Source organism: Kitasatospora sp. NPDC004615, from assembly GCF_042873545.1.
Lineage (GTDB): Bacteria > Actinomycetota > Actinomycetes > Streptomycetales > Streptomycetaceae > Kitasatospora.
In genome coordinates, this window is record NZ_JBIALQ010000004.1 from 169,401 (window position 1) to 226,016 (window position 56,616).

Consider the following 56,616-nt stretch of genomic DNA (forward strand, 5'->3'; position numbering starts at 1 on the left):
GCGCTTGGAGGTTGGATGGCCCGCGCGGAGTCCGAGCAGGAGCGGGACGGCGGCCTGACCGCGCCGGACGCTGTGCGGGCCATGCTGCTGCTGATGCCCCGGGTGGCGGCGCGGGTCAAGCGGATCGCCGTTCCCGACGCGCTGGCCGGCTTCCAGCTCGCGCCCCGGCACCTGTCGCTGCTCTCGTACCTGGTGTACGACGGCCCGATGCCGGTCGGGATGCTGGCCGCGCGGCTCGAAGTCGCGCCCACCACGGTGAGTTTGATGGTCGGCGACCTGACCCGCCAGGGCGTCCTGGAGCGCTGCCCCGACCCCTCGGACCGCCGCCGCACCATCGTCTCGCTCAGCTGCGACCCCGCGACCCGCACCGCGATCGAGCGCTGGCTCGCCAACGGCGCCGCCGCCTGGCAGGCCGCGTTCGCCCCGCTCACGCCCGCCGAACGCGCGCTGTTCGTCCGCACCATGACCGCCTACGAGCAGGGCGCGGCGGGCGCGGCGGGCGCGGCGGGCGCGGCAGGCTCGGCGGGCTCGGACGGCGAGTAGGGCGGTGGCGGCCAGGGGCCGGCCAGTAGGCGGCGGGCCTCGGTGACGGCCGCGCGGGCCAGGTCGGTGCGGCTGAGGGCGTCCGGGGAGAGGCGTTCCGGGCCGAGGTCGATCAGTGGGCGGAGCGATTCCGGGCGGGCGAGTGGGGCCCAGCCGCCGTGGGTGATCACGCTGATGCCGGTCGAGGCGCGCAGGCCGCCGTCCACGATCAGGCGCAGCCACCAGCGGACCAGTTCCCAGCGGGCGCGCTCGTACGGCAGGTCGGTGTCGTCGGCGGGGAGGGAGTCGGAGAGCCGCAGTTCGGCCAGCACCTGTTCGAAGAGGGGTACTGCCTGGTCGTGTTCCTTCTCCGGGAGCCGGGCGAGGCGCGGCAGTGAGGGCGCGTCGACGCCGAGTGCGTCCGCCACCAGGCCCGCTGTGATCAGCTGATCGTCGTACACCTGGCGGCCCACCAGCCGTTCCAGCGCCAGCATCCGCAGGTACTCCACCGCCTCGGCCGCGGTGGTGGCCGTCGGATCGTGCGGGGTGGTGACGGTGCTCTCCGGATCGCCCACCACGAAGTACGACCAGAACGGGACGGTGAAGACGGCGCGCGCGTTGCGGTTGCCGGGCATGTTCGTGAACTCGACGCGCAGCCAGTCGGCCAGGTCGTGGCCGTACTCGATGATGTCGGTCTGGTGCACCGACAGCACCGGGTGCCCCGGCCCGAACGGCGCCGGCGGCAGGTAGCGGTGGCCATGCAGCGGCACCAGTTGCGGCACGGACGCCAGCGCGGCCCGGGCGACCCGCTCCCGCTCCGACGCGTCCTCCGGCCGCGGACCCCAGCGCGGATACCAGAACCCGTTGCTACGGACGTCGAACAGCGTGCCCTCGACCGGCCAGGCGAGTTGCTCGCGCAGTGCCTCCGGATCGCCGTGCCGCCAGTCCGGCCAGCGCGGTCCGGTCGGCAGGCCCGCCGCCAGGAACACCCGGTGGTCGGGCGCGAACCGGAACCCGAACCGGGCCTCCACGGCGTCCAGTTCGCGGTCCGTCAGCCCCGGCTCGACGTTCCGCAGCCGGCGTTGCCAGATCCTGGCCGTCTCGATGCTCGGCACCGTCATCGTGCGCCCTCTCTCCTCGATCACGCTCACCGTATCCGCCCCGACCGGCGGTTTTACGGCCGGTGGGTCTGGCCGTAGGTGGCGGTGAAGTCCTGACCGGTACGGAGAGGCGCTCCCAGCGGATGGCCGCCGGGCCGCTCGTGGAGTCGATGAGGACGATGAGGCGATCGGCCGACTGCCGGTCACGGGGCGGGAGATGGCGGGGGAGAGCGGTGAGGAGTTCGTGGGCGGGTCGGGTGCTGACGGACCGGGCGATGTCGGCGGCCGGGATTCGGGCCGCATCGTCGGAGTCGGTGGCCGCTGAGGAGTCGAGGGCGAGCCGGACCGCGCCCATGCAGGTGATCACCCGGACGTCCTCGACGGTGGCGTCGGTGTCGAACTGCCAGATCTCGGACCGACGCCCGAACCTGGCGAGGGTGGCAGGGACCCTCCGCGCCGTGGACACGATGCGCTCGGCGACGACGCCGCCGGACTCCCAGAGCGGACTCACCGCACTCGCCCCTCCACCGACCGCGGGCCGGGACGATGACCGGCCCGCGGCGGGTGTTCCGTCAGTCCTTCAGCCGGCCCTGCAGGGCCTTCGACAACTCGGCGATACAGGCGGCGAGTTGGGTGTTGGTCAGCTGGCTCGGGTCGCCGCCGCAGTTGGCGGTGGGTTGGCCCGAGGGCTGGGGCTGGGGTTGAGGTTGGGGTTGGGGTTGGCCGCCCGGGGCCGGGATCTGGCCGGTGAGGGAGACCAGGTTGGGGGTGACGGTGGCGTCGCCGGAGAGGTCGATGTAGTCCTGGGTCTGGCCGCTGAAGTCCACGAAGCCGCGCCACATGTCCCGGCCGAACGGGATGATCTCCTGGAGTGCGCCGCCCTGGCCGGCGCTGATGGTGATCGAGGTCTGCTGCGCCATGTAGGAGACCATCCGGCTGGCCAGCACGTCCAGGTTCACGGCGGGGGCGTCGTCGCTGCGGACGTACACGTGCAGGTCGTTGAGGCCGCCGCCGGCCCGGTCCGCCTGGAGGACGGCGAACGCCACCACCAGCTGGGAGGAGCTCTCGCGGGGGACCAGTGGCGTCACGTAGTACAGGTGGCCGTCCGCTTTCGAACGGAGCAGGAACTCACCGGGGTTGGTGGCGTTGGTGCCCGCCGAGGTGTGCGCGAAGCCGAAGCCCTGGTCGTCCTTCGCGCCGCGGCCGCCCAGCCACTGCACCTCGTGGATCTGCGAGCGCACCACCGACGCCGGGTACACCGCCCCCGGCAGCTCGCCCGGTTCGACCTGCGCCCGGTACGTCACGTCAGGCTTCCCGTTCGACGACCCGCGCAGCACCAGCACCCCGGCCGGGGCCAGGACGGTGCGCTGCTTCCAACCGGTCTCCCGGGCCACCGAGATGACCACCACCGGCTGGGCGGTACGCGGGTCGGGGCCGTCGCAGTAGCCCCAGATGTCCTGGTCGCTGTAGACCAGTCCCGGGAACCTCTCAGCGAGCAGGTTACGCAGGCTGACCGCGCCCGTCCCGCCGAACGCCCGGTTGAACGCGTGGTCGCCGCGGAACGCGCAGCTGACCACCGAGTTGGACTTGCCGTCCCAGACCGCGACGCCCTCCATCGGCTGCTCACCCGAACCGTCCAGCACCGCGGTCCACGCGCCGCCACTGGCTGCGCCGGGGAGGTAGTGCAGGCTGTGGTTCATCAGATGAACGCCCGAGGAGAGACCGGCGCTGTCCGTGAGCGCCTTGGTTGCCGCCGCGTACGAGGCGGTGCGCGCCTCGAAGTCGAAGGCCGGCATCGACGCGGTCTTCACGCAGGCCGGCACGTCCGCCGTACCCACCAGATCGCACCGGCCGCCGTCACCGGGCCGGGAGTGCTCCGTCACCGGCAGCACCGAACGGGGCGTCCCTCCACCCGCAGGTACGTCCAGCACCGTCGCCGCCGCGTAGAACCGGCCGGCGTCCTTGTCGTTGTCCCACACGCCCGTGCCGGCCCGCACCAGCGAACCGACCAGCGCCAGCAGCACCACCGAGACCGCGAGGCGCGCCCGCCAACCGCCGAAGCCCACCCCCGTCTCGTCCACGGCGTACACCACCGCCCAGACCGTGCCGCACAACCCCACGGCGAGCCAGAACCAGAACAGCGGCGCGGCATCGACCAGCCCGCCGTGCGGGAAGAACTGCCGCTTCAGCAACAGCACATAGCTCTGATCCTGCTGCCCGAACCCACCGAACACCGCATGCTTGACCACCCACACCAGCCCGGCGGCCAGTGGCATCCACAGCCACCACACCGCCAACCCCCGTGCCACCAACCTGACATGACGACTCATCAGCAAACCCCTCCCACTCGCCCGGACCTTCCCCGCCCCGCCGACCCGCCAAGCCTGCCACGCGCCCCCGACAGCACCTGCGGCCGGCCGGTGGCGGATGTTGTGGAGGCTTTCGGGGGTTCGTTCCAGCCGTCGCGGGGGCGGGCGGCGATTCAGCGCGGAGCGGGCACCGGCTGCGGGCTGTCCAGCCGTCGCGGGGGCGGGCGGCGAATCAGCGCGGAGCGGGCACCGGCTGCGGGCCGTTCGTCATGAGGCGCCCGCCTTCTCGCGCAGGAGTTCCCTGGTGATGCTGTCGAGCCGCGCCGCGGCGCCCTTGTCGAACGCAGGGCGCAGCAGGCTGAGGTGCGTGCCCTCCGCGAAGGCGCTCAGCGGCTCCCGAGGCGGGGAGTCGACGATCTCGAGGATCGGCGGGACGGTGAACTCGACCGGCTGCGCGGCCCGCTTCATCCGGTCGATGTGTGCCGCGGTGACGGCGTCGAACTCGCCCGCGAAACCGGTGCGCGTCCCACCGGGGAACAGCAGCACGTACCGGGCGCGACGCGCGCTCCCGTCCTCGGCGAACGAGACACCGAGGAGGTCGTTGAGCCGGCCGCCCTGGAACATGGCCGACCAGCCGTCGTAGCCCCGTTCGAGCCCGAGGTCGTTCCAGTGGATGCCCGGCGCCCCTACGCCGGGACCGGCGATGTTCATCACGACCGGCGTCTCGGCCTTGTTCATCAGGTCGGCCAGGCCGTACCCGAGCAGGTACCGGCTGAGGTAGTAGAGCGCGAAGTTGTGCTCGATCCCCTCGGAGGTGACCAGCCGACGGCTGCGGAAGTACCGCGCGCACAGCACGAGTACGTCCACCGCCTCGAACCGGTCCTCGATCTCCGCGATGACGCGCCGGTTCTCGCTGACGAGGCTGAGGTCGGCCTCGATGAAGAAGGCGCGGTCGGCCGCGCCCGACTTCTGCGCCGCGTCGAGGTACTTCTTCCCCTTCACCGGGTCCGGAGCGATGACGACCACCTGGTCGCCCCGGCCGAGACAGGTGTTGGCGAGCGCCTGCCCGATACCGGAAGTGCCCCCCGTGACAACAACGGTCTTCACGTGATCCTCCTCGGAACACTGGGTCGTGAGATTCCGCGCAGCAGAAGAGATCCCGCCCTGGACGGGACGAGTCGCGTTCCTACTGGACGTTGTTCCTACTGGACGTTGTTCAGTTCCTGCGCCGACGAGGCCGCCGGAGCCGCCTCGCCCTCCACCGCTGGTGTGGGACGCATCCGGGACGCGAGGACGAGCGTGAGGACGACGACCACGGCCATGGCCAGGAAGACGTCGGAGTAGGCCGAGCCGTGGTGGCCGGAGAAGAGGGGGTTGATGGCGTCGCTGCCGCTCTGCTGCCTCGCGGACACCAGCACACCGAACACGGCCGGGCCGGTACCGGCCCCGAGGAACTGGGCCCCCTGGAGGATCCCGAGGCCGGCACCGACCTGCTCGGGGGGCAGTTCGCTCGCCGCGGCGCCGATGATGGTGGTCATCACGAACATGAAGCCGATGCTCAGCCCGAGGATCCCGGCACCGGCGAAGACCACCGAGGAGCCGCCGGCGAAGGACGAGAGGAACAGCGAGAACAGCCCGATGAGGCCGAGCCCGAGGAGCACCAGGACCCGCGCATCGACGCGGCCGGCGAGGCGTCCGATCCACGGCGAGAGGAGCGCGGTCACGACGCCGGCCGGGATCATGACCAACGCGCCCTTTCCCGGGGTGAGTTCGTTGACCTCCACGAGCAGCAGCGGGACGAACACCAGACCGCCGAGGTTGACGGCCATCGCCAGGAACGCGACGAGGATGCCGGTCCGGTAGACGCGGTCGGTGAACAGCGACGGCGGAACGAACGGCTGATCGACCCGGACGGTGCGCACCCCGAAGACCACGAGCGCCGCGACGGCGACCAGCAGGCTGCCCCAGGACAGCGGGTCGGTGAAGCCGGAGACCTGCGCCCGGGTCATGCCGAACAGGACGAGACCGGCCCCGAGGCCGAGCAGGACGCCGCCCGGGAGGTCGAGTCGGCCCGAGCCCTGCGGAGCCTCGTCCGGGAGTACCCGCAGGGCCGGGACCAGCAGTAGCGAGACCACGAGCGTGATCCAGAACAGTGCGGGCCAGCCGAGCGCCTCCCCGATGCCGCCGCCCAGCGCCGGCCCGGCGGCGGTGCCGACGCCCGCACCGGCCGAGACGACGCCGATCCCGGCACCGCGCCGCTCCGGCGGCAGCAGCGTCGTGACGGCGATGACCGACAGCACGGGGATCGCGGCCGCGCCGACGCCCGTCACGATCCGCCCGGCCACGAGCACGGCCAGGTTCGGGGAGAGCGCGCAGATCAGGCTCCCGAGGGCGTAGCTGAGGAGCGCGAACGCGAAGAGCCGGCGCAGGCTCACCCGGTCCGAGATGCGGCCGTACAGGGGGATCCCGATGGAGAACATCAGCAGGAAGCCGGTGACGACCCAGGCGAGTTCCGCCTCGGAGGCGCCGAACTCGGACCCGATCGTCGGAAGCATCAGGTTGACCATGTCGCTGGCCGTGACCGTGACGAGGATCGCCGGCATCAGGACGGCGAGTAAGCCCATCCCCGAGCCGGTCCGCCCGGTCGTTGTCGACGTGGAAGTCATTCGAGGCCCTTCGGGTGACTTACCGCCACCATGGTAGTTACAGTTTGGGCAAAAAAGCGGCGGAGGCACTGCCTCCGCCATCGATCAACTGGTGACGCGTTGCGCGAGCTCGCGCTCACTGGCCAGCACTTGCCGGACGAGGTGGGCGATCGTCGTCCGCCCGAGCCGTTCCTTCATGGCCCGCTCCGCGTCCTGGAACTCCGCCTCGAGCAGCTTCTGCATGTTCCGCCCCACCTCGCACTCGGCGCTCGGCGGGTGCGGGTGCCGCGACAGGATCGGCCCCGCCTCCACCGCCGTGTAGGCGTCGTAGAGCGTGATCTCGCGGGCGGGCCGGGCGAGCGACCAGCCGCCGTTGCGCCCCTCGGTGGACGAGACCAGGCCGGCGTCCCGCAGGCTGCCGAGGATCCGCCGCACCAGAACCGGATTGCTGGCCAGGCTCTCCGCGATCTCCGCGGATGTCAGCGAGTGGTCCCAGCGCCCCAGCATGGTGAGTGCGTGGATCGCCACCGCGCTCCTGCTGCTGATGCTCACCGTGATGATCCCTTCGCGACGGTCGCCTCGCCGATCCAACTGCAACCACGCTAGTGGCGGTTCGATCCGGACGTCAATCCGCTGCGCGGCCGTCACCGCCCGGCGGACCATGCTTCGCGGCGCGGCCGTCACCGCCCGGCGGACCATGCTTCGCTGCGCGGCCGGCTGCGGCCGAGGACTGGACCGACGCCGCTGTGGGCGCCCAGCAGGACGGGCTGTGGGTACTGACCGGGACGCAGCGGCGCGCCCTCGCGGAGCGGACGCTCCTGGGGCTGCCGACCCGTCACCGCCCTCCAAACGTCCAAGCCGCCCGCAAGATCCTGACTGCATGCACGGGCGGCCGATTCTGCCTCTCTCTTCCCTACCCCCGGACCAGTGCGGACAGGGAATCCGCGTCGGCCGGGGAGTCGGCGACCACGGCAAGCAGCGAACCGTCCGCGAAGACCAGGTCCACCCGCTCGGGCTGGCGGGAGCGGCGGACGCCGGTGCGGTGCAGCTCCGCGCGGCCGAAGGCACCCATCAGCTCACCGTTGTCGTGGTCCACCAGCAGCACCCGCCGCTCGGTGACCGCCAGCAGCGCCCGGTTGTGCCGAAAGGCACGGTGGCGCAGCGGCCCGGTGCGGACCGCGATCACGAACCGACCGGCCAGCGAACCCCATCCGCCCACGAGCGGCCTGCCGTGAAGCGCCCGGCGGAGCCCCTTGAAGCTCTTCTCGAACAGCGCCTCGCCGAGCTCCTCTACCCAACCCGCCACGTTGAGCAGTTGGAACGGCAGCAGGAGGACGGTCAGACAGCCCCGCCCCTTGCCGGGCCGGGCCGGCTCGCGGCCGGGCACCGGTGGCTTCTCGACCCGGTACCGCCGGGGAAGCTCCCGCCGGAGGTACGGGTCGAGCCCGAGGTCGCAGACCCCGAACAGCCGCTCTCCCGGCTCCAGGTGCGCCTCCGGCAGCCGCATCCAGCCCACCAGGTGTTGGCGGTACGCCTGCTCCGCCTTGGGACCCCGCCGTGCCATCAGCCGAACGCCTCCTCGATCCGGGTCTTCGGCACCCGGTAGGCGGGCGCCAGCTTCTCGCCGTCGAACTGGTGGGTCACCGCGTCAATGTTGGTGTCGCTGTTGATCGCGTCCCCGATCGGCGCGGCCCCTGGTCCCGCTCCGCGCTGGTGGCGGCGGTACGTCACTGCGCACCCTATCGATCACCGTGCGGACGTTCGAAGGCGACCGATCGCTCAGCCGGGCCGGTTCAGCATCGCCGGCAGGCCAGGCGGCGGCTCATGACCGTGATCATCGACCACCGAGCCATCGCCTCGGTGGTGTCGGTGCGGGCCTCGTAGGCGCGGGCGAGGCGGCGTGAGCGCATCAGCCACGCGAACGTCCGCTCCACCAGCCACCTTTCGGCAGCACAACGAAGCCGGACGTGGCCCTCGGCTCCGACGCCGCCCGACCGGCCTGGCCCTCACAGGCAACAACGACCGGGACCAAGTCCGGGGCCACCAAGGTCCGGTGAGGCAGCGGCAACCTCACGTGAGACAGGACAGCGCGGTGGGAAATTAAATCGCTTGGCGGGGGCGAAGGGCGGTTGCTAACGTACGGATCACCGTGACAGGACGCGAGGAGGTGAACACCCATGAGAGCTGGACCAAGGTGGGTGCTCCCCCTTTTCCTCACGGTGTGCGGCTGATTGAGCTGCTGTCGGGAGCGCCTTGGTATGCAGGCACTTTCGAAGGGCGACAGCCATGAACACTGTGATGATTTCCCGGGTCGACGAGGCCCAGTGGCAGGCGGTGGCGGACGAGCGGATCGTCGGCCACGGTGATGTCTCCGAGCGGCCCGACGGCCGACTCTTCGTCAGTATCGACGTGTGGCAGGACGAGGCGTTCGACCCGCTTGCCGAGGCGATGCTGGGCGAGCTGTCGGGCAGCGTGCTGCACACGCTGGTCGGCGGCGGGGATGCCGAGCTGGCGTCCCGTTGGGAGCGGGCCGGGTTCGCCGTCGAGCGGCGTGAGTGGGAGTACCTGTTGCCCACCCGCACGGACGGTGGTGGCCAGGTCCCGGAGGGCGTGACGATTCTTCCTGCCGGTACGGCGGACGAGCGGCTGCTGCGTGAGCTCGACCGTGAGGTGCGGGCGCAGGTCGAGGCTGAAGTCGGCTGGCACACGATGCCCGTCGAGCTCAGGTCCGGCCCGGCGGGGGACACGTTGGTGGATCCTTCGCTGTACGCCGTCGCCCTGGTGGACGGGCAGTACGCGGGGCTGATCCGGGTGGTGTCGCGGGGCAGGCGGGCCCGGATCGGGCTGCTCGCCGTGCGTGCCGAGTACCGGCGGCGCGGGGCGGGGCGGGCCCTGCTCGGGCACGCGCTGGCCGCGCTCGACGAGGCCGGCACCGAATCCGCGTGGACGGAGATCGACCAGGCCAACACCGCCGCCACCACCCTGTTCGAGCACTTCGGTGCCCGGCGCATGGGCCACCTCGCCGAACTGGTGCGCCGCCCGCACTGACACCGGCACCACCCACCACATTTCGCTTCACCGACTCGAGAAACGAGCTGTCTTGCCGCGTATCGCCAAAGGCCTGGAAATCGAGGGCACCGTACTGGAGTGCCTGCGCAACGCCACCTTCAAGGTGGAACTCCAGAACGGCCACCAGGTGCTCGCCCACATCAGCGGAAAGATTCGCAAGAACTACATCAAGATCCTCCCGTTCGACCGCGTGCTGGTCGAGGTCAGCCCGTACGACCTGACCCGAGGCCGGATCCTGTTCCGCTACCGCAACTGACTCGCCGTCGGGCAGTGGCCGCCACCCCGGCGTGTGCGAAGGCGCACATCGGGGTGGCGGCCGTTGCCCCCGGGCGGGGGAGGGTGACAGAGTGCCGGGCATGGAAGAGTCGCAGGTCAGGACAGGGACGCGGGGTGCGCGCCCGGAGACGGTGTTCGACTGGGTGGACGCGGCGGCCGCCGAACGGGAGGCCGCCGGGCTGACCAGGCGGCTGCGCAGCCGTCCCGCCGAGGACGAGGTGCTCGACCTCGCGTCCAACGACTACCTCGGGCTGACCAGGCACCCGGCGGTCACGGGCGCGGCCGCCGAGGCCGCGTTGCGCTGGGGCGGCGGGTCGACCGGATCCCGCCTGGTCACCGGCACCACCGCGGCGCACACCGAACTCGAGCGGGAACTCGCCGAGTTCTGCGGCTACGAGGCGGCCCTGGTGTTCTCCTCCGGCTACACCGCCAACCTGGCCGTGCTCACCGCACTCGCCGGCCCGGACACCCTGATCGTCTCCGACGCCCACAACCACGCCTCGCTGATCGACGGCTGCCGCCTCGCCAAGGGCCAGGTCGCCCGGGCCCGGCACTGCGACCCGCAGTCCGTCCGCGAAGCGCTCGCCGTCCGCACTCAGCGGCGCGCCCTGGTGGTCACCGACTCGGTGTTCTCGGTCGACGGCAACGCCGCCCCGCTCGACCAACACCTCGAAGCCGCCCGCGAGTTCGGCGCCGCACTCGTCCTCGACGACGCCCACGGCCTCGGCGTGCTCGGCCCCGGCGGCGCGGGCGCGGGAGCGGCCTTCGGCATCGCCGGCCAGCCCGATGTGGTCGCCACCGCGACGCTCTCCAAGTCGCTCGCCTCCCAGGGCGGCGTGGTGCTCGGCCCCGAACGGGTGATCCGGCACCTGATCTCCGCCGCCCGCACCTTCATCTTCGACACCGGCCTCAACCCGGCCGCGGTCGGCGCCGCCCTCGGCGCGCTGCGCCTGCTGCGCGCCGAACCAGGCCGGGCCGACGACGCCCTCCGGGTGGCCCGCGAACTCTCCACCCGCCTGGCCGAGTTCGGCCTCGACGCCACCGCACCCGACGGCGCGGTGGTGTCGGTGCGGGCCGACGACCCGGAGCACGCGGTGCGCTGGGCCGCCGCCTGCCGCGACGAAGGACTCGCGGTCGGCTGCTTCCGTCCCCCGTCCGTCCCCGACGGCGTGCCCCGGCTGCGCCTGACCGCCCGCGCCGACCTGACCGACGATCAGATCGCGTTCGCGGTCGGCGTGGTGGTCAAGACGCGATAGGCCCGGTCAGTTGAAGACGACCTGGTCGACCGTCCAGAACGCCGAGTTGGTGCCGGTGTAGCGGAACTGGAAGCGCGCCGTGGACGCGCCCGCCGGAACGGTGACGGCCAGGTGCTCGACGGTGTTCAGGTCGGCCCGGTAGGACTTGACCAGCTGCGGGGCGCCGTTGTCGAACACCACGTACACGTCGCCGGTCTGCGGGCCGTCGATCTTGTAGTCGGTGGCGAAGGACAGCGTGCCGCGGCTCAGTCCGGCCACCGGGTAGGCGGGGGAGATCAGCGTCGAGTCGAACTGGCCGGCGCCGTGCGCCTTGTCGTCCCACTCGTCGGAGTCGGCGACCGCGAACACGTTGCGCGCCCGGACGTTGGTCTCCCGGCTCTGGGCGATCTGCGCGGCCGTCCAAGTGCAGGAACACCTCGTCCGGGTTGCCGTGAGCGAGGAAGTCGGCGGCGTCGGCGGCGGTCTTCGGGTCGTTCTCGCTCTCCGCGATCCGCAGGTCGGCCTTGCCGTTTCCGTCGCTGCGCGGGTCGGGGTTCGGCCGATCAATTCGTGCTCGGGGCGGTCGAGACCGCAGAGGAGCGCCGTCTCGGCACCCCGCCCGCTCTCCCGATGCTGCTCCACCGCCGCAGCCGCGATGACGCCGGTCGGCCGCTGGAGCTGGTTCGCACGCTGTGTCGCGGCGATCGGTTCAGTTTCACGCTCGACCTGACCGCTCCGACGACGGATTGACGGGGCGGCGGCTCCGCGTCGAGTCTTGACCGCGTCCGGCCAGCGCTCTAGCTTCCTGGGACGGTAAGGAATACTTCCTAACTGTTGGGAGCTGCTGATGGTCACGCCCAGGAGACCAGCCCGACGCGCCGCCCTCGGCGGCCTTCTCGCCGCCGCGCTCACCGCCACCCCGCTCACCCTCGCCGCCGGCCCCGCGCAGGCCGCCACCACCGGAGTGGTGCGGATCGACCAGGCGGGGTTCCTGCCCGGCGAGGCGAAGCAGGCGTATCTGATGACCAGCGCCGCGGTCTCGTCCGCGAGTTATAGCGTGGTCGATGCGTCCGGCGCCACCGTCAGGACCGGAACTGTCGGCACGACCAGTCTCGGTTCGTGGAACACCGCGTATCCGGCCGTCTACCCGATCACCCTCACCGGCCTTACCGCGCCCGGTACTTACCGGGTGGTGGTCGCCGGCGGGGTCAGCGCCGCCTCGCCGAACTTCAAGGTCGCCGACCCGGCCGCGCTGTACGGCAAGTTCGTCGCGGACGGTGTCACCTTCTTCCAGACCCAGCGCGACGGCGCCGACACCGTCGCCGGCCCGCTCGGCCGGAAGCCGGCTCACCTGAACGACGCGAGCGCGAACGTCTACGCCGTCCCGTCGTTTCAGAGCGGTGGTTCCGACGTCATCACCAACAGCGACCTGTCGAAGATCGCGGGGCCGGTGAACGTCAGCGGTGGGTGGTTCGACGCCGGTGACTATCTGAAGTTCACCCACACCACGGCCTACGCGGACGCCGTCCTGCTCGCCGCCCAGCGCGCACTCGGCAGCGGCGCGCCTGCCGCACTCGGTGCGGAGGCGCAGTTCGGTGCGGCGTGGCTGAACCGGATGTGGGACCAGTCGAGCAAGACGCTGTACCTGCAGGTCGGTATCGGGTCCGGCAATGCGAGCGGCAGCTTCGTCGGCGACCACGACCTGTGGCGGCTGCCCGAGAGGGACGACTCCGACAGTGCGTCCGCCGACCGTTACGCTGCCGCGCACCGGCCGGTGTTCCGGGCCAACACGCCCGGCGGGCAGGTCAGTCCGAACCTGGCCGGGCGGGTCTCCGCCGCGTTCGCGCTGGCCGCCCAGGTGAACGCGGCCACCAACCCGACCCAGGCGCAGGCGTACTACCAGGCAGCGACCTCGCTGTACGCGCTGGCGAACACCTCCGCCCCGCCGAACCCGCTCACCACCGCCGCGCCGAACGACTACTACCCGGAGTCCACCTGGCGCGACGACATGGAGTTCGGTGGCGCCGAACTCGCCCTCGCCGCCCAGCAGTTGGGTCAGAACGCCACGCCTTATCTGACCGCCGCCGCCAACTGGGCCAAGGGCTACCTGGCCAATGACAAGGGTGACACCTTCAACCTGTACGACACCAGCGCGCTCGCCCACGCCGACCTGATCCGGGCCATCGCAGGCGCGGGCAACCCCGGCGGGCTGGCCGTCAGTTCCGCCGATCTGGTCGCCGACCTGAAGCGGCAGACCAAGGTCGGCGCCGACCGCGCCGCCGCCGACATCTTCCACGCGGGCGGGGTCTACACCGACTTCGACGCCGACTCGCACAGCTTCGGCCTGCTCGCCACCGAGGCGCTCTACAAGCAGGCCAGCGGCGACACCTCCTTCGACAACTACGCCACTCAGCAACGCAATTGGCTGTTCGGCGCGAACCCGTGGGGCACCAGCTTCATGGTCGGAGAAGGCACCACCTTCCCGCACTGCATCCAGCACCAGGTCGCCAACCTCAACGGATCCACCGACGGGACGGGCGCCATCCCGATCGGCGCGGTGGTCAACGGGCCCAACGCGTCCAGTATCTTCAGCGGCGGACTCGGCAGCTACCAGGACGGCATGAAGGCCTGCCCGCCCGGCGGCGCCGACCCGTTCAACGCGTTCACCGGCCACAGCAGCCGGTACGTGGACGACGTGCGCTCCTGGCAGACCTCCGAGCCCGCCATCGACATGACCGGTTCCGCGATCATCGGCGCCGCCCTCCAGCAGGCCGTGAACGCGCCCACCACCCCTGGCAGCGCCGTCAGTTACGAGGCCGAGGCCACCGCCAACACCCGCACCGGGCGGGCCGCCGTGCTCGCCTGCGCGGACTGCTCCGGCGGGAACCGGGTCGGCTACCTGGGCACCGTCACCGCCGGGACGGGCGCGCTGACCGTCAACGGCGTCATCGTCGCCACCGCCGGGACGTACCGGGTGCAGATCGCCTACACCAACGGGTCGGCCGGCGCCCGGACCGCCGAACTCTCCGTCAACGGCGGCCCGGTGCAGAGCGTGAGCTTCGCACCGACCGGGGCCTTCACCGCGCCCGGCACCGTCACGGTGGCGCTCGCGCTGGCGGCGGGCAGCAACAGCGTCACCTTCGCCAACCCGTCCGGCGCCGCGCCCGACCTGGACCGGCTGGTGGTGCCAGGCACCCCGGGGTGACATCCCGGGGTGCCGGCGGAGCGGTGGGGCTGTCAGGCCGGGATGGTGGGGCTGTCAGGCAGGGATGGTGTAACTGTCGCCGTACACCTGCCAGTTCAGCGGGGGCTGGAGGTCGAGGTTGCCGGCGCGCAGGAAGACCCGCTGCTCGGTGTCGATCCTGGACGTGTTGCGGTTCGGGTTGCCGGCCAGCATGTAGGCCTTGCGGGCGTCCAGGAAGGCGTCCAGGTAGGCGGTCTCGTCGCCGCCCTTCGCGGGCGTCCTGGCCTTGGTCTGGGCGGTGGCGCGGATCGCGGCGAAGCCCTGCGGGCCGTGCACCACCAGCGCGTCGTAGTAGGCGAATTGGCCGAGCGCGTGCAGCCCGTCCGTCTTGGCCTGACTCACCGCGGGGGTGAAGTACTGCCGGTCGCGTTCCTCGTTCTGGGCCTGCTGGAGCGCCGGGTCCTGCGCGGCGCGCTGCCAGTCGCCGACGAAGGTCGGGTCGAGGCCCTGGTGCGAGGGGCTGCCGTCGAGCAGCGCCAGCGCCGGCAGGTACTTGGCGAGGATGTTGCCCGGCTTGAGGGCGGTGTAGCGGGTGATCACGTCCGCCAGGTCGCCGGTGCCGGAGCAGAAGCCGATGATTCCGGCGGTGTAGCCGTTGCCGTCGCCGATGTCCTCGATGTACGGGTACTGGGAGCGCCAGTCGAGGGTGGAGTTCTCGGCGCTGGAGACCAACTCCTGCGCGTACTCCTTCCACTTCGGGTCGGTGAGGTCCGGCCGGGTGGTGGCGGGCGCGGTGGTCGCTGCCGCGGTCGGCGACGGCTTCGGCGCCGCCTGGGAGGTGGCGGTGGCGGTGCCGGTCGCGCTCGGGAGGGCGGTGGACGGGGAAGAGCCGGGTGCGGACGGGAGCGCGGTCGCGGACGGGGAGGCCGAGGAACTCGCCGCCGGGGAAGGGGAGTTCGATATGGATCCGGCGGTCGACGGCGGGGCCGAGGCCGCGCCGTGACGCCGGCCGGTAGCGGCTTCGCCCTCGGGGCCGACCACGGCGATGCCCGCGGTCACTGCCGCGGCCACCCCCACGGCCAGCGCCAGCTGGACGGGCCGCGGCCCTCTACCTGATCTGGTGCGGTTCGCGCCGCTCTGCATGGGTCGGGCTCCGTTTCCTGTCGGCTACCGCCCCGCCCGGGGGAGCGGGGCGACGGTCGGCCGGACCAACAGCCGTCGCACGCCCGAAGGTTCCACCCACCGGCTCGGGACGTCCGGATCCGGACGGGCCCTGACGTTATCTCAGAAACGGAACGACGTCTTCCCGACCCAGCCTCCGGTCAACTCCTGAACGGCCGCGCCGTCCAGGTCGGACAGCTTGGTGCCGACGAAGCCGCGGGCCGACTCGGAGGTCTGGATCCGGAACGGCGGCCGCTCGGCGGTGAGCGCCGCGACGATCGGGGCGGCCGCGTCGGCGGGGCTCTGTGCGTTGCCGAACGAGGCCCGGGCGCGATCGAGGTACGCCTCCATGGCCGGGGCGTACGGGCCGGCCTCGGCCAGCATGGCGGGAATGTCGAGCTGCTGGCTTGCGACGAACTCGCTGGCCACCGCGCCCGGTTCGACGACGGTCACGCTGACGCCCGCACTCGCCGCGACCGGGGCGAGCGACTCCAGGAAGCCTTCGGCGGCGAACTTCGCCGCGCAGTACGCCTCGTTGAACGGCTGCCCGACCACACCGCCGACACTGGTCACGGTGACCACCCGGCCGCCGGAGGCCCGCAGGTGCGGCATGGCCGCCTGGGTCGCCTCCACCACGCCGAAGAAGTTCACCTCCATCGCCCGGCGGAACGGCTCGGTGCCGCTCTGCTCGACGGTGCCGACCACCCCGGCACCCGCGTTGTTGACCAGCGCGTCCAGCCGCCCGTGCTCGGCCACCACCTCCGCCACGCAGTCGGCGACCGAGGCCGGGTCGGTGACGTCCAGCGTCTTCACCTGCACCCGCCCGGCCACCCCCGCCGCCTCGGCCGCCTCGCGCAGCGGACCGGCCTTCGCGGGGTCGCGCATGGTGGCGACCACCTGGAAGCCCGCCGAGGCGGCGGCGACGGCGGCGGCCAGGCCGATGCCGGACGAGGTGCCGGTGATCAGAACAGTGCGGGTCTCGTTCACGAGGGGCCTCCATAGTGCGTGTGTGTGCACACACCATAGGAGTGTGTGTGCGCACACGCAAATTGGTACGGTGGGGGAATGAAACGCTCCGACCTCAGCCTGGGGGAACTCACCGCCCGCGACCACGCCTTCTACGGCCTCGTCTGGGCCGGCGTGACCCTCACCGCGCAGGCCGACCGGGCCCTGCGGCGCGCGCACGACCTGCCGCTGTCCTGGTTCGAGGTGATGCTCTGGCTGGACGGCCAGGACGGGCCGGTCGCCGCCTCCGACCTGGGGGAGAAGACCCTGCTGAGCCGCAGCCAGGTCTCCCGCGTCACCGACGCGCTGGTGGCACGCGGCCTGGTCGAGCGCCTCCCGTCGCCGACCGACGCCCGCTCCGTCCGGATCGCGCTCACCGCGGCCGGCCGCCACACCTTCGCCGAGGCCGACGCCACCCGCCGCGCCGCGCTCGCCGAGTCCTTCGACGACCGGCTCGACGACCGGGACATTGAGGCGCTGGAGCGGATCTGGGCGAAGCTCAAGCGACGCGAGCGGTCGTAGGCGCCGCGGGCGGAGCGGTGCCGCGGGCGGAGCGGTGCCATGGGCGAATCGGTTCCGCGTTCCTGTGCGGACTATTGACGGGTATGGTCAACGTCCTTAACTTGAGGCGGACACTTCACTCGCCCGCACCCCCGGAGCGTCCAGTGTCCGCAGGTTTCAGCCGGAGAATCGGCCTGTTCCAGGCCACCGCGATCAACATGAGCCAGATGTGCGGGATCGGCCCGTTCGTCACCATCCCGCTGATGGTCGCCGCGTTCGGCGGCCCGCAGGCAGTCATCGGGTGGATCGCCGGCGCGCTGCTCGCCCTGGTCGACGGCCTGGTCTGGGCCGAACTCGGGGCCTCGCTGCCCGGCGCCGGCGGCACCTACGTCTACCTGCGGGAGGCGTTCCAGTACCGCACCGGACGGCTGATGCCGTTCCTGTTCGTGTGGACGGCGATGCTGTTCATCCCGCTCATCATGTCGACCGGCGTGCAGGGCCTGGTGCAGTACCTCACCTACCTGTGGCCGGGCATGACGACCGTGCAGGGCGACGTGGTCGGCGTCGCCGTGCTGGCGCTGGTGGTGCTGCTGCTGTGGCGCAAGGTCGAGAACATCGGGCGGCTGACCGTCGCGCTGTGGGGCGTGATGATCGTCTCGGTGGGCGCGGTGATCCTCGCCTCGATCACCGACTTCCACCCCTCGATGGCCTTCGAATGGCCCGCCCACGCCGTCGAGTTGACCCATGGACAGTTCTGGATCGGCTTCGCCGCCGGCCTGACCATCGGCATCTACGACTACCTCGGCTACAACACCGCCTCCTACCTCGGCGCCGAGATCAAGAACCCCGGCCGCACCATGCCCCGGGCGATCATCCTCTCGATCCTCGCCATCATGACCATCTACCTGCTGATGCAGATCGGCGTGCTCGGCGTCGTCCACTGGCAGGACATGCTCGACCCGGACAACGTCGCCTCAAAGTCCGTCGCCGCAGCCGTACTTGAGCACACCTGGGGCAGGGCCGCCGCCGACACCGTCACCGGACTGATCCTGATCACCGCCTTCGCCTCCGTGTACGCCGGACTGCTCGGCGGCTCCCGGGTGCCCTACGACGCCGCCCGCGACGGCATGTTCTTCCGCGCCTTCGGCCGGCTCCACCCCCGGCACGGCTTCCCCGTGCTCGGCCTGCTCACCATGGGCGCCGTCACCGCCGCCGGCTTCCTGATCGCCCGGCACCTCGGCAACTCCGCCGCCCACCCGCCGCTGACGGTCCTGATCACCTTGCTCACCACCGTCATGGTGATCGTCCAGGCACTCGCCCAGATCGCCGCCGTCACCGTGCTGCGCCGCCGCCAGCCGACCCTCGCCCGCCCCTACCGGATGTGGCTCTACCCGGTGCCCTCGGTCGTTGCCGCGATCGGCTGGCTGGTCATCTACGGCTGGGCGGACCGGGCCAACCCCGGTATCCACCCGATCGAATGGTCGCTCGCCTGGGTCGCGCTCGGCGGCGCCGCGTACCTGGTCTGGGCGAAGCTCGAACGGGCGTGGCCCTTCGGGGAGAAGGAGATCCGCGAGGAGTTCCTGACGGCCCGGCAGCACCCGGCCGCCGAGCCGCCCGCGTAGTCAGCCGTCGGTGTCCCAGTTGCACTTGGAGGCGAGCATCTTCTTGAGGACGGCGTCGCTGTTCCCGGTGAGGACGGGGCGCCAGGTCTCCAAGTCCCAGGTCGGACCGCCGAGGTGGCCGCCACTGGTGTCGGGGTAGGAGAACTCCGCGTGGCACAGCAGCTGTTGGTACGTCGAGTTCTGCGCGGTCTGGGTGGCGCCCGGGAACATCCGGGTGTTGGACCACACCTGCCGCCAGTCCTCGTTCACGTCGCTCGCGGCGTCGTCGCCGCCCAGCACCTTCTTGAACGCGGCGGGCGTCGGGGTGACGTGGACGGACGTGTAGCGGCTGTCGGTCCAGTTGACGTAGACCTCGGTCTTGACCACCCACTTGGTGTTGGTGATGCCGCCGTAGCCGATGCACGCGGACTGGCAGGCCTCGAAGGCGTCGGCCTGGCCGCCGCTCCACAGCAGGTACTTGCCGGACTGGAAGTCCTGCCGCACGCCCTTGTTGTCGTCGACGTTGCCGCCGACGTTTCCGGTGCTGTACTCGTCGCTCGTGGGGTAGCCGTACGTCCCGCGCTCGTACCCGTACTGCCCCCACCACCAGCCGATGTTGCCGTGCACCGCGTGCGCCCCGGTGCTGGGGGACCAGTACACCGTGGCGCCCTGGAACTGCTGGCGGACGCCGACCCCGTCGGGGTTCTTCAACTCGTCGCTGATCGGGTACCCCAAGTACCCGCCCTCCCAGCCGTGTTGACCCCACTCGTCGCCGATGAGCCCCCACACGGCGTGCGCGCCGGTGGCCGGGCTCCAGTAGATCGAGCCGTTGTCGAAGACCTGCCGGCGGCCGACCCCGTCCGGCAGGCCGAGTTCGTCGCTCTTGGGACAGCCGAGGGCCTGCCGTACGCCGGGCGCCTGGGTGTACTCGGTCCAGATCGCGCCGTCGACGGAGTAGGTGCCGCAGATGACTTCGGCGGATGCGGGGGTGGCCTGGATGGTCGTCAGCAGGGAGGCGCCGGCCGCGAAGGCGGCGAGGGTAGCGAGGAACCGCGGAGCTGCTGGTCCGTTCATGACCAGCAGTATCCGTGGAGATGGATGGTATACGCAGGATCAGAAAGAGCCAAAGTTCGCGGTCACTTGAGAATCTGCCGGGACGGGGGAGTGATGTGCCCTGACGGCCGCCACGTACTCTCGGCCGCATGAACGCCGAACTGACCGACCGGGCGCGCCGCTTCGTCGCCATCCACGGCGTGCGGACACCTCGGCCACCGTTGAACCGGAGCTGGTGGCGCGAGCACGGCATACCTGAGGAAGTCATCGACCGGATGGCCGCCTTCGAGCAGGCGTGGGGCGGCCTGGTGCTCCCACCCGCCAACGACTACGAGGGCGGGCCGAAGCCGTTTCTTGCGGACGTACCCGAGGAGGACGAGCAGGGCTGGTGGTTCTGGGCGGGGGAGCAGCGGGCGTCCGTGCCGTTCGCGTTCTACGTCGGCCCGAACGAGGAGTTCTGCCTGACCGCCGGGCGGCCGATCCGGCTGTACGGCAGCACTGCGGGCGGACGGTTGGTGGCGTGGTGCGGACTCGCTGATCGAGGTGCATCGCGGGGAATACGAGCGCTTCCACCGGCCCGGTGAGCGTGTGCATGGACGGAGCCGGACGGCGCTGGTCTACGAGGGGCTCGACCGGTGGGGGCTCGGGTTGTCGCTGCGCCGAATGATTCGGCAACTCGGCAACGCGCAGGGTCGACGCGCCGGGGCAAATCGCACCCTGACAGCGCGTCAGGGGTGGCCCCGTGAAAGGCCAAGGATCACCCTTGCGTCGCCCTTGTGGGGTCGGCGAGGGAATGTCGCGGGAGCCCCCGGTGGATCTAGCGTCCTGCCGCCGAGCCGAATTCGGCCGCGACACCACACCCCTCGGTGTCGGCGGCCGTCCCCCACCAACGACCCCGGCTCGGTGGGAGGAATACCCGATGAACCGCAAGACCGCCCTGGCGGCAGCTGTTGCGGCCGCCCTCACCCTGGGCACCGCCGCGATGGCCACTTCGCAGAGCGTCGCGCAGGCCAGCCCCACCACCAAGCCCGGTTCCGGCTTCCAGGCGATGAGCACGGCGGGCCGGCTCGCGGCCATGGACCAGGCCGGCAAGGAGGCCGCCGCCACAGCGAAGGCGCTGGGCCTCGGGCCGGACGAGCGTCTGCTGGCCAAGGACGTCCTGGTCGACAACGACGGTGCCCGGCACGTGCGTTACGACCGCACCTACCGCGGCCTGCCCGTGGTCGGCGGCGACCTGATGGTGCACCGCGCCGCGAACGGCAAGGTCACGTCCACCACTTGGGCGCACGAGGGTGCGCTGAAGGTCGCGGGTGTGACGCCCAAGCTCTCCACGCAGGACGCGTCGAAGGCCGCCGAGCGCAGCGCCAAGCACGTCGAGGAGGCCCGCACCAGCAACCTGGACAGCAGCCAGCTGGTGGTCTGGGCGGTGGGCAAGGTCCCGGTGCTCGCCTACCGCAGCACCGTCACCGGCGCGGGCGAGGCCGGCGCGAACACCCGTGAGGCGGTCCTCGTCGACGCGGCAAGCGGCGCCGTCCTCGACCAGTACGAGGTCAACCCGGAGATCTCCGGCACCGGCAACGGCGTCAACGTCGGCCAGGTCTCCCTGGAGACCAGCCAGGGCGGCAGCGGTTACACGCTGACCGACGCGCTGCACGGCTCCACGGTCGTCTACGACTCGTACAACAGCCCGCAGTCCAACCCGGCGCAGAACGCCCGCACGTTCAGCAAGTCCACCAACTCCTGGGGCAACGGCTCCACTTCGAGCCGAGAGAGCGCCGCCGTGGACGCCTCCTACGGTCTCGCCAAGACCTGGGACTTCTACAAGAACACCTTCAACCGCAGCGGCATCCGCAACGACGGCCGCGGCGCGCCGGCCTATGTGCACGTGGACAACCAGCTGCTGAACGCGTTCTACGACGACAGCTGCTTCTGCATGTCGTTCGGCGACGGCTCCTCGCAGAACGGCAACACGCCGCTCACCGCCCTCGACGTGTCCGGCCACGAGATGAGCCACGGCGTCACCGCCGCCACCGCCAACCTGAACTACTCGGGCGAGTCCGGCGGCCTGAACGAGGCCACCTCGGACATCTTCGGCACCATGGTCGAGTTCTACGCCAACAACAGCACCGACCCCGGTGACTACTACATCGGCGAGAAGCTGCACATGGGCAACGGCTACCTGCGCCGGATGGACAACCCGGCCGCCGACGGCAACTCGCTTTCCTGCTACAGCAGTCGGGCCGGCTCGGTGGACGTGCACTACTCCTCCGGCATCGCCAACCACTTCTTCTACCTGACCGCCGAGGGCACCGGCGCCAAGACCATCGGCGGCCTGTCGCACAACGGCACCCCGTGCAACGGCGACAACTTCAACGGCATCGGCAAGGACAAGGCGGCGGCCATCTGGTACCGCGCCCTGACCACCTACATGACCTCCACCACCAACTACTCCTCGGCCCGCACCGCCACCCTGCAGGCCGCCGCCGACCTGTACGGCGCCAACTCGCAGGAGCGGTACATCGTTTCGAAGGCCTGGGCCGCCGTCTCGCTCGGCACCGCCCTGCCCGACCCGGGCGGCTCCACCGGCAGCCCGAGCCCGTCCCCGTCCGGCTCGCCCACCGGCAACCCGAACCCCGGAAACGCCCTCACCAACGGCGACTTCGAACAGGGGGCCACCGGCTGGACGCAGAGCGCCAACGACATCACCAACTCCAACCAGCAGACCCCGCACGGCGGTTCCTGGTACGCCTGGATGATGGGCTACGGCTCCGCCAACAGCGAGACCCTCGCGCAGAGCAACATCGCGGTGCCCGCCACCGGCAGCCCCAAGCTCACCTTCTGGCTGAAGGTCACCACCGCGGAGACCGGCACCACGCCGTACGACACCCTGAAGGTCAACGTCAACGGCGCCACCCTGGCCACCTACTCCAACGCCAACGCGAGCGCCGGATACGTGCAGAAGACCATTGACCTGAGCGCCTACCGCGGCCAGACCGTCAACCTTCAGTTCGCCGGCCAGGAGGACGCCTACCTGGCGACCACCTTCCTGCTCGACGACGTCGGCATCGGCTGACCAGGCCACCTGCCCACTGCCCGGTCGACCCCCGATCGGGCAGTCTTAAAGGGGACTTAACGCTGAGTCGCGACAGTGTCGTGTTCATGTGACACCCTCGCGCAAGCCCGGCGAAGGCGGCACACTGACCGCCATGACCGGCTTTCTCCCCGGCCCGGCCGGACCAGTCAACACCACGGCAGGTCCGGCCAGGCCCGCACTCGTCGACCGTGCGCAACTGCTCGCCGACATCCGTGCCACCCTCGCCGCCACCGGCGGTGTCCTGCTCCACGGCCCGGCGGGCATCGGCAAGACCGCACTGCTCGACGCACTTGCCCAACAGGCCGACGCGGCAGGGGAGTCGGTCCTGCGCAGCAGCCCCACTGCCGCCGAGGCCGAGCTGCCGCACCTCGCCCTGATCGACCTGCTCGGCGAGACCCTCCCCGCGCTCGCAGAGGAACTCCTCCCCAGCCACTTGCGCCACGCCCTCGAATGCGCGCTGCTGCACCGTGCCCCCCAACCCGGCGCCGCCACCGACCCGTTGGCCGTCCGCGTCGCCGTCCTGGAGACCCTGCGACGGCTCGCCGGACGCGGCCCCGTGCTCGTCCTGCTCGACGACACCCAGTGGCTCGACGAGGCCAGCCGCCAGGTCATCGCCTTCGTTGCCCGCCGCCTCACCGACCGCCGGGTCCGGTTCGCCGTCACCGAACGCACCGAACACGCCGACGCCGCCCCCACCATGGGCGCCCTCTGCCCGCCCACCGCCCTCGACCTCCCCGTCGGCCCGCTCGGCGAACGCGGCACCGGCGCCCTGCTGCGCGAACGGCTCGGCCTGCGCCTCGGCGGCCTCACGCTCGGCCGGGTGCACGCCGTCAGCGGCGGAAACCCGTACTACGCCCTGGAGTTGGGCCGCTCACTGGCCGCCGGCGGCAGCGACGCCGCACTCGCCGCCGACCCCGCCCGCCCACTCGACGTCCCGCACCGGCTGCGCGCCCTGGTCTCCGCCCGCCTCACCGAACTCCCCGGCACCGCCCGCGCCGCCCTCACCGTGCTCGCCGCCGCCCGCACCGGCACCGGCCTGCCCGCCACCGTCACCGAACCCCTCGCCGCCGCCCACCGCCACGGCATCGTCCGCCAAATCCCGGCCGGCACACCCCAGTTCAGCCACCCCCTGATCGCCGAAGTGGTCCTCGCCGACGCCACCCCCGCCGCCCTGCGCGACGCCCACCGCCTGCTCGCCGCCCTCACCGCCGACCCCGTCGAACAGGTCCGCCACCAGGCCCTCGCCGCCGAACACCCCGACCCGCGACTCGCCTCCCGGCTCACCCGCGCCGCCGACACCGCCCTCACCCGCGGCGCCCCCGGCACCGCCGCCGAACTCCTCCGCCACGCCGCCCACCACACCCCCGACCCCGACACCGCCGGACGCCGCCTGCTCGCAGCCGCCCGCAACGCCGCCGCCGCCGGACTGCCCGACCTCGCCCGCGCCAGCGCCGAAGCCCTGCTCACCGCCCCCGCCGCCGACCTGCGCGTGCACGCCCGACTCCTGCTCGCCCGCCTGCTCGGACCCGACCACCCCGGCGCCGAAGCCCTGCTCACCGCCGCCGCCGACGACACCGGCGGCCACCCCGCCCTCACCGCCGCCGTCCACCAGGAACGCGCCGTCCGCGCCCTGCACCGCGGCGACCGGGCAGCAGGATTCGCCGAACTCGAGACCGCCGAGAAGCACGCCGACCACGCCGACAACCCCGACCTGCTCGTCGAACTCCTCGCCCTGCGCGGCCCCATCACCCTGCTCACCGACCCCGCCCACGGCCTCGCCCTGCTCGAACGCGGCTGCCGCCTCGCCGCCGGCCGACCCCCCACCGCCGCCGCCGTCGTCTGCCGCGAAGGCCTCGCCGTCGCCGCCCTGCGCAGCGGCGACACCCACCGCGCCCTCGCCGAGGTCGAGACCCTGCGCACCGAGACCGAAGCCGCCGGCCGCACCGAGGACCTCGCCAACGTCCTCTACATCGCCGCCTCCGTCCTTGAGCGCGCCGGACGCTGCACCGAGGCCTACGCCGCCGGCCGCGCCGCCCACGACCTGCGCGAACGCATCGAACCCACCCCCGGCCCCGCCCGCGTCCTCGGCGGCGCCGCCGAACTCAACGGCGGCACCGCCGAACGCGCCGCCCACCTCCTCGACTCCGCCATCCGCGCCGCCGAGGACGACCACGACCACGAATGGCTCGCCTACGCCCACGGACTGCGCGGCCGGGCGTCCTTCCTGCTCGGCCACCTCCCGATGGCCGTCCACCACCTCACCCGCTGCCAACTCCTGCTCCGCCGCATGCAGTTCACCGACCCCAGCCTGTTCCTGGTGGACGCCGACCTCGCCGAATCACTTGCTCTCTCCGGCCGCCCCGCCGACGCCGCCGACACCCTCGCCGACGCCCGCGACCGCGCCACCCGCCTCGGCCGCGACGTCGTCCTCCTCGGCCTGCACCGCGCCGAAGCCCACCTCACCGCCCTCACCGACCCTCGCCACGCCGCCGACACCCTCCGCGCCCTCCTCCCCGCCGCCCACCCCTACCCCCTCGAACTCGCCCGCGCCCACCTGGCGTTGGGCACCCTCGAACGCCGCGCCCGCCGCCGCGCCGCCGCCCGCACCGCCCTCCAGGACGCCCAGGCGCTGTACACGGCCGCCGGGTGCCTGCCGTGGCTGCGGCACGTCGAGACGGTGCTGGCTTCCCTCGACGCGCTGGAGGCCGACCCGACGCCGACCCAGCAGCAGATCCTCGGGCTGATCCGCACCGGGGCGACCAACCGGGAGATCGCGGCGACGCTGCACCTGTCGGTGAAGGCCGTCGAGGCGAACCTGACCCGGCTGTTCCGGCAGTACGGGGTGCGGGGGCGGGCGGAGCTGGCCAAGTGCCAGGAGTAGGTGGGGTGTTGGTCAGCCGTCGACGATGATGCCGCCGAGCCGGACGATGGTGGCGAGGGTGTCGTCGTCGAACCCGCAGTCCCGGGAGAACCGGGTGCCGCGCAGGCGGTCGGTGAGCGGGGTCCGGGCCAGGATCTCGCCGGTGCGGAAGTCGAGCAGCCAGAGTTCGCCCACCCTGGTCGCGACGGCAAGCCGCTCACCGGCGGGGTCGGCCCAGATCCCGTTGACCGGAACCCCGATGGCGCACTCCCAGACCGGATCGACGGCCTCCGCCGCCATCGACCACGCCGTGAGCCGCCCGTGCTGGGCGAGCACCGCCAGCCCGATGGCGGCACGGAACGCGAACGCTTCGAGGTCGGTGTCCCCCTCGACCCGCAGCGGCAGGCCCTCGGGCCGGACGAGAGCCTGCTGGGCAATGGCGTCGATCGCCATGACGGGGCGCCCGCCGAGAAGGACCAGCTGACTGTCCCCGGACCCCGCCTGGGCGTCGTCGCCGTCATGGTGCAGCACCGCGACAGTCCGCCAGCCGTTCGGCGCGTCACTGTCGGGGACGAGGTAGAGCATCCGGTCGTCGTCGATGGCGATTACGCTCGCCCGGAAGTCACCGCCGAGAATCACCCAGTGCCGGGCGCCGCCGGCGGGCGGAGTCCAGTACTCGATCTCCCGGCCGGTCTGCGGATCGTGGAAGCGACCCTCCGTCGGCTCTATCAGCACCTGTCGGCCACGCCAGTGGACGGGCATCAGCATCGACCCGTTGAACACAGTGCCGCTCGCGGGCCGGCCGGCCCGGGTGTCGACCAGCCGGCCAGACTCGAAGTCGGCGGTCCACCAGACAGATTCGGTCCACTCGTGGAGGAACAGGGCATCGGTGAGGTCGAACCGCTGGGGAGGCCCGGCCGGGAGGCCACCGGGCCAGTACAACGCCCGGTCGCTCCGCCAGACCACGAGCTCCCCGCCAGCGGTGAGCAGACCGTTCCAGCCCTCGGCGGTCAGGAGGATCGACGACGAGAGCTGCGCGCCCGTCAGATCGGCCCCGGCGAGGTCAGTGCCCCTCAGGTCCGCCTCTGTGAGGTCCGCGCCACGCAGATCCGCGCGCGCCAGCGAGAGGTGACGGATGTCCTTTACCCAGGCGCCGAGCCCCCTGAGGTCGAGTCCGGCCAGCCGCGCCTCCTCCAGATGGCCATCGGCCTCGGCGAGCAGGCGCAGGCAGTTGAGCAGCGGCCTGCCCGGGCTGCTCGCGTGTGCCAGTTCCAGCAGCCGGGTGCGGTGGTCCGGGTGCTCGCGGACCATGGTGGCCAGGAACTCGAACACCGCGTCGTCCGACCCCAGTTCGCAGAAGGTATCGGCCAGCACCTCGGTCGGCTCGGGGCGATGCCCCAGCCCTCCGCCGCGTCGGTCGAATCGGCGAGCCCGGCAAGGGTGTTGAGATGGTGCGGCCCCAACTCGCCCGCCACGCACAGCATCACCGTCCGGTCGAAGCGCCCCCGGCGACGCGGAATGTCGACCAGCAGCGCGATCGCGTCCTCCCCGACCGGCCACTGCCCCTGCCGGATCTCGTACCCGACCGCCCGGAACCACTCCTCGGCGTCCCGCGCCAGCCGCTGCGCGGGCGTGAGCTCGGCCCGCCCGGGCTCGATTCGCAGCCGCCGGCCCTCCTCCTCGTCCCGCGTCCGGCTCACCTGGCTGAGCAGCGCCTTGACGGTCTCCTCCAACCGCGCCTCGTGCGGCGCCCGTGTCCGGTCCACCACCTGCTCGAACGCGGCGGCGAACGCGTCCACGTGCTCCTCGAACCCGTGCCCGAGATGCCCGAACTCCCCGGTCTCCCGGTTCCGTTCGACCGCCTCGGCGACCTCGCGGCGCACCCGCGTCAGATCCCGGAGCTCGAACGACCGGCGGAACGACCCGACTACGTACTCGTCCCGGAACACCGCCAGCACCGACTCCGCACGACCCGCGCAGTACTCGATCAGCGCGACGGCGTAAATCCCGTCGAAGTCCTGCGGCGGCTTCCGCGGATCCAGCCTGACGGCCTTCAACGCCCGCAGCACCCGCTCCTGCCGCATCGCCGCATCCGTCAGCGGCTTAGCCACCAACTTCCCGAGCACACCCGCCGCCGTCGCAACCACCGACATCCCGCTGCCCCCTTCGCTCCACCCGAACCCTATCCGCCGGACAGACCGTCAGTCGGAGACCAGGCCACCGAGCCGGACGATCGCGTCGAGGGTCGCGTCGTCGAGCCCGCAACCACGGGAGAACCGGGCACCGCGCAGGCGGTCGGTGAGGGCGGCGTGGTCGAGCATCTCGCCAGTGCGGAAGTCGAGCAGCCAGAGCTCTCCGAGGCGGGTCAGCACGGCGAGGCGGTCGCCGGAGGGCGGGGCGAAGAGGGCTTGGATGCCGAGGGCCGGTACGCCGACCTCCCACGACGGCTCGGTGGCCGGGCTGCCGGGCTGCCAGCCGCAGAGACGGTGGTCGGCCAGTGCGGCGGCCGCCATTCCGGAGGCAGCACGGAATACGAACTGCTCAATGTCCTCCCCGAACGGGAGAGACAGTCCATCCGGGTCGAGCAACGCACTCGCCGTGGTGCTGTCGGCGGCCGCAACCGGCGTTCCGTCGAAGTAGAGCAGGGCGCTCTCTGCCCCTAGGGTCAGCCCAATGCGGCTGTACGGCTTGCCGGCTGTGGAAGCGATCTCCACCGGCCGCCATCCGCCGGAAGGCGCGGGGTCGGCCGTGAGGAAGCGGAGCGAGTCCTGTGTCACGGCCAGGAGGCACAGGTGACCGCTGCCCGGGATGGTGGTGTAGTTGTCGTCCTCTCCGAGCGGGAGCACGAGTTCACCTGCGGACTGCCCGGTTTCGGGGTCGGTGAGGATGAATCGGGGCACGGGTGAGTCCGAGAAGGTCAGCAACACGTGACGGCTGCCCTGAACGGCCAGTGCAGGGGCGGGACTTCGTGTTGTCGCCGTGATCGTCCCGGTGCGCAGGTCGACCAGCCTGCGGCCCGCCCGGAAGGTGTCGGCGTCCCATCTCTGCAGCTGGGTGTCGAGGCGCGCGTGTGCCGGAACGCTGCTCGGTGTCGAGGCGATTTGGCCGTCGGGCCAGAGCAGAGCCCCGCTTATGGCTGCGATCATCAGTGCGCCGTCGGAGTTCATCAGCCCACAGACGTAAGGTCCGCTGACGTCCTCGTCGCCGAGCACGCTGGTGTCGGAGATCCGCGCTTCGCGTAGGTCCGCTCCCGAGAGATCGGTGCTGTGCGCCCGGACGCCCTCGATCAGCGTGCTGCGCAGGTCTGCGCCGGCCAACGAGAGTGTGAGGTCCGAATACCCGTTGCCGAGGCCTTCCAGGTCGAGCCCGCTGAGATCAAGTCCCGCCAGGCTGTGGCCCGTGGCGAGGAGGAGATTGAGGCAGTTGGCGGCGAGCCAGCTCGGGCTGTGCAGCTTGGTGTCCTCAGTGGCCCGAGCGACGTCCAGAAGACGGTTCTGGTGGGCGGGTCGGGACCTGACGATCGAGCTGAGGAAGTGAAGGACCGCGGCCTCAGCCGGCATGTGGCCTAAGGTCTTTCCCAACAGCTCGACCGGTTCGGGAACGAACCGGCCGAGGGCCGGCAAGGCACCCTCCGGAGACCGGGACGCGAAGTAGTCCGACCAGGTCCACTCGGCTTCGACACCGTCCGACGGCTGCTCGGCCGGCTGGACGGCCGCGAGGAAGTCGTCGATTAGCAGCCCGAGTTCGCCGGCGAACTTGAACGCGACCAGGAACTCCAGCAGGGACTTGTGCGACGGACCGTAGTTGCCCTCGGCGTCCCGCACGAACATGCCCTGGTTGCGCATGTCCTGTTCCCAATAGTCCAGATCCTTTGCGCTCTCGACCACGCTGCCGAAGCAGGAACGCAGATGCTCGGGGAAGTCGCGGTAGTTGAGGCTCAACTTCTGCTCGGACAGCATCTTCCACGCGACCTCGCAGAGGAAGTACAGCTTGTCGGCGCGCGAGGTGAAGGTCCGCTCGGCGTGGATGTCGCGGTCCATCTTCCGGCTGATCGCGTACAGGTAGATCCGGGCGAGGTCGATCTCCGCGCCCTGCTCGATCTCCGGCAGCGCGTCGATCACCAGCTCCGACATGACCGGACGGCGCATCAGCTCGCGAACATCGGGGTGGTTCATGACCATCCGGACCTGCGGCTCGTCGAGCCCGAACGACAGCAGCATCTCCACCTGCTCGTCGTCGAACGGCACCAGGTCGACGATGTCGAAGACGGGCCCGTCCAGAGCAGTTCCGGCGCGCGGGAGCCCCACCTTCGCACTGAACAGCTCGCGCGCCTCCTGGGCGTGGCGGAAGTGTTCCTTGCGGCTGCTCAGCAGGACCTTGCTGCCGGGCTCGACCACGGTGGCGAGCTCCCAGAAGTTGGCAACCACGGTGTGGCGATCGGTGCGGGCGGCCATCTCGTCGAAGCCGTCGAAGATGAGCAGCAGCCGGCCCATTCGGTTGAGCACCCGCACCACGTCGGAACTGCCCAGGTTGACCTTGTGCTTGTTGAAGAAGAACTCCGCCAGCAGGCCCTGCACCGTGGTCTGCTTGGCGTAGTCGCGCAGCGGTATCAGCAGCGGGATCCGGGGGCGGGGCACGCCGCGCCGCTTGGCGTCCCGCCACGCCTGCACCATGGTGTAGGCGAGGTGCAGCGCGAACCAGGACTTGCCCATGCCGAACTCGCCGAGCACGGACAGGTGTTGCTTGGCCGGCTCGTCCAGCCAGCGGGCCACGTAGTCGTCCAGGCCGCCGCTCTTCCAGTCGTACCTGCTGGTGGCGAGAGGCTGCCCGGTGGCCGGGTCGATCTCGGCCTTCTCGCAGGACAGCGGCACGTACCGGGTGTCGATGCCGCGCCGTCGCACCTCCTCCTCCACCCACGCCAGGTACGGTTCGAAGTCGGCCACCAGGTCGATCAGGTCGTCGAACGCGTAGGCGTACAGGCGGTCTTCGCTCCGGTCCGCCAACTCGCGGGCGGCCGCGCTGACCCGCAGGCGGGCGATGCCCCAGCCCTCGGCGGCGCGGTGCTGCTCGGTGAGTTCGGCGAGCAGGTTGAGGTGGTGCGGGCCCAACTCGCCTTCTACGCACAGCATCAGCATGCGGTCGAACTGGCCGGGCCGCAGCCGCGGGATGTCCACCAGCAGGGCCACGCTGCCGTCGGGGGCCGGCCACTCGTGGTGGATTCCGTAGCCGACTGCGCGGAACCATTCGGTGGCGTCCTGGGCGAGTCGTTGCGCGGGCGTCAGGCGGGACCGGGCCGGTTCGATGTGCAGCCGGTGGCGTTCCTCCTCGTCGCGGGTGCGGCCGGCCTGCTCCAGCAGGGCGTCGAGTTTGGCGTCGGAGCGGATTTCGTGCGGGGTCCGGCTGTTGTTCAGGACGGAGTCGAACGCGGTGACGAAGCCGTCCACGTGCTCGTCGAAACCGTGGTCGAGGTGCCCGAACTCGCCGGTCTCCCGGTTGCGTTCGACGGCATCGGTGATCTCCCGGCGCAGCCGGGTCCAGTCGTGGTCGTGGAAGGAGCGGCGGAAGGCATCCAGGACGTAGGTGTTACGGAAGACGGCGAGCACCGACGCCGAACGGTCGTTGCAGTACTCGATCAGGGCGATGGTGTAGATGCTGTCGAAGTCCCGGGGCGGCCGGCGCGGGTCGAGTTTCACGGCTTTGAGGACGCGCAGCACTTCTTCGCGCCGCATCGCCGCGTCGGTGAGCGGCTTCGCCACCAGCCGCGCGAGAAGCCCTGCCGCCGTCGCCACCAATGACATCCCGCTGCCCCCTCGTTCCGCCTGCCCCCGCCCGAACCCTATCGGGCCGTCGCGACGCGGTTCGACGGCCCGTCAGGTAACGGATCGGTCAATCGGGTTCGGCCCGGCCGGGACGTCAGGACAGCCCGATGCCGACGACCGGCCACATGTTCGAAGGGGAGTGCCTGCCGGTGGAGCGCTTTCCTGTCCGCGTTCTGACGGATCGTCACAGTGGCTCGCGAACGTCCGATTCGGACCCGCGTGCGCTTCCCGGGCGACCACCCAGGGGTGAACCTTCGGACTGCTGTTCCCCCGCCCGCGCAAGGGTCGCTGACTTCCCGTCAGGACCAGACGGACGCATGTTCCCTTTGCGGGCCTCCGGATCCCGTGGCTGTCTGGATCTCGGCAGGGCCACCACCGAGCCCCGCCGGAAACGACTACTCGGAGGAGATTCTCATGCGTGCTATCAAGCGTGTTCTGGCCATCGGCGCCCTCGCCGCCCCCCTGGTGATCGGCTGCGCCGGACTCGCCTCCGCCCACGAAGGCCACGAGGGCCACGAAGGCCCCGAGGCCCACTTCTCGCAGAGCCACTTCGTCGCCAACGAGGAGGTCGCCGGCGAGTCCAAGGTGTTCTCCGAGGTCGAGCCGGGCGGCGTCGAGCACGGTGAGGCTTGTGTCTTCGCCGGCGACGAGGGCGTCGAAGGCTCGCACACCGAGTCCGGTGCCCACTTCTAAGGGCTGACCGGAAGAATCACATTCAGGTGCCCGGCGGGAACCCCACCCGCCGGGCACCTTCGTGTGTCGAGGCAGCGGGCATCGCCGCCGAGCGGGTCGACCACTTGTTCGACAGGCGACCCGGCCCCGGGCGCCGGTGCAGCCCGGGCGACCACTCAGGGGTGAACCTGCGAGGCGCCCCTCCCGTGCTGGCGCAAGGGCGGCTGACGGATCGTCGGGACCACACGGAGGCAGCACCCTTTTGCGGGCCTCCGGATCCCGTGGCGTTCTGGAGTCGGCGGGGCCACCGCCGCGCCCCGCCGCCGAAACAACTACTCGGAGGAGATTCTCATGCGTGCTATCAAGCGTGTTCTGGCCGTCAGCGCTCTCGCCGCCCCGCTCGTCGTCGGCTGCGCCGGCCTCGCGTCCGCCCAGGAAGACCTCAGCGCAAACTTCGACCAGGGCCAGTTCGCCGCGAACCAGAGCGGTGCCGGCGAGGCCGACACGACTTCCGTCGTGTCCCCCTACGGCGTTCAGCACACCGACTTCATGATCTGGGCCGACGACAGCGGCGTCTCCGGCGCGTTCAACGGAGCGGGTGCCTCCTATTAGAACGGCCAGAACTGCAGAGCGGTGCCCGGCGGTCGGGGTACCCGCCGGGCACCGCCGCGTGTCGGCGCAAGGCAACCGGATCCCATTGGGAATCCAGCAAACTGATTGAGCGTCAAGTGGCAGCGCCGTGGCACGATGGGCCTCATGAGTGACGCTCCGCACCCCCTGCTGGTGGACCGCACGCCCTTCCCCGACGGCATCGACGCGCGTCTGCGTGCCCAACTGACCTTCCTGGTCGAGATCGACCGGCTCAAGACCATTCTGCGGCAGTCGCCGCTGGTGGCGGCCGAGCGCCGCGAGAACGACGCCGAGCACTCCTGGCACCTGGCGATGATGGTGACCCTCCTCGCCGAGTACGCGGACGAGCCGATCCACGTGGGCCGCACCGTCCAACTCGTCCTGCTGCACGACCTGGTGGAGATCCACGCCGGGGACACGCCGCTGTACGACGCGGAGGCGGGCGTTGATCAGGCGGAGCGCGAGTCCGCGGCTGCGGACAAGTTGTTCGGGCTGTTGCCGAAGGATCAGGCCCGGTGGATGCGGGAGTTGTGGGACGAGTTCGAGGAACGCCGTACCCCGGAGGCCCGGTTCGCGAAGGCGATGGACCGGTTGCAGCCGCTGCTGCTCAACTGGATGGCGCACGGCGGTACTTGGCGCACCCCTGGGGTGACGGCGGACGATGTGCGTGCCCGCAAGGCGGTGATCGGTGACGCGTCGTCGGCGCTGTGGGCGGCGGGGCGGCGGCTGATCGACGAGGGCGAGCGGCGCGGCTGGTCACGGAGCGGCGGCGGCAGCGGCAGCGGCAGCGGCGGCGTCGAGCAGGTCTGAGAAAAGCGACCGGGAGGGTGCCGTCCCGCACGGCACCCTCCCGATCACCGGCGGCCGGTCAGCCGATCTTCACGTCGTCGACCAGGAAGGTGGTCGCCAGCGAGGCGTCCTCCTGGCCGGCGAACTGCAGGCTGACGGTCTGCCCGGCGTAGGCGCTCAGGTTGACGGTCTTCTGGACGTAGCCGGCGCTGGCGTTCGCGTTGGAGTAGGTGGCGACGGTGGTGCCGTTGACGTTGACCTTCAGGGTGTCGTACGGCGTGGTGCCGCTCTCCTGGGTGGTCACCTTCAGCCAGAAGGTCAGCTTGGGTGTTCCGGCGGGCACCGCGATGTTGCTCTGCGAGAGGGTCTCGCCGGCGGTGGAGCCGTAGCCCATCATCCAGGCGTACCAGGAACCGCCGTGGGCGGGCTGCTGGTTGGAGTTGGTGATGTCGTTGGCGCTCTGCGTCCAGCCCGTGGTGCCCTGCTCGAATCCGCCGTTGACCAGGGCGTTGCCCCCGCCGGGGGTGCCGGTCGGGGACGGGGTCGGGGTCGGGGTGGGTGTGCCGCCGCCGGGGTTGGGCAGGGCGGTGCCGAGCGAGACGGCGGCCCAGGCCTTCGAAACGATGTACTGCTCCTGGGAGTTGGCGCCGTACAGGTCGGCGGCGGCCTGCAGGGTGGCGGTGCGGGCGGCGTTGTAGTCGGTGGTGGAGGTCATGTAGGTGGTCAGGGCGCGGTACCAGATGGCGGCGGCCATGTCCTTGCCGATGCCGCTGAAGCTGTCGCCGTTGCAGGTGGTGCCGTTGTGCGGGAGGCCGCCGATGGTCTTGGCGCCGGTGCCCTCGGAGGTCAGGTAGAAGAAGTGGTTTCCGATGCCCGACGAGTAGTGCACGTCGACCGAGCCCGCGTTGCTGTTGTAGCAGCCGAGCGAACTGCCGTCGAGTGTCGGGTCGTCCATCCGGCGCAGGTAGCCGTTGCCCATGTTGAGCTTCTCGCCGATGTAGTAATTCCCGGGGTTGACCGGGTCGTTGGCGTAGAACTCGACCATGGTCCCGAAGATGTCCGAGGTGGCCTCGTTGAGGCCGCCGGACTCGCCCGAGTAGTTGAGGTTGGCGGTGGCGGCGGTGACGCCGTGCGTCATCTCGTGGCCGGAGACGTCGAGTGCGGTCAGCGGGGTGTTGTTGTTCTGGGAGGAGCCGTCGCCGAAGGACATGCAGAAGCAGCTGTCGTCGTAGAACGCGTTCAGCAGCTGGTTGTCGACGTGCACGTACGCGGGGGCGCCGCGGCCGTCGTTGCGGATGCCCGAGCGGTTGAAGGTGTTCTTGTAGAAGTCCCAGGTCCTGGCGAGGCCGAACGAGGCGTCCACGGCGGCGCTTTCGCGGTTGGCGGTGGTGCCGTCGCCCCAGTTGTCGGTGGTGTCGGTGAAGGTGCTGGCGTTCTGCGCGGGGTTGGACTGCGGGCTGTTGTTGGAGTCGTAGACGATGGTCGAGCCGTGCAGCGCGTCGGTCAGCGTGTAGTTGCCGCTGCCGTCCTGGCTGGTCTCCAGGGTGACCTGGCCGACGTTGACGCCGTTGCCGGTGCCGGAGATGCCCTGCTCGGTCTCGTACTGGTCCAGCACCGTGCCGGTGGCGGCGTCCACCACGACGGCTTCCCGGGAGTTGGCGCCGGCCTCGCCCGCGCCGGTGACGGTGTTGCGGTACGCGAGGACGGGGGTCTTGCCGACGGCCCAGACCACCAGCTGGCTGGTGTCCAGGTTGGTGGTGCGGGCCTGCTTGACGTGCTTGGCGCTGCGTTCGGCCGTGGCGGAGGCGTCCTTGGCGGTCAGCCTCGGCGTCACGCCCGCGACCTGGACGGCGCCCTGGTGGGCCCAGGTGGTGGAGGTGATCGTCCCGTTCTTCGCGCGGTGCACGACCAGGTCGCCGCCGACCACCGGCAGCCCGTGGTAGGTGCGGTCGTAACGGACGTGCCGCGCACCGTTGTTGTCGACCAGGACCTCCTTGGCGACCAGGCGTTCGTCCGGGCCGAGGCCCAGCGCCTTCGCTGTGGCGGCGGCCTCCTTGCCGGCCTGGTCCATGGCCGCGAGCCGGCCCACGGCGCTCATCGCCTGGAACCCGGCACCGGACTGCGCGGTGGGGCTGGCCTGCGCGACGCCTTGCGAAGTGGCCATCGCGGCGGTGCCCAGGGTGAGGGCGGCCGCAACAGCTGCCGCCAGAGCGGTCTTGCGGTTCATCGCAATTCCTCCCGCCGGGCCGGGGTCGGTTGGGGGACGACCGGCGACACCGTAGGGGTTGTGGTGTCGCGGCCGGATTTCGGCTCGGCGGCAGGACGCTAGGACCGTTTCCCACCCTTGCGACATGGCACCGACAAGCGGCAAGGGAATGGCAAGGGGAGGGGCCGTCACTTCGTAGGGGAACCCATCGGGAGTGTGGCCAGTAAAGCTTCCGGAAAAGGAAGTTGACGGTCGCGTCAAGCTACCCCGGGAACCGGTCAAGGGACAAGGAGTCTTGACGCCCGCAATTCCCGCACCAGGCGAGAGCGGGGGCATTCCACCGGATTCTCTTGACGAAGGGAATGCCCGGGGAACGGAGTCCGCGCGGGCCGGCCGGAGTTGCGCCCGGGCCCCTCGGCGGAAGGTGTCCGTCCGGGTGTGCTTGGCTTGACGTCACGGCCGCGCAACGGATCGCGCGAGCGGGAGAGTTCGGAGAGAGGTGGATGGTCGTGCCGATCATCGCGGTGAGCGTGCTCAGCCACACGGGAGTGGTGCGTCAGCACAACGAGGACAGTGTGGCGGTCGGGCCGTGGACGCTCTGCGCGACGGCCACCGACAGCCCGCAGACCTTCTACTTCCCGCTCGGCGCCACCGCTCTGACGGTCGCGGTCGCCGACGGACTGGGCGGCCACCCGGGCGGCGACCTGGCCTCCTCGCTGATCGCCGGGCAACTCGCCTCCACCGGCGGGGGATTGACCGACGAGCAGGCCGTCCGGGACGCGCTGCAGGCCGGCCACGAGACTCTCCACGACGCGGCCGACGCCGACCCCGCGCTGACCGGGATGAGCACCACCGTGGCCGGGCTGGCGCTGACCGCCGAGTCCGTGTTCGTGTTCAACGTCGGCGACAGCCGGGTCTACGAACTCACCGACACCGGACCGGAGTTGCTCACCACCGACGACAGCCCGCCGCTCGCCGAGGGCCAGCGCACCACTCACCTGGTCACCAGCGTCCTCGGCGGCGCCACCCCGCGCGACGCCCTCGCCCCGCACGTCACCCGCCTGCCCGTCCGCCCCGGCGCCCGCTACCTGCTCTGCACCGACGGCCTCAGCGACCCCGTCCCGCCGGAGGAGTGGACGGCCCTGATCACCGACGGCGACGCGGACGAGGACGACCAGCACGCCGTCGTCGAACTCTGGCGCGCCGCGATCCGGGCCGGCGGCCCGGACAACATCACCCTCGCGCTGGTCCGGATCGACGACTGACGAGAGACCGCCCAAGGCCGCGAACCCGAAACGGTGAACGGCCTGCTGGTTCGACGCGTGGGCGTGGCTTTCGGAGGAGAATCGGGCGGGAACAGAGGAGGTGCGCCATGAGCACGGCAGCCCATGTCCCCCGGGACTATCGCGTCAGTGACCCCGAGAGGGCTCTGAAGTACGCCGTTCAGCACGTCGCGGGTGATCGCGCCGAGATCATCGAGGGAGTCATTACGCCCATGTCGCCGTCCTGGGCGCACGAGAACGCCGCCGAGGTGGTTCGTCGGCAGCTCACCCCGCGTCTGGAGGAACTCGGCCTGGTCTCCGGGTCGGGCAACCTCGACCTGCCGGGCAGCGAGAACTGGTTCATCCCCGACCTGGCGGTGGTCCCGGCCGAGCTCGCCGGGAAGACCGAGGGTGCCCTGCTGCCCGATCAGACCCTGCTGGTGGTCGAGGTCACCTCGCCGTCGAACGGCGAGACCGACCGCACCACCAAGCGCCGCCGCTGCGGCCAGTACGGCGCCCCGATCTACCTGCTGGTGGACCGTCAACAGCGCGAGTGCACCGTCTTCTCCGCCCCCGGACGTCTGGGCTACCAGGAAATCGACGGCCCGCACCCCTTCGGTAGCGCCGTTCGGCTGCCCGCGCCGTTCGATCTGGAGCTCGACACCAGCCGGTTCTGACGGGAGCTATGCGGTTGGCGGCAGCAGCTCCAGGACGACGGCCGTTCCGGCGATGGTGCGGTCTTCGTGCATGGTGATCGTCGCGCCGGGCTGAAGGTGTCGCCACTGTGTGGGGGTGAGGGGGGCGAGGCGTGCGGAGGAGCGTTCGCCGGGGCCGAGGGTGGGGGTGTGTTCGACCCAGAGGCGGGCGATGTCGAGGGTCGGGTCGCCGGTGGGGGTGCGGTTTCCGATGTTCCACATGGGGCGGAGGTCGCCGGCTCCGGAGAAGGGGGTCTGGCGTCGGCTCTCGGTGGCGGGGAGGAGGGTGAGGTCGACCCGGATGATGCCGTGGCGGGTTTCGTAGTGGCGCCAGTGGCACCAGGCCGCGCTGGTCTTCAGTTGCATCTGCTCGGCGGCCGTGCCGAGGGTCTCCCAGAAAGCGAGCGGCAGCGGGTGGGCGTCGCCGAGGTCCTCGAGCAGGTCGAGAGCGATCTCCCACTCGTCGTGGGCGAGGTAGTCCCAGACGTCGTCGATCGTGAGGTCGTTCTCGGTGGCGATTCCTTGGGGGACCAACAGGCCGGCGGATTCCAGCAGTTCGGGAACGTTCATGCCGGGCCGTCAGACCCGCTCGAGCGGGCGGTGCGGGCCGTCCGGGAGGGTGACGGTGATGGTGTCGCCGGGGTGGATCGGGCCGCCGGTGCGGACGATGCCCATGATGCCCGCCTTGCGGACGGTGTCGCCGTTCTCGTCGCGGAACACCACCTGCTTGAGCAGGCCGTGCTGGAAGTTGTCGATCTGCGCGCATGGGTTGCGCAGGCCGGTGACTTCGACCACCGCCTCCGGGCCGAGGTGCAGCAGGGTGCCGACCGGGAGGCCGAGCAGGTCGATGCCGCGGGTGGTGACGTTCTCGCCCAACTCGCCCGGGGCGACGGTGAATCCGGCCTCGGCCAGCTCGTCGAACAGCTCGGCGTGGATCAGGTGGACCTGGCGGAGGTTCGGCACCGTCGGGTCCTGGGCGACCCGGGAGCGGTGCTTGACGGTGACGCCGGAGTGCACGTCGCCCTCGACGCCGAGGCCCTCGAGCAGGCGGATGCCCGTCCGGTTGGGCTTGCTGAAGGAGTATTCGCCATTGCTGCTGACCGCCACCACGCTGCCGGACATCCGGACCGCCTCTCGTCGAACGAACACGCGGAGCACAAGGGTAGGCCGCGGTCAGTCCGGCGGTAGCAGGCGGGTACCCGGCGGGAGGGAGCCGGCGCGGTCGGCGTCGACCAGGTAGGCGAGCAGGGTGCCGCGGAAGGCGGTGGCGGCACGGGTCAGCGGGAGGTCGCGGCCGTGCGCGAGGGCGATGGTGCGGCCCAGGCCGGGCGGGGCGAAGGGGGCGGAGCACAGGCCGGAGCGGGCGGCGACCATGCCGGGGACGACGGCCGGCCCGAGACCGGCCCGGACGGCGGCCAGCACGGCGTCCATCTCGCCGCCCTCGACGGCGTAGGAAGGTTCGAAGCCGGCGGCCCGGCACGCGGCGAGGGTGGTCTCGCGGACGTCGTAGCCCTCCCGGAACATCACCAGGCCCTGGCCGCGCAGGTCGGCGATCCGGGCCCGGCGGCGGGGGAGCGGCTCGGCGGAGACCAGCACCAGGTCCTCGTGCAGCAGCGGCGTGACGGACAGGCCGGGGGGCGTGGCGGACGGCGCGGCGATGATCAGGGCGAGGTCGAGTTCGCCGGCCTCCAGGTCGCGGACCAGGTCGCGCGAGCCGCCCTCGGTCAGCCGCAGGTCCACCCCGGGGTGCAGCGCCCGGTACGCGCGCAGCACCTCGGGCACCAGGCTGGCGCAGAGCGAGGGCGGCGCCCCGAACCGGACCCGGCCCCGGCGCAGCTGCACCGTCTCGGCGACGGCCCGCCGGGCACTCTCCGCGTCGGCCAGGATGCGCCGGGCGAGCGGCAACAGTGCCTGCCCGGCATCGGTCAGCGAGGTGCCGGAGCGCGAGCGGTGGAACAGCTCCGCGCCCAACTCACGTTCCAGTGAACGGATTTGTTGCGAGAGTGACGGCTGTGAGACGTGCGTCAGTTCGGCGGCCCGGGTGAAGTGCCGGGCGTCGGCGACGGCGACGAAGTAGGCGAGCTGCTGCAACTGCACAGCAGCCATCATAGGCATTTCCTATTGTGGGCAGCGCTTTCATGTCTTGGACAGCTCCTGCGCACCGGGCCTACCGTCATGCCCATGGCTTCTGCTACCCGGACAAACCGGGTGAACCGGACCCCCACTCCCGGTCGGCATCCGTCCGCCGCGGCGGCACTGTGGCGCAGCTCCGTCGGCAAGAAGGCGGTGATGGCCGTCAGCGGGCTGCTGATGCTCGCCTACCTGGTGGCCCACATGCTGGGCAACCTCAAGGTGTTCTTCGGCCCGGACGACCTCAACGGCTACGCGCACTGGCTGCGCACCATCGGCCAGCCGCTGCTGCACTTCGGCTGGTTCCTCTGGCTGGCCCGCGCCGTCCTGCTGGCGGCCGTGGTGGCGCACGGCGTGGCCGCCTACCAGCTCTCCCGCCGCGACCTGCGGGCCCGCCCGCAGCAGTACGTGCACCGGCGGCGGCGGGCCAGCTACGCGACCCGGACGATGCGCTGGGGCGGGGTGATCCTCGGCCTGTTCATCGTCTGGCACATCCTCGACCTGACCACGCTGACGGTGAACCCGGCCGCCGAGGAGGGCCGCCCGTACCAGAACATCGTGGCCTCGTTCTCGACCTGGTACGGCGGCGGGATCTACCTGCTGGCGGTGCTCGCGCTCGGGCTGCACGTCCGGCACGGGTTCTGGAGCGCCGCGCAGACCCTCGGCGTCAACAACCCGCGCCGCGACCGGGTGCTGAAGTTCGCCGCGAACGCGCTGGCGCTGCTGCTGACCGTCGGCTTCGCGTCGGTGCCGGTCGCCGTGATGACCGGACTGGTCCGATGAACGCCCGCGACAACGGGCAGACCGCCCACGATGCCGGCGGGACCGGCCCGACGAGCGCCTGCGACAACGGGCAGACCGCCCACGATGCCGGCGGGACCGGCCCGACGAGCGCCCGCGACAACGGGCAGACCGCCCACGACGCCGGCGGGACCGGCCCGACGAGCGCCCACGACAACGGGCAGACCGCCCACGGCACGACTTCCGGGAAGGCCCCGATGAGCTACCTCGACTACACAGTCGGCGCGCCCGTCGCCGACACCCGGGCCCCGGCCGGGCCGATCGAACAGCGCTGGGACCAGCGGCGGTTCGAGGCCAAGCTGGTCAACCCGGCGAACCGCCGCAAGCACACCGTGATCGTGGTCGGCACCGGCCTGGCCGGCGGCGCGGCCGGCGCGACACTGGCCGAACAGGGCTACCACGTCGTGCAGTTCTGCTTCCAGGACTCCCCGCGGCGCGCTCACTCGATCGCCGCGCAGGGCGGCATCAACGCAGCGAAGAACTACCGCAACGACGGCGACTCGATCCGCCGGCTGTTCTACGACACCGTCAAGGGCGGCGACTTCCGCGCCCGCGAGTCCAACGTGCACCGCCTCGCCCAGGTCTCGGTGGAGATCATCGACCAGTGCGTGGCACAGGGCGTGCCGTTCGCCCGCGAGTACGGCGGCCTGCTCGACACCCGCTCGTTCGGCGGCGTCCAGGTCTCCCGCACCTTCTACGCCCGCGGCCAGACCGGCCAGCAGCTGCTGCTCGGCGCCTACCAGGCGCTGTCACGGCAAATCGCGGCCGGGAACGTCGAGTTGCACGCGCGCACCGAGATGCTCGACCTGATCGTGATCGACGGCCGGGCCCGCGGCATCGTCGCCCGGGACCTGGTGACCGGCGAGATCCGTTCCTACCTGGCGGACGCCGTGGTGCTCGCCACCGGCGGCTACGGCAACGTGTTCTACCTGTCGACGAACGCCAAGAACTCGAACGCGACGGCCATTTGGCGCGCGCACCGGCGCGGCGCGTACTTCGCCAACCCGTGCTTCACGCAGATCCACCCGACCTGCATCCCGCGCTCCGGCGACCACCAGTCCAAGCTGACGCTGATGAGCGAGTCGCTGCGCAACGACGGCCGGATCTGGGTGCCGAAGGCGAAGGGCGACACCCGGCCGCCCGGGCAGATTCCCGAGGACGAGCGGGACTACTACCTGGAGCGGATCTACCCGGCGTTCGGCAACCTGGTGCCCCGCGACATCGCCTCCCGGGCCGCCAAGGTGGTCTGCGACGAGGGCCGCGGCGTCGGCCCCGGCGGGCAGGGGGTGTACCTGGACTTCGCCGACGCCATCGCCCGGCTCGGCCGGGCCGCCGTCGAGGCCAAGTACGGCAACCTGTTCGAGATGTACCAGCGGATCACCGCCGAGGACCCGTACACCGTGCCGATGCGGATCTACCCGGCGATCCACTACACGATGGGCGGCCTGTGGGTGGACTACGACCTGCAGACCACCGTCCCCGGCCTGTTCGCGATCGGCGAGGCCAACTTCTCCGACCACGGCGCCAACCGGCTCGGCGCGAGCGCCCTGATGCAGGGCCTCGCCGACGGCTACTTCGTGCTGCCGCCCACCCTCAACGACTACCTGGGCCGCACCCCGCTCGACCCCGTCCCCGGAGACCACCCCGAACTCGCCGAGGTGGAGGCCGAGGTGACGGACCGGCTCAACCTGATCCTGTCCGTGGACGGCGACCGCACCCCCGACTCCTTCCACCGCGAACTCGGCGAACTGCTCTGGGACAACTGCGGAATGGCCCGCGACGAGGCCGGCCTGCGGCACGCGCTGGTCCGGATCCCCGAACTGCGCGAGGAGTTCTGGCGGCGGATCAAGGTCCCGGGCACCGGCGCCGAGCTCAACCAGGCGCTGGAGAAGGCCAATCGGCTGGTCGACTACTTCGAACTCGCCGAACTGATGTGCCTGGACGCGCTGCACCGCAGCGAGTCCTGCGGCGGCCACTTCCGCACCGAATCCGCCACCCCCGAGGGCGAAGCCGCCCGCCGGGACGAGGAGTTCAGCTACGCCGCCGCCTGGGAGTTCGCCGGCACCGGCGGAGCGCCCGTCCTGCACAAGGAAGAGCTCGCCTTCGAGCACGTCCACCCCACCCAGCGGAGCTACGCGTGAACCTCACCCTGCGCATCTGGCGCCAGCAGGGCCCGGACACCCCGGGCGAGATGACGATCTACCAGGTCTCCGGCATCAGCGAGGACATGTCCTTCCTGGAGATGCTGGACACCCTCAACGAGGAACTCATCCTGCGCGGCGAGCGCCCCGTCGCCTTCGACCACGACTGCCGCGAAGGCATCTGCGGCGCCTGCGGCATGGTCATCAACGGCCAGGCCCACGGCCCCGAACGCACCACCACCTGCCAGCTGCACATGCGGCACTTCAACGACGGCGACACCATCGACGTCGAACCCTGGCGGGCCGGCGCCTTCCCCGTGGTGCGCGACCTGGTGGTGGACCGCTCCGCCCTCGACCGGATCATCGGCTCCGGCGGCTACATCACCGCACCCACCGGTGCCGCCCCCGAGGCGCACGCCACCGCAGTCCCCAAGGAAGCCGCCGACCTCGCCTTCGAGCACGCCGAGTGCATCGGCTGCGGGGCCTGCGTCGCCGCCTGCCCCAACGGCTCGGCGATGCTGTTCACCGCCGCCAAGGTGGTCCACCTCAACGTCCTCCCGCAGGGCGCGCCCGAACGCGCCTCGCGGGTACGGAACATGGTGGGCGCGATGGACGACGAGGGCTTTGGCGGCTGCACCAACACCGGCGAGTGCGCCACCGCCTGCCCCAAGGGCATCCCGCTGACCGGAATCGCCCGGCTCAACCGCGAGTTCCTGCGGAGCTGACCGGACCCGGGCGGGCTCGGCCGATGGACACGCCCACGATCTGTGCAATGTGGGCGTTGGCGCGGTTCGAACAGGTGTGATCGAGGTCCGCTTATCGGATCATCACACCTGGAGAAATCATGCGTGTTCGCACCTCCCTCGCCGCTTCCGGACTCGCCGTGGCCTGCCTGCTCGTCGGGGCCGGCTCCGCCGTCGCCGACGCCACCGCGCACGGTGTGGCCGCCAACTCGCCCGGCGTCCTCTCCGGCAACCTGATCCAGGTCCCCATCGACCTGGATCTCAACGTCTGCGGCAACACGATCAACGTTATCGGCGCGTTCAACCCGGCGGTCGGGAACATCTGCGTCAACGAGTGACCGACCGCCCCGCAGGTCCGTGTGCCGCTCGGGCCCGCCGCGCACTGCGGGCGGGCCCGCGGCGGCACCCCGCAGTCAGCCCAGCCAGCTCCGCAGCGCCCACCACCAGTGCGCGGTGTGCTCGACGCCGCCGGTCAGCGGGTCGGCGCCGGTCAGCTCGCGCAGCCGCCGCAGCCGGTACTTCACCGTGTTGGGGTGCACGTGCAGCTCCGCGGCCGTCCGGTCGGTGCGGCCGCCGTGGGTCAGCTGGGCCAGAGCGGTGACGGCGAGTTCCCGGTGGAAGGGATCGGCCCGGTCCAGGGTGCCCAGCAGGTCGCCCGCCAGCAGGGCGCCGAGCTCGCCGTCGGCGGGCGTGGCGGTGAGCAGGGCGAGGTCGGCCAGCCGGTGAAGGCCGGTCAGGCCGGCCGACTCGGCGGCCCGCAGGGCGTGCCGGGCCAGCGCGTACAGGGGGGCCAGAGCGGACGGTTCGGCAGGCGGCGTGACGACGGTGGTCGGGCCGTCGAACGGCAGGACAGGCATGGGTCCGGTCAGCGCCGCCAGCCGGCCGTCCACAAAACCGCACAGGCCGGGACCGGCCGCGACGAGGGCCTGCTCGAGCGGCCCCGCCAGCGCCGGATCACTCACCGCCGTCACCACGCACCGGTACCGGCCGGTCGGCGAAAGCGGCGCACCGAGCGCCTCCACCGGTTCCCCGTGCAGGAGTTGACGCAGCGTCAGGGCGTGCCCCTCGCGGGCGGTGCGGGCCGCCGCCAGCTCCGCCACCCGGTGTTCCTGAACCATCCGGCGAGCCAGCGTGATGGTGATGTGATCGATCCGGGTCACGCCGTCCAGCAGCTCGTCCGCCGGGACGGCGCACCGGCGGCCCTCCGCGATCACCGCCTCCACCAGGTGCGAGCGCCCCGCCTGGAAACCGTCCAGCAGCGCCGCCACCGGCACCCCCTGCCGCGCCCGGTCCGAACCCAGCAGGGCAGCCGCCGCGAGCGCCTGCACCCCCGGCTCGCCGTCTCCCTGCAACGCCGAGCGCACCCCGTCCAGCAGGGCCCGGGTGTGCCGGCGCACCTCGCGCTCCGGCAGCGCGGCGACCAGTTCGGACGCGGCGCGCGCGGCCCGCACCGCCGCCGCGAGCACCTCCGGGTCCTCGGTGCGCCCGGCGACCAGCCGCACGAACGCCTCCACCGGCCGTCCCCCCTCCTGCGCTTGCCCGGTCCCCGTCTGTGGTTGGCCCCGGCGGACAACCGGTGCCGTTCACGTTGGGCGCCGCAAGCCTATGCCCGGCCCGCCCGGCCCTGGTGAGCTGTGCCCGCCCCGCACCCCACGGAGAGGTCACCCGCCATGTCTGACACCGAATCCCTGCTCGACCGCCTGCCCGGCGACCTGATCTTCCGGCTGCCGCCGACCTTCGACACCGTCGAGGAGGAGCGCCGCCACCGCAAGGAACGCCTGGCCGCCGCCCTGCGGATCTTCGGCAAGCTCGGGTTCGAGGAGGGCGTCGCCGGGCACATCACCGCCCGCGACCCGGAACTCACCGACCACTTCTGGGTCAACCCGTTCGGCATGTCCTTCAAGCACGTCAAGGTCAGCGACCTGGTGCTGGTCGACCACCACGGCACCGTGGTGGAGGGCCGCTACCCGGTCAACCAGGCCGCGTTCGTCATCCACTCGACCATCCACCGGGCCCGCCCGGACGTGGTCGCCGCCGCGCACAGCCACTCCACCCACGGGCGGGCGCTGTCCGCGCTCGGCCGCCGACTGGAGCCGATCACCCAGGACGTGTGCGCCTTCTACCAGGACCACGCCCTGTTCGACGACTACACCGGCCTGGTCACCGACCTGGAGGAGGGCGAGCGGATCGCCACCGCGCTCGGCCCGCACAAGGCCGTCATCCTGCGCAACCACGGCCTGCTCACCGTCGGCAGCACCGTGGACGCCGCCGCCTGGTGGTTCATCACCATGGAGCGCTCCTGCCAGGTCCAGCTGCTCGCGCAGGCCGCCGGCCCCACCATCCCGATCTCGCCCGAGAACGCCGCCCTCACCTACCGGCAGATCGGCAACGACCTGGCCGGCTGGGTCAACTACCAGCCGCTGTACGACCAGATCACCCGCGAACAGCCCGATCTCTTCGAGTGAGGGCGGGTCACTTCCTGGCCCGGCTCGGCTGCACCCGGCGCGGTTCGCCCGGCATCTTCGGGTGGTCCGGCGGGTAGGGGAGGTCACCCGCGTCCTGGTGCGCGTACAGCTCCAACACGCGTTCCAGGGAGCCGGGTCGGCGCTCCATGTCGGCATGCAGGTCGCCGAGTTCGGCGAACCGCTCGGGCACGGTGCGCAGGGTGAAGTCGCTGGGGGAGACCTGCTCGATCTCCTCCCAGCGCAGCGGCGTGGAGGCGGTGGCCTGCGGGCGGGGGCGCAGCGAGTACGGGGAGGCGATGGTGCGGTCGCGGGCCATCTGGTTGTAGTCGACGAAGATCCGCTCGCCGCGTTCCTCCTTCCACCACTTGGTGGTGACCTCGCCGCCGGTGCGGTGCTCGAGTTCGCGGCCGAGCGCGATGACGGCGTGCCGGCAGTCGGTGAACGTCCAGCGCGGCTCGATCGGCACGTACACGTGCAGGCCCCGGCCGCCGGACGTCTTCGGCCAGCCGGTCAGGCCGAACTCCTCCAGCAGCGGTCGCAGTTGGAGCGCGGCGCGGACCGCGTCGGTGAAGTCGGTGCCGGGCTGCGGGTCGAGGTCGATGCGCAGCTCGTCGGGGTGCTCGGTGTCCGCACGGCGCACCGGCCACGGGTGGAAGGTCAGGCAGCCGAGGTTGGCCGCCCACAGCACGGCGGCCTCCTCGGTCGGGCAGATCTCGTCGGCGCTGCGACCGGACGGGAAGGCGATCCGCGCGGTCGGCAGCCACTCCGGGCGGCCCTTCGGCGCGCGCTTCTGGTAGAAGAACTCTCCGTCCACGCCCTCCGGGAAGCGCTGCAGCGTGGTCGGCCGGTCACGCAGGCCGCGCAGCGCCCCGGGGGCGACGGCCAGGTAGTACTCGGCGACGTCCCGCTTCGTGTACCCGGGCTCCGGGTAGTACACCTTGTCCGGGTTGGACAGCCGCACCGTCCGGCCGCCGACCTCCAGTTCCACAGCAGAAGCCATGCCGTCCACGCTAGGCGGCCCGCCCACGCACCGCGCGTTGCGGTACGGCAGGGTGGACGACACGCCGGGCGCCCCGACACGCCGTGGCGCCGCGGGCGGGCCGGGGACCATCGGAGGCATGCAGCTACCCGTGATGCCACCGGTCTCGCCCATGCTCGCGAAGGCCGTGACCGCGATCCCGCCCGGCATGCAGTACGAGGCGAAATGGGACGGCTTCCGGGCGATCGTGTACCGCGACGGCGACGAGATCGAACTCGGCTCGCGCACCGGCAAGCCGCTGACCAGGTACTTCCCCGAGGTGGTGGAGGCCGTCCGGGAGCAGCTGCCCGAGCGGTGCGTGGTGGACGGCGAGATCGTCGTCGCGCACGACGGACGGCTGTACTTCGAGGAACTGCTGGAACGCATCCACCCCGCCGCGTCCCGGGTCCGCACCCTCGCCGAGCGCACCCCCGCCTCGCTGGTCGCCTTCGACCTGCTCGCCCTCGACGACGACGATCTCACCGCCCGCCCGCTGGTCGAACGCCGCGCCGAACTCGCCCAGCTGCTGGCCGACGCCGCCCCGCCGGTCCACCTGGCCCCCGCCACCACCGACCTGGACACCGCCCGCGGCTGGTTCTCCCGCTTCGAGGGCGCCGGACTGGACGGCGTGGTCGCCAAACCGCTCGACGCCCCCTACCGGCCCGGCGAGCGCACCATGTTCAAGGTCAAGCACGCCCGCACCGCCGACTGCGTGGTGGCCGGCTACCGCGAACACAAGAGCGGCCCCGTGGTCGGCTCCCTGCTGCTCGGCCTGTACGACCCCGACGGACGGCTCCAGCACGTCGGCGTCAGCGCCTCCTTCCCGATGGCCCGCCGCCGCGAACTCGCCGAAGAACTCGCCCCGTTGAGGCTCGACGCCGACGACCTGGCGGGCCACCCGTGGGGGGCCTGGGCGGACGAACAGGCCCAGGCGAGCAGCCGGCTGCCTGGTGCGGTCAGCCGCTGGACCGGCAAGAAGGACCTGTCCTGGGTGCCGCTGCGCCCCGAGCGGGTCGCCGAGGTCGGCTACGACCACATGGAGGGCACCCGGTTCCGGCATACCACCCAGTTCAAGCGCTGGCGGCCGGACCGCACGCCGGAGAGCTGCACGTACGGGCAGCTGGAGGAGCCGGTCTCCTACGACCTGGGCGAACTACTGGGCTGAGCGGCCGAGTTGATCAGCGCGGCGAAGCCGTCCAGCAGGCGTTGCAGGCCGAAGTCGAAGAGCTGGTCGAGGTCGAAGTCGTAGCCCTCCGTGGTGAGCCGGAGGAAGGTGGGGTACTCGGCGACCAGCTCCATGAACTGGGGCTCCTGCTGGTCCATCCAGGCCTCGGCGTCCTGGCCGGTGGCGGCCTCGGCGGCGGCCTCCATCTCCAGGTTGAGCGCGGTGCCGCGGACGTAGTTGAACAGCGTCAGGTAGGCGGTGAGCACCGTCTGCAGATCCAGGCCCTCGGCGGCCAGGGTGGACAGCACCCACTCGCCGAACGGCAGGGCGTTGGAGAGCGGTTGGGGGCGGGTCATCGACAGCGCGGAGGCCAGCCAGGGGTGCGCCCGGAACAGGTCCCAGATCAGCCGGGCGGCCAGCTCCAGCCGGGCCCGCCAGGGCAGTTCGGCGTCGGCGGCGGAGAACCTGACGGCGGCGAAGACCTGCTCCATCATCAGGTTGACCAGGCCGTCCTTGTCGGGGACGTGCCGGTACAGCGACATGGTGGCGGCGTCCAGCTCGGCCGCGACCCGGCGCATCGACAGCGCCTCCAGGCCCTCGTTGTCGGCGATCTCCACTGCCGCCGCGACGATCCGATCCGGCGTCAGGCCGCCCTCCACGGTGAGCCGGCGGGGGATCTGCCGCTCGCCTGCGGCGGGCCGGGCCGGCGCTTGCGCCCGAGCGGGCGCGGCGGCCTCGGCGACCAGCGTGCCGACGCCGGGGACCGCCCGGACCAGGCCCTGGCCGCGCAGCTCCGCCAGCACCCTGGTGGCGGTGGCCATCGCCACGTTCCAGCGGCGGGTGATCTCCCGGGTGGACGGCACCCGGTCGCCGGGCCGCAGCTCGCCGCGCTCGATCCGCTGCCGGAGTTCGCCCGCGATCTGTTCGTAGCGGTCCACCCGCTCCACCTCCGCACTAGTGCACCAGTCGGCCCATGCTAGCTGCCGGACTCGGCACCGTACCAGGGTTCGGGCGGCCCTGGAGCGCACTAGTGCACTAGTGCAGCAATCGCTGAAACCCGGTCGTTGCAGGTTGCGTAGTGCGGAGCGTACGGCGTACGTTCGGTGTCATGAAGAACGCGGACATCCTCGTCTCCGGCGGCGGCATAGCCGGACCCACCCTGGCGTACTGGCTACGCAAGGCCGGCTTCCGTCCCGTCGTGGTGGAACGCGCCCCCGCGCCCCGCCCCGGCGGACAGGCCGTCGACCTGCGCGGCGCCGGACGCACCGTCATCGACCGGATGGGCCTGCTCGACCAGGCCAGGCAGGTCGCCGTCGACCAGCGCGGCCTCGCACTGGTCGACCGGAACGGCAAGCACATCGCCCGGCTGCCCACCGAACTCTTCGGCGGCGAAGGCATCGTCTCCGACCTCGAAATCCTCCGCGACGACCTCGCCACCGTGCTCTACCGGGCCACCGCCGACGACGTCGAATACCTCTTCGACGACACCATCACCTCCCTCCGGGAGGACGCCGACGGCGTGCACGTCACCTTCGAGAACGCCCCGCCCCGCCGCTTCGACCTGGTGGTCGGCGCGGACGGCCTGCACTCCACCGTCCGCCGCCTCGCCTTCGGCCCCGAGAGCGAGCACTTCGTCCCCATCGGCGGCTACACCGCGTGGTTCACCGCCCGCCTCGAACTCGACCTCGACGACTGGTTCCTGATGTACAACGCCCCCGGCGGGCGGGTGGCGATGGCCCGCCCCGGCCGGGCCCCCGGCGAGGTCAAGGCCGGACTCAGCTTCCGCTCCGCCCCCCTCGCCCACGACCGCCGCGACCGCGCCGCCCAGCAGCGCCTGCTCACCGACCGCTTCGCCGGGGCCGGCTGGGAGGTCGACCGGCTGCTCGCCGCGATGGCCGAGGCCGACGACTTCTTCTTCGAACACCTCGGCCAGGTCCGCCTCGACCGCTACACCCGCGGCCGCACCGCCCTGATCGGCGACGCCGCCTGCTGCCCCACCCCCCTCACCGGCCTCGGCACCAGCCTCGCCCTGGTCGGCGCCTACCTGCTGGCCGGCGAGCTCGCCACCGCCAACGGCGACTTCACCACCGCCTTCGCCCGCTTCCAGGACCGGATGAAGCCCTACGCCGCCAAGGCCCAGGAACTCCCCCCGGGCGGCATGGCGGGCTACGCCCCCAACGGCCGCACGATGATCGCACTGCGCGCCGCCTCCATGCGCTGGATGACCCGCCGCCCGCTGCGCACCCTGATGGAGGCCCAGGCCGCGAAGGCCGGCGACGTCGAACTGCCGGACTACGCCAACGTGCTGTCTTCGCAGCGGAGTTGAACTCGCCGTCAGGAGCGGCCGAACCAGTGGCGCCTGGCCGGGGGCAGGGGCGCGGGGCTGTCCGCCGGTGGGTCGTCGTACTCGCGGGAGATCACCTGGACCTGGCCGGACTCGGGGTCGTGGCGGACCGTGTCCAGGCCCTGGCGGTCGAACTCGCGGATCCGCCGGACCAGCGCGTCGCGCAGGGCGACGGCGACCGGGTCGGTGGCTCAGTCGAGCTTCAGCTCCGCCTCGGATCCGTAGGACGCCCACTCGCTCAGCATCTGCGCGGTGAAGAATGCCTGCCAGTTCCGGGAGCGGATCCCGAGCCGGGCGACGCCGGTCTTCTCGAGAATGTCCCGCAGCCGTGCCGCGTCGCAATGCACCATCGCGGAGGCCGACGGCAGCAGTTCCGCGCCGACGTCCGCGCCGGTGAAACCGAGCAGCGTGGGGGGCATCTCGTCGTCGGGGAGGAACATCACCTTCCAGTCGGCGGTGACGGGAATGAACGCCCCGCCCTCGAACAGCGCGGAGATCACGGCCTCGGGCGCGGGCGCGTGCCCGTCCCGGCTGTCGAGAAGCTCGGCGAGACGTATGTTCGATGGCTCGGTCACGCGGCGCAGCATAGTGCCCGGACAGCGGCTGTCGGGGGCGGGCGGCATGATCATGCGTCATGCGCTGTGACATCTGTGAGCACGACCTGGCCAAGTGGGATCTGCCGCCTTCGCGGTGGACGCGTGAGGTCTGGATCTGTACCTGGTGCTTCGCGGTCGTGCGGGTCGGTGGCGACGGCGCGATCGTTCGGCAGGCGTACAGCGAGTGGGACTTGCGGTGGGAGGCGGCCTGGACGGACATGCTGCCGGACGCCCGGCGGCACGCGTACGGGTACTTCCGCCGCACGCTGTGCGGGATCGAGCGGCCGGACCTGGCCGGGTCGCCGTTCGGGATGTGGGGCGGCGGCCGGGACGAGTGTCCTGACTGCACCGCCGCCGCCCGGGCCATCGACGACCGGTGGCCGGAGGACCGGCGCGACGACCTCGGGCGGATCCTGGTGCCCGCGACCGGGCCCGCGCCGGTCCACCCGTCCGAGCGGGACCCGCTGCCGGGCGAACTCGGCCACCCGGACGTCCAGTTGCCGGAGGTGCGGCGGAGCCCGCCCGCGCGGGTGGTCGCGGCGGCGCACGGCGTGATCGGTGACGGCCCGGAGGCGGTGCGGCTGCCGGCGTGCTGGGCCGGGTACGGGATCGGGCCCTACCGGCCGTACGACGGGCGGGACCGGACCTTCGCCTGGTTCCAGGCCTACGCCCTGGACAGCGTGCCGCCGCTGGACGAGGCGTCCTTCGTCGGCGACTACGCGTGGTTCGGCGAGATCGGCGAACCGCTGGACTACCGTACCGCCGTGACGGACCCGATCGCGGCGGAGCTGGCCCGGGACGGGCTCGAACTCCCGGCGGATTTCCTGGCGTTGATCACCAGGTCCGGTCTGCACCGCTGCCTCGACCGGGTCGGCGGCGGCGCGTGGACGGACGTGTCCGGCCCGGTGCCCAGCCCGCTCGATCCGGCCGACCGGCTGGTGGCGTTCTTCCGGGACCAGCAGAGCTGCATCGTCTGGTACCTGTACCTGCACCACAACGGGCAGTCGGCGGTGGTCAGTTCGGACCGCGACCTCACCAGCGCCCCGGGCGACTACTACGGGCCGGACGGCGAGCTGGTGGTGCCGAAGCCCCCGGAGCTGTTCTGGAACGCGCCGAGCACCGAGCTCTTCGCCTACCGCTTCTTCGTCGAGGGCAGCCTCATCGACGCGATCGGGGAGCGCAGGCGGCCGGACGAGGTGGACCCCGAGCACCTCGCGTACCTGGCGCACTACCTGCCGGTGGTGAGCGGCGGCGCAGGAGGGCAGCGGGGTGCCGGGGTCAACTCGGGGGAGCCGGAGGCTGGTTGGGGAGCGCCGCCGTTCTGACGAGGCGGCACCGGTCCCGGTGGGGGAGGGCCGGTGCAACCCAGACTGTCAAGACCATGTCAAGGGATGCGCGGCGCGCAGCGCGGCCGACGGAGCCCCGGCGCACTGCTCCGTCCGGGTGGATCACGGCACGCCGCAGGCCGCCCCGCCACCCTGCTCGGGCACGATCGTTCAGCCCAGCTGTGGCACCCGTTAAGAATTCCTCGATGGACCGCACCCCCCGTGACCAGGCAGATTTCACCCTGCCCGGGCGGTCCACCGCCGCACGCCGGGCCGACCCCGGGCCTGCCGACCGCAGGACCGCCCGCACTTCGCGTCAGGAGCCCTCGCAGTGAAGGCACTCGTCAAGCTGGACGCCGCCCCCGGCCTGTGGATGACCGACGTCCCGGAACCGGAGATCGGCCCGAGCGACGTCCTGATCAAGGTCCTGCGCACCGGCATCTGCGGCACCGACCTGCACATCCGCAAGTGGGACGGCTGGGCCCAGCAGACCATCAAGACCCCGATGACCATCGGCCACGAGTTCGTCGGCGAGGTCGCCGCGCTCGGCGCCGCCGTCACCGACATCAACGTCGGCGACCTGGTCAGCGGCGAGGGCCACCTGGTCTGCGGCAAGTGCCGCAACTGCCTGGCCGGCCGCCGCCACCTGTGCCGCAACACCATCGGCCTGGGCGTCAACCGCGACGGCGCGTTCGCCGAGTACGTCGCCCTGCCCGCCTCCAACGTCTGGGTGCACCGCGTCCCCGTCGACCTCGACGTGGCCGCCATCTTCGACCCGTTCGGCAACGCCGTGCACACCGCGCTGTCCTTCCCGATGGTCGGCGAGGACGTGCTGGTCACCGGCGCCGGCCCGATCGGCATCATGGCCGCCGCCGTCGCCAAGCACGCCGGCGCCCGCAACGTGATGATCACCGACGTCTCCGAGTACCGCCTGGAGCTGGCCCGCAAGCTCGGCGTCACCCTCGCCCTGGACGTCTCGCAGCACACCATCGAGGACGGCCAGCACAAGCTCGGCCTGCGCGAGGGCTTCGACGTCGGCCTGGAGATGTCCGGCCGCCCCGAGGCCATGCAGTCGATGATCGCCAACATGACGCACGGCGGAAAGATCGCCATGCTCGGCCTGCCCGCCGACCAGTTCCCGATCGACTGGTCCGCCGTGGTCACCTCGATGCTCACCATCAAGGGCATCTACGGCCGCGAGATGTTCGAGACCTGGTACGCGATGTCCGTGCTGCTCGAAGGCGGACTCGACCTCAGCCCGGTGATCACCGGCCGGTACGCCGCCCAGGACTTCGAAGCCGCCTTCGACGAGGCCGCCGGCGGCAACTGCGGCAAGGTCATCCTCGACTGGACCACGCTGTAAGCCTCTCTCGGCAAGCCCGCTGACTTTCGTTAGGAGCGACACCCCCGTGTTCGACACCGTCCGCGACGACCTCGCCGCCACCCTCGCCGAGATCCGCGAAGCCGGCCTCTTCAAGCCCGAACGCGTCATCGGCACCCCGCAGTCCGCCGAGATCACCGTCACCTCCGGCACCGGCGGCCAGGTGCTCAACTTCTGCGCCAACAACTACCTCGGCCTCGCCGACCACCCCAAGGTGGTCGACGCCGCCAAGGAGGCGCTGGACCGCTGGGGCTACGGCATGGCGTCCGTCCGCTTCATCTGCGGCACCCAGGACGTGCACAAGGAACTGGAGCAGCGGCTCTCCCAGTTCCTCGGCCAGGAGGACACCATCCTCTACTCGTCCTGCTTCGACGCCAACGGCGGCGTCTTCGAAACCCTGCTGGACGAGCGCGACGCCGTCATCTCCGACGCCCTCAACCACGCCTCCATCATCGACGGCATCCGGCTCTCCAAGGCCCGCCGCCACCGCTACGCCAACCGTGACCTGGCCGACCTGGAGCAGCAGCTCAAGGCCACCCAGGACGCCCGCCGCCGGCTGATCGTCACCGACGGCGTGTTCTCCATGGACGGCTACATCGCCCCGCTCGCCGAGATCTGCGACCTCGCCGACCGCTACAACGCGATGGTCATGGTCGACGACTCGCACGCCGTCGGCTTCGTCGGCCCCACCGGCCGCGGCACGCCCGAACTGCACGGCGTGATGGACCGCGTGGACATCATCACCGGCACCCTCGGCAAGGCCCTCGGCGGCGCGTCCGGCGGCTACGTCGCCGCCCGCCGCGAGATCGTCGCCCTGCTGCGCCAGCGCTCCCGCCCCTACCTGTTCTCCAACTCGCTCGCCCCGGTGATCGCGGCCGCCTCGCTCACCGTGCTCGACCTGCTGGAGACCAGCGACGACCTGCGGGCCAAGCTCGCCGCCAACACCGAGCTGTTCCGCACCAAGATGACCGAGGCCGGGTTCGAGATCCTGCCCGGCGAGCACGCGATCGCCCCCGTCATGGTCGGCGACGCCGCCAAGGCCGGACGCCTCGCCGAGCTGCTGCTGGAGCGCGGCGTCTACGTCATCGGCTTCTCCTACCCGGTGGTGCCGCACGGCGCCGCCCGGATCCGGGTCCAGCTGTCCGCCGCGCACAGCACCGAGGACGTCGAGCGCGCCATCGCCGCGTTCATCGACGCCCGCGCCGCGCTCGGCGAGTAGGACCCCCACAGCCTGGCGCGGGCCGAACCCTCAACCGCGCCATCCGCGACGGGCCGCCCCCATCCCATCCCCCGGGCGGCCCGCCGAAGGCGCGGGGAGCCAACCCCCCGGCTCCCCGCGCCACCCTCCGGCCACCCGTACGGAGCAGTCCCGCGGCGCTGGCAGAATTGACCCGTGATCGACGCACGACGGCTACGGACCCTGCGGGCCGTGGCCGACCACCGGACCGTGACCGCCGCGGCGGCCGCGCTCTACCTCACCCCCTCCGCGGTCTCCCAGCAGCTCGCCGCCCTCGAACAGGAGACCGGCCACACCCTGCTGGTCCGCGACGGCCGGGGCGTCCGCCTCACCGCCGCCGGCGAGATCCTGCTCGGCCACGCCGACGCCGTCCTCGCCCAGCTCGAGCGCGCCGAGGCCGACCTGGCCGCCTACAGCTCCGGCGCCGCCGGCGAAGTCACCGTCGCCGCCTTCGCCACCGGCATCGCCATGGTCCTCGCCCCCGCGATCGCCGCACTCGCCGGCACCCACCCCGGCCTGCGCGTCAAGGCCCGCGACTCCGAGGGCGACGCCAGCCTGCCGATGCTGCTCGACGGCCGCGCCGACATCGCCGTCGCCGTCGAGTACCGCGGCGCGCCACGCCCCGACGACCGGCGGCTCACCCGGCTCCCGCTGTACGCCGAACCCTTCGACGCCGTCCTCCCGCTCGACCACCCGCTCGCCGCCGGCACCGGCCCCGTCGCCGTCGCCGAACTCGCCGACGAACCGTGGATCGGCCCCTACCCCGGCAACCCCTGCCACGACGTGGTCCTGCTGGCCTGCGAGAACGCCGGCTTCCAGCCCCGGCTGATGCACTCCTCCGACGACTTCAGCGCCGTCACCGCACTCGCCTCGGCCGGCGCGGGCGTCGCCCTCGTCCCCCGCTCCGCGCTGCGCGCCGCCGACCGCGGCCGGGTCGCCGTCCGCCCCGTCACCAGCGCCCTCGCCACCCGCAAGGTGTTCGCCGCGACCAGGGCCGGCGCCGAGCTCCACCCGCTGATCCGGCCCGTCCTGCACGCCCTCGCCGAAGCCGCCGGGCACCTCGACCGCCGCGCCGGGCAAGCCGTCTGACGGCTTTCCCGCCGCCGTTAAATCGGTGGACGGAGTGCTTCCGGTTCACTACCGTCGGTGCCCGAACCGACGGAACCGGGAGGGGGCGCGCCGCGATGGAGCAGCAGCAGGGCAGGCAGGAGCAGGACGAGCAGCACGATCCGCGGCGCCACGCCTGGGTGCCCGCGCAGCGCGCCGAGCGGCGGGCCGCCCTGGTGGCGCGGATACGCGCGGCCAACGCGGAGACGCTGTTCCTCGACTACAACCACCAGCCCTACACCGACCCGCACCCGGACGACGCCGTCGCCTTCGTGCTGCGCCTGGCGCAGGGCGGCTACGCCGGCCAACTGCCCGGCGCGGTCGCCGACTTCCGCAGCATGCTGGGCGCGCCGGCGGCGGTGCCGGGCGGTCGGGAGGGCTGACGAACCGGCCGGGCCACCCGCGTCCTGACTGCTCAACAGCGGTCTGACATATGCTGCCGGGTGGCCCGCGCCGGCCGTCAACCACCTTGCAG

The 56,616-nt window shown here is 71.6% G+C and carries 50 protein-coding genes and 1 pseudogene; 28 read left to right on the forward strand and 23 right to left on the reverse strand.

Annotated elements, in window-relative coordinates; genetic code table 11:
- The first annotated feature begins 15 nt into the window (after nucleotides 1–15).
- The gene (locus ACFYS8_RS15650) at nucleotides 16–543 is read left to right on the forward strand and encodes a MarR family winged helix-turn-helix transcriptional regulator (RefSeq protein WP_387641084.1); all 528 of its coding nucleotides are present in this window, start codon (nucleotides 16–18) and stop codon (nucleotides 541–543) included.
- On the opposite strand, the gene ACFYS8_RS15655 is transcribed toward ACFYS8_RS15650, so the two are convergent.
- The 8 genes from ACFYS8_RS15655 to ACFYS8_RS15690 form a co-directional block, all read right to left on the reverse strand.
- Nucleotides 471–1,643 (reverse strand): hypothetical protein, encoded by a 1,173-nt coding sequence (locus ACFYS8_RS15655; RefSeq protein ID WP_387641086.1) that lies wholly within the window; start codon nucleotides 1,641–1,643, stop codon nucleotides 471–473. The two genes, ACFYS8_RS15650 and ACFYS8_RS15655, sit on opposite strands and share 73 nt — an antisense overlap.
- Nucleotides 1,644–2,194: 551 nt before the next feature.
- On the reverse strand, nucleotides 2,195–3,952 hold the full coding sequence (locus tag ACFYS8_RS15660; RefSeq protein ID WP_387641088.1) for a hypothetical protein: 1,758 nt from the start codon (nucleotides 3,950–3,952) through the stop codon (nucleotides 2,195–2,197).
- Nucleotides 3,953–4,198: 246 nt separating this feature from the next.
- On the reverse strand, nucleotides 4,199–5,038 hold the full coding sequence (locus ACFYS8_RS15665; RefSeq protein WP_387641091.1) for an SDR family NAD(P)-dependent oxidoreductase: 840 nt from the start codon (nucleotides 5,036–5,038) through the stop codon (nucleotides 4,199–4,201).
- 95 nt (nucleotides 5,039–5,133) lie between these two features.
- The gene (locus ACFYS8_RS15670) at nucleotides 5,134–6,597 is read right to left on the reverse strand and encodes an MFS transporter (protein WP_387641094.1); all 1,464 of its coding nucleotides are present in this window, start codon (nucleotides 6,595–6,597) and stop codon (nucleotides 5,134–5,136) included.
- A gap of 84 nt (nucleotides 6,598–6,681) precedes the next feature.
- Nucleotides 6,682–7,128: an RrF2 family transcriptional regulator gene (locus ACFYS8_RS15675; RefSeq protein ID WP_387641097.1), complete on the reverse strand. Its 447-nt coding sequence runs from the start codon at nucleotides 7,126–7,128 to the stop codon at nucleotides 6,682–6,684.
- 361 nt (nucleotides 7,129–7,489) lie between these two features.
- On the reverse strand, nucleotides 7,490–8,140 hold the full coding sequence (locus tag ACFYS8_RS15680; protein WP_387641099.1) for a hypothetical protein: 651 nt from the start codon (nucleotides 8,138–8,140) through the stop codon (nucleotides 7,490–7,492).
- On the reverse strand, nucleotides 8,140–8,307 hold the full coding sequence (locus ACFYS8_RS15685) for a hypothetical protein (RefSeq protein WP_387641101.1): 168 nt from the start codon (nucleotides 8,305–8,307) through the stop codon (nucleotides 8,140–8,142). The genes ACFYS8_RS15680 and ACFYS8_RS15685 overlap by 1 nt, the downstream gene beginning before the upstream one ends.
- Nucleotides 8,308–8,369: 62 nt before the next feature.
- Nucleotides 8,370–8,510 (reverse strand): hypothetical protein, encoded by a 141-nt coding sequence (locus tag ACFYS8_RS15690; RefSeq protein ID WP_387641104.1) that lies wholly within the window; start codon nucleotides 8,508–8,510, stop codon nucleotides 8,370–8,372.
- A 352-nt stretch (nucleotides 8,511–8,862) separates the two neighbouring features.
- Here ACFYS8_RS15690 and ACFYS8_RS15695 point away from each other — a divergent pair, with 352 nt between their 5' ends.
- The 3 genes from ACFYS8_RS15695 (at nucleotide 8,863) to ACFYS8_RS15705 (ending at nucleotide 11,177) form a co-directional block, all read left to right on the forward strand.
- Nucleotides 8,863–9,624, forward strand: a complete 762-nt coding sequence (locus tag ACFYS8_RS15695) for a GNAT family N-acetyltransferase (protein WP_387641107.1) — start codon at nucleotides 8,863–8,865, stop codon at nucleotides 9,622–9,624.
- 52 nt (nucleotides 9,625–9,676) lie between these two features.
- Nucleotides 9,677–9,901, forward strand: coding sequence for a translation initiation factor IF-1 (infA, locus tag ACFYS8_RS15700; protein WP_043911924.1), 225 nt, complete (start codon nucleotides 9,677–9,679; stop codon nucleotides 9,899–9,901).
- A gap of 100 nt (nucleotides 9,902–10,001) precedes the next feature.
- A complete protein-coding gene (locus tag ACFYS8_RS15705) occupies nucleotides 10,002–11,177 on the forward strand; it encodes an 8-amino-7-oxononanoate synthase (RefSeq protein ID WP_387641110.1) in 1,176 nt (391 codons plus the stop codon).
- 6 nt (nucleotides 11,178–11,183) lie between these two features.
- Here ACFYS8_RS15705 and ACFYS8_RS15710 read toward each other — a convergent pair whose 3' ends face one another.
- On the reverse strand, nucleotides 11,184–11,525 hold the full coding sequence (locus ACFYS8_RS15710; protein ID WP_387641113.1) for a hypothetical protein: 342 nt from the start codon (nucleotides 11,523–11,525) through the stop codon (nucleotides 11,184–11,186).
- A gap of 234 nt (nucleotides 11,526–11,759) precedes the next feature.
- Between ACFYS8_RS15710 and ACFYS8_RS15715 the strand changes: the two are divergent.
- Together ACFYS8_RS15715 and ACFYS8_RS15720 are read left to right on the forward strand one after the other, a co-directional pair.
- A pseudogene (locus ACFYS8_RS15715) lies at nucleotides 11,760–11,906 on the forward strand (GntR family transcriptional regulator); the annotation flags it as partial.
- Nucleotides 11,907–12,003: 97 nt separating this feature from the next.
- Nucleotides 12,004–14,361: a glycoside hydrolase family 9 protein gene (locus tag ACFYS8_RS15720; protein ID WP_387641115.1), complete on the forward strand. Its 2,358-nt coding sequence runs from the start codon at nucleotides 12,004–12,006 to the stop codon at nucleotides 14,359–14,361.
- Between the two features lie 54 nt (nucleotides 14,362–14,415).
- On the opposite strand, the gene ACFYS8_RS15725 is transcribed toward ACFYS8_RS15720, so the two are convergent.
- Entirely contained in the window at nucleotides 14,416–15,303 is an 888-nt protein-coding gene (locus tag ACFYS8_RS15725; RefSeq protein ID WP_387642142.1) for a chitosanase, read from the reverse strand.
- Between the two features lie 321 nt (nucleotides 15,304–15,624).
- Nucleotides 15,625–16,488 (reverse strand): SDR family NAD(P)-dependent oxidoreductase, encoded by an 864-nt coding sequence (locus tag ACFYS8_RS15730; protein ID WP_387641118.1) that lies wholly within the window; start codon nucleotides 16,486–16,488, stop codon nucleotides 15,625–15,627.
- Nucleotides 16,489–16,566: 78 nt separating this feature from the next.
- On the opposite strand from ACFYS8_RS15730, the gene ACFYS8_RS15735 reads away from it, so the two are divergent.
- Both ACFYS8_RS15735 and ACFYS8_RS15740 read left to right on the forward strand, forming a co-directional pair.
- Nucleotides 16,567–17,028, forward strand: coding sequence for a MarR family winged helix-turn-helix transcriptional regulator (locus tag ACFYS8_RS15735; protein ID WP_387641120.1), 462 nt, complete (start codon nucleotides 16,567–16,569; stop codon nucleotides 17,026–17,028).
- Between the two features lie 83 nt (nucleotides 17,029–17,111).
- Entirely contained in the window at nucleotides 17,112–18,629 is a 1,518-nt protein-coding gene (locus tag ACFYS8_RS15740) for an APC family permease (RefSeq protein ID WP_387641123.1), read from the forward strand.
- Here the strand turns inward: ACFYS8_RS15740 and ACFYS8_RS15745 are convergent, their stop codons facing one another.
- Nucleotides 18,630–19,682: a DUF2599 domain-containing protein gene (locus tag ACFYS8_RS15745; protein WP_387641125.1), complete on the reverse strand. Its 1,053-nt coding sequence runs from the start codon at nucleotides 19,680–19,682 to the stop codon at nucleotides 18,630–18,632.
- A 128-nt stretch (nucleotides 19,683–19,810) separates the two neighbouring features.
- On the opposite strand from ACFYS8_RS15745, the gene ACFYS8_RS15750 reads away from it, so the two are divergent.
- From ACFYS8_RS15750 to ACFYS8_RS15760, 3 genes are all read left to right on the forward strand, one after another.
- Entirely contained in the window at nucleotides 19,811–20,245 is a 435-nt protein-coding gene (locus tag ACFYS8_RS15750) for a hypothetical protein (protein WP_387641127.1), read from the forward strand.
- 335 nt (nucleotides 20,246–20,580) lie between these two features.
- Nucleotides 20,581–22,734 (forward strand): M4 family metallopeptidase, encoded by a 2,154-nt coding sequence (locus ACFYS8_RS15755; RefSeq protein ID WP_387641130.1) that lies wholly within the window; start codon nucleotides 20,581–20,583, stop codon nucleotides 22,732–22,734.
- Nucleotides 22,735–22,867: 133 nt separating this feature from the next.
- Nucleotides 22,868–25,636: an AAA family ATPase gene (locus ACFYS8_RS15760; RefSeq protein WP_387641132.1), complete on the forward strand. Its 2,769-nt coding sequence runs from the start codon at nucleotides 22,868–22,870 to the stop codon at nucleotides 25,634–25,636.
- A gap of 12 nt (nucleotides 25,637–25,648) precedes the next feature.
- Here the strand turns inward: ACFYS8_RS15760 and ACFYS8_RS15765 are convergent, their stop codons facing one another.
- Genes ACFYS8_RS15765 through ACFYS8_RS15775 form a run of 3 tightly spaced genes read right to left on the reverse strand, consistent with a single transcriptional unit; the run spans nucleotide 25,649 to nucleotide 31,413 of the window.
- Complete coding sequence (locus ACFYS8_RS15765; protein WP_387642145.1) at nucleotides 25,649–26,854, reverse strand: pentapeptide repeat-containing protein; 1,206 nt, start codon at nucleotides 26,852–26,854, stop codon at nucleotides 25,649–25,651.
- Complete coding sequence (locus ACFYS8_RS15770) at nucleotides 26,758–27,768, reverse strand: hypothetical protein (RefSeq protein ID WP_387641134.1); 1,011 nt, start codon at nucleotides 27,766–27,768, stop codon at nucleotides 26,758–26,760. Before ACFYS8_RS15770 ends, ACFYS8_RS15765 begins: the two co-directional genes overlap by 97 nt.
- Before the next feature lie 48 nt (nucleotides 27,769–27,816).
- Entirely contained in the window at nucleotides 27,817–31,413 is a 3,597-nt protein-coding gene (locus ACFYS8_RS15775) for an NACHT domain-containing protein (RefSeq protein ID WP_387641137.1), read from the reverse strand.
- A 435-nt stretch (nucleotides 31,414–31,848) separates the two neighbouring features.
- On the opposite strand from ACFYS8_RS15775, the gene ACFYS8_RS15780 reads away from it, so the two are divergent.
- From ACFYS8_RS15780 to ACFYS8_RS15790, 3 genes are all read left to right on the forward strand, one after another.
- Nucleotides 31,849–32,127 carry a hypothetical protein gene (locus ACFYS8_RS15780; protein ID WP_387641139.1) on the forward strand — a complete coding sequence of 93 codons (279 nt, stop codon included), beginning with the start codon at nucleotides 31,849–31,851 and terminating at the stop codon, nucleotides 32,125–32,127.
- A gap of 330 nt (nucleotides 32,128–32,457) precedes the next feature.
- Entirely contained in the window at nucleotides 32,458–32,718 is a 261-nt protein-coding gene (locus ACFYS8_RS15785) for a hypothetical protein (protein WP_387641142.1), read from the forward strand.
- Between the two features lie 144 nt (nucleotides 32,719–32,862).
- Complete coding sequence (locus ACFYS8_RS15790; protein WP_387641144.1) at nucleotides 32,863–33,546, forward strand: HD family hydrolase; 684 nt, start codon at nucleotides 32,863–32,865, stop codon at nucleotides 33,544–33,546.
- A 58-nt stretch (nucleotides 33,547–33,604) separates the two neighbouring features.
- Here ACFYS8_RS15790 and ACFYS8_RS15795 read toward each other — a convergent pair whose 3' ends face one another.
- A complete protein-coding gene (locus ACFYS8_RS15795; protein WP_387641147.1) occupies nucleotides 33,605–35,752 on the reverse strand; it encodes a M4 family metallopeptidase in 2,148 nt (715 codons plus the stop codon).
- A gap of 482 nt (nucleotides 35,753–36,234) precedes the next feature.
- On the opposite strand from ACFYS8_RS15795, the gene ACFYS8_RS15800 reads away from it, so the two are divergent.
- Nucleotides 36,235–36,996, forward strand: a complete 762-nt coding sequence (locus tag ACFYS8_RS15800) for a PP2C family protein-serine/threonine phosphatase (protein ID WP_387641150.1) — start codon at nucleotides 36,235–36,237, stop codon at nucleotides 36,994–36,996.
- Between the two features lie 107 nt (nucleotides 36,997–37,103).
- Nucleotides 37,104–37,670 (forward strand): Uma2 family endonuclease, encoded by a 567-nt coding sequence (locus ACFYS8_RS15805; protein ID WP_387641153.1) that lies wholly within the window; start codon nucleotides 37,104–37,106, stop codon nucleotides 37,668–37,670.
- A 6-nt stretch (nucleotides 37,671–37,676) separates the two neighbouring features.
- On the opposite strand, the gene ACFYS8_RS15810 is transcribed toward ACFYS8_RS15805, so the two are convergent.
- The 3 genes from ACFYS8_RS15810 to ACFYS8_RS15820 are packed head-to-tail and all read right to left on the reverse strand — an operon-like array spanning nucleotide 37,677 to nucleotide 39,785.
- Nucleotides 37,677–38,258 (reverse strand): hypothetical protein, encoded by a 582-nt coding sequence (locus ACFYS8_RS15810; RefSeq protein WP_387641156.1) that lies wholly within the window; start codon nucleotides 38,256–38,258, stop codon nucleotides 37,677–37,679.
- Between the two features lie 9 nt (nucleotides 38,259–38,267).
- The gene (locus tag ACFYS8_RS15815) at nucleotides 38,268–38,810 is read right to left on the reverse strand and encodes an MOSC domain-containing protein (RefSeq protein ID WP_387642148.1); all 543 of its coding nucleotides are present in this window, start codon (nucleotides 38,808–38,810) and stop codon (nucleotides 38,268–38,270) included.
- A 51-nt stretch (nucleotides 38,811–38,861) separates the two neighbouring features.
- Nucleotides 38,862–39,785 (reverse strand): LysR family transcriptional regulator, encoded by a 924-nt coding sequence (locus ACFYS8_RS15820; RefSeq protein WP_387641159.1) that lies wholly within the window; start codon nucleotides 39,783–39,785, stop codon nucleotides 38,862–38,864.
- Nucleotides 39,786–39,869: 84 nt separating this feature from the next.
- Between ACFYS8_RS15820 and ACFYS8_RS15825 the strand changes: the two genes are divergently transcribed.
- From ACFYS8_RS15825 to ACFYS8_RS15840, 4 genes are all read left to right on the forward strand, one after another.
- A complete protein-coding gene (locus ACFYS8_RS15825) occupies nucleotides 39,870–40,601 on the forward strand; it encodes a succinate dehydrogenase cytochrome b subunit (protein ID WP_387641161.1) in 732 nt (243 codons plus the stop codon).
- A gap of 215 nt (nucleotides 40,602–40,816) precedes the next feature.
- On the forward strand, nucleotides 40,817–42,760 hold the full coding sequence (locus ACFYS8_RS15830) for a fumarate reductase/succinate dehydrogenase flavoprotein subunit (RefSeq protein WP_387642151.1): 1,944 nt from the start codon (nucleotides 40,817–40,819) through the stop codon (nucleotides 42,758–42,760).
- Nucleotides 42,757–43,485, forward strand: a complete 729-nt coding sequence (locus ACFYS8_RS15835) for a succinate dehydrogenase/fumarate reductase iron-sulfur subunit (RefSeq protein WP_387641164.1) — start codon at nucleotides 42,757–42,759, stop codon at nucleotides 43,483–43,485. The genes ACFYS8_RS15830 and ACFYS8_RS15835 overlap by 4 nt, the downstream gene beginning before the upstream one ends.
- A gap of 119 nt (nucleotides 43,486–43,604) precedes the next feature.
- Complete coding sequence (locus ACFYS8_RS15840; protein WP_387641167.1) at nucleotides 43,605–43,841, forward strand: chaplin; 237 nt, start codon at nucleotides 43,605–43,607, stop codon at nucleotides 43,839–43,841.
- Nucleotides 43,842–43,916: 75 nt separating this feature from the next.
- Here ACFYS8_RS15840 and ACFYS8_RS15845 read toward each other — a convergent pair whose 3' ends face one another.
- On the reverse strand, nucleotides 43,917–45,017 hold the full coding sequence (locus ACFYS8_RS15845) for a helix-turn-helix domain-containing protein (protein ID WP_387641170.1): 1,101 nt from the start codon (nucleotides 45,015–45,017) through the stop codon (nucleotides 43,917–43,919).
- A gap of 156 nt (nucleotides 45,018–45,173) precedes the next feature.
- On the opposite strand from ACFYS8_RS15845, the gene ACFYS8_RS15850 reads away from it, so the two are divergent.
- On the forward strand, nucleotides 45,174–45,968 hold the full coding sequence (locus ACFYS8_RS15850) for a class II aldolase/adducin family protein (RefSeq protein ID WP_387641173.1): 795 nt from the start codon (nucleotides 45,174–45,176) through the stop codon (nucleotides 45,966–45,968).
- A 7-nt stretch (nucleotides 45,969–45,975) separates the two neighbouring features.
- Here ACFYS8_RS15850 and ligD read toward each other — a convergent pair whose 3' ends face one another.
- Complete coding sequence (gene ligD, locus ACFYS8_RS15855) at nucleotides 45,976–46,968, reverse strand: non-homologous end-joining DNA ligase (protein ID WP_387641176.1); 993 nt, start codon at nucleotides 46,966–46,968, stop codon at nucleotides 45,976–45,978.
- A gap of 118 nt (nucleotides 46,969–47,086) precedes the next feature.
- Here ligD and ACFYS8_RS15860 point away from each other — a divergent pair, with 118 nt between their 5' ends.
- Nucleotides 47,087–48,151, forward strand: a complete 1,065-nt coding sequence (locus ACFYS8_RS15860; RefSeq protein ID WP_387641178.1) for an ATP-dependent DNA ligase — start codon at nucleotides 47,087–47,089, stop codon at nucleotides 48,149–48,151.
- Here the strand turns inward: ACFYS8_RS15860 and ACFYS8_RS15865 are convergent.
- Nucleotides 48,124–49,089, reverse strand: a complete 966-nt coding sequence (locus tag ACFYS8_RS15865) for a TetR/AcrR family transcriptional regulator C-terminal domain-containing protein (protein ID WP_387641181.1) — start codon at nucleotides 49,087–49,089, stop codon at nucleotides 48,124–48,126. The genes ACFYS8_RS15860 and ACFYS8_RS15865 overlap by 28 nt on opposite strands.
- A gap of 170 nt (nucleotides 49,090–49,259) precedes the next feature.
- On the opposite strand from ACFYS8_RS15865, the gene ACFYS8_RS15870 reads away from it, so the two are divergent.
- The gene (locus ACFYS8_RS15870; RefSeq protein WP_387641183.1) at nucleotides 49,260–50,477 is read left to right on the forward strand and encodes an FAD-dependent monooxygenase; all 1,218 of its coding nucleotides are present in this window, start codon (nucleotides 49,260–49,262) and stop codon (nucleotides 50,475–50,477) included.
- A gap of 209 nt (nucleotides 50,478–50,686) precedes the next feature.
- On the opposite strand, the gene ACFYS8_RS15875 is transcribed toward ACFYS8_RS15870, so the two are convergent.
- Nucleotides 50,687–51,070 (reverse strand): hypothetical protein, encoded by a 384-nt coding sequence (locus ACFYS8_RS15875; RefSeq protein WP_387641186.1) that lies wholly within the window; start codon nucleotides 51,068–51,070, stop codon nucleotides 50,687–50,689.
- Between the two features lie 59 nt (nucleotides 51,071–51,129).
- Here ACFYS8_RS15875 and ACFYS8_RS15880 point away from each other — a divergent pair, with 59 nt between their 5' ends.
- From ACFYS8_RS15880 to ACFYS8_RS15900, 5 genes are all read left to right on the forward strand, one after another.
- Entirely contained in the window at nucleotides 51,130–52,416 is a 1,287-nt protein-coding gene (locus tag ACFYS8_RS15880; protein ID WP_387641189.1) for a hypothetical protein, read from the forward strand.
- 331 nt (nucleotides 52,417–52,747) lie between these two features.
- Complete coding sequence (tdh, locus tag ACFYS8_RS15885; RefSeq protein WP_387641191.1) at nucleotides 52,748–53,779, forward strand: L-threonine 3-dehydrogenase; 1,032 nt, start codon at nucleotides 52,748–52,750, stop codon at nucleotides 53,777–53,779.
- A gap of 46 nt (nucleotides 53,780–53,825) precedes the next feature.
- Nucleotides 53,826–55,016, forward strand: a complete 1,191-nt coding sequence (locus tag ACFYS8_RS15890) for a glycine C-acetyltransferase (protein WP_387641194.1) — start codon at nucleotides 53,826–53,828, stop codon at nucleotides 55,014–55,016.
- A gap of 174 nt (nucleotides 55,017–55,190) precedes the next feature.
- Entirely contained in the window at nucleotides 55,191–56,123 is a 933-nt protein-coding gene (locus tag ACFYS8_RS15895; RefSeq protein WP_387641196.1) for a LysR family transcriptional regulator, read from the forward strand.
- 95 nt (nucleotides 56,124–56,218) lie between these two features.
- The gene (locus ACFYS8_RS15900) at nucleotides 56,219–56,524 is read left to right on the forward strand and encodes a hypothetical protein (RefSeq protein ID WP_387641199.1); all 306 of its coding nucleotides are present in this window, start codon (nucleotides 56,219–56,221) and stop codon (nucleotides 56,522–56,524) included.
- Nucleotides 56,525–56,616 lie beyond the last annotated feature (92 nt).

Bases quoted from the DNA above. Each gene is read 5' to 3' on its own strand.
- ACFYS8_RS15650 (WP_387641084.1), top strand. From the start codon at position 16: ATGGCCCGCGCGGAGTCCGAGCAGGAGCGGGACGGCGGCCTGACCGCG.
- ACFYS8_RS15775 (WP_387641137.1), bottom strand. From the start codon at position 31,413: ATGTCATTGGTGGCGACGGCGGCAGGGCTTCTCGCGCGGCTGGTGGCG.
- ACFYS8_RS15745 (WP_387641125.1), bottom strand. From the start codon at position 19,682: ATGAACGGACCAGCAGCTCCGCGGTTCCTCGCTACCCTCGCCGCCTTC.
- ACFYS8_RS15695 (WP_387641107.1), top strand. From the start codon at position 8,863: ATGAACACTGTGATGATTTCCCGGGTCGACGAGGCCCAGTGGCAGGCG.
- ACFYS8_RS15735 (WP_387641120.1), top strand. From the start codon at position 16,567: ATGAAACGCTCCGACCTCAGCCTGGGGGAACTCACCGCCCGCGACCAC.
- ACFYS8_RS15880 (WP_387641189.1), top strand. From the start codon at position 51,130: ATGCGCTGTGACATCTGTGAGCACGACCTGGCCAAGTGGGATCTGCCG.
- ACFYS8_RS15860 (WP_387641178.1), top strand. From the start codon at position 47,087: ATGCAGCTACCCGTGATGCCACCGGTCTCGCCCATGCTCGCGAAGGCC.
- ACFYS8_RS15805 (WP_387641153.1), top strand. From the start codon at position 37,104: ATGAGCACGGCAGCCCATGTCCCCCGGGACTATCGCGTCAGTGACCCC.
- ACFYS8_RS15760 (WP_387641132.1), top strand. From the start codon at position 22,868: ATGACCGGCTTTCTCCCCGGCCCGGCCGGACCAGTCAACACCACGGCA.
- ACFYS8_RS15785 (WP_387641142.1), top strand. From the start codon at position 32,458: ATGCGTGCTATCAAGCGTGTTCTGGCCGTCAGCGCTCTCGCCGCCCCG.
- ACFYS8_RS15830 (WP_387642151.1), top strand. From the start codon at position 40,817: ATGAGCTACCTCGACTACACAGTCGGCGCGCCCGTCGCCGACACCCGG.
- ACFYS8_RS15840 (WP_387641167.1), top strand. From the start codon at position 43,605: ATGCGTGTTCGCACCTCCCTCGCCGCTTCCGGACTCGCCGTGGCCTGC.
- ACFYS8_RS15720 (WP_387641115.1), top strand. From the start codon at position 12,004: ATGGTCACGCCCAGGAGACCAGCCCGACGCGCCGCCCTCGGCGGCCTT.
- ACFYS8_RS15750 (WP_387641127.1), top strand. From the start codon at position 19,811: ATGAACGCCGAACTGACCGACCGGGCGCGCCGCTTCGTCGCCATCCAC.
- ACFYS8_RS15755 (WP_387641130.1), top strand. From the start codon at position 20,581: ATGAACCGCAAGACCGCCCTGGCGGCAGCTGTTGCGGCCGCCCTCACC.
- ACFYS8_RS15660 (WP_387641088.1), bottom strand. From the start codon at position 3,952: ATGAGTCGTCATGTCAGGTTGGTGGCACGGGGGTTGGCGGTGTGGTGG.
- ACFYS8_RS15810 (WP_387641156.1), bottom strand. From the start codon at position 38,258: ATGAACGTTCCCGAACTGCTGGAATCCGCCGGCCTGTTGGTCCCCCAA.
- ACFYS8_RS15770 (WP_387641134.1), bottom strand. From the start codon at position 27,768: ATGTCGGTGGTTGCGACGGCGGCGGGTGTGCTCGGGAAGTTGGTGGCT.
- ACFYS8_RS15655 (WP_387641086.1), bottom strand. From the start codon at position 1,643: ATGACGGTGCCGAGCATCGAGACGGCCAGGATCTGGCAACGCCGGCTG.
- ACFYS8_RS15900 (WP_387641199.1), top strand. From the start codon at position 56,219: ATGGAGCAGCAGCAGGGCAGGCAGGAGCAGGACGAGCAGCACGATCCG.
- ACFYS8_RS15870 (WP_387641183.1), top strand. From the start codon at position 49,260: ATGAAGAACGCGGACATCCTCGTCTCCGGCGGCGGCATAGCCGGACCC.
- ACFYS8_RS15850 (WP_387641173.1), top strand. From the start codon at position 45,174: ATGTCTGACACCGAATCCCTGCTCGACCGCCTGCCCGGCGACCTGATC.
- ACFYS8_RS15780 (WP_387641139.1), top strand. From the start codon at position 31,849: ATGCGTGCTATCAAGCGTGTTCTGGCCATCGGCGCCCTCGCCGCCCCC.
- ACFYS8_RS15795 (WP_387641147.1), bottom strand. From the start codon at position 35,752: ATGAACCGCAAGACCGCTCTGGCGGCAGCTGTTGCGGCCGCCCTCACC.
- ACFYS8_RS15670 (WP_387641094.1), bottom strand. From the start codon at position 6,597: ATGACTTCCACGTCGACAACGACCGGGCGGACCGGCTCGGGGATGGGC.
- ACFYS8_RS15705 (WP_387641110.1), top strand. From the start codon at position 10,002: ATGGAAGAGTCGCAGGTCAGGACAGGGACGCGGGGTGCGCGCCCGGAG.
- ACFYS8_RS15800 (WP_387641150.1), top strand. From the start codon at position 36,235: ATGGTCGTGCCGATCATCGCGGTGAGCGTGCTCAGCCACACGGGAGTG.
- ligD (WP_387641176.1), bottom strand. From the start codon at position 46,968: ATGGCTTCTGCTGTGGAACTGGAGGTCGGCGGCCGGACGGTGCGGCTG.
- ACFYS8_RS15740 (WP_387641123.1), top strand. From the start codon at position 17,112: ATGGTCAACGTCCTTAACTTGAGGCGGACACTTCACTCGCCCGCACCC.
- ACFYS8_RS15790 (WP_387641144.1), top strand. From the start codon at position 32,863: ATGAGTGACGCTCCGCACCCCCTGCTGGTGGACCGCACGCCCTTCCCC.
- ACFYS8_RS15815 (WP_387642148.1), bottom strand. From the start codon at position 38,810: ATGTCCGGCAGCGTGGTGGCGGTCAGCAGCAATGGCGAATACTCCTTC.
- ACFYS8_RS15825 (WP_387641161.1), top strand. From the start codon at position 39,870: ATGGCTTCTGCTACCCGGACAAACCGGGTGAACCGGACCCCCACTCCC.
- ACFYS8_RS15680 (WP_387641099.1), bottom strand. From the start codon at position 8,140: ATGGCACGGCGGGGTCCCAAGGCGGAGCAGGCGTACCGCCAACACCTG.